Here is a 56,761-nt window from a genome sequence, read left to right as displayed (position 1 = left end):
GCGGTCTTCCTTTGGAAACTCTTTCAGCGCCGGAACCTGTTTATCCAGACTGTGCGTCAGAATAAGGCTGCCGAGCGCGGGGATCTCCAGTCCAAAGCGGGTACGCTCCTGCTCCATATCCGGCCAGCCAAACAGCAGCAGCGGGGTCGGCTCACCCGGCGGGTTTTCCCAGTGGCCCTCAATGGCGGCGATCTTGGCGGGCTGGTGCTTTAAGGTGTTCAACCCGTGCATATCCCCAACCAGGGCCTGGATGGGGGCGACAATCAGCGTCATCCACAGTGCCATCGAAAACATTGCCCGGATGGCGGGGGTATTATTGCCGCGCAGCAGATGCCATGCCGCGGATGCGCCGACAAACAGGGCGCTGCTCAGGAACGCGGCTATCGACATGTGCAGCAGGCGGTAAGGGAAGGAGGGGTTAAACACCACCGCGAACCAGTCTACCGGTACCACCTGACCGTTGACGATCTCATAGCCCTGCGGGGTCTGCATCCAGCTGTTAGAAGAGAGGATCCAGAAGGTAGAGATGATGGTCCCCAGCGCGACCATGCAGGTAGCGAAGAAGTGCAGCCCAGGCCCAACTTTGTTCCAGCCGAACAGCATTACGCCGAGGAATCCGGCTTCGAGGAAGAAGGCGGTAAGCACTTCGTAGGTCAGAAGCGGGCCGGTAATACTGCCCGCAAACTGCGAAAAGCCGCTCCAGTTGGTGCCAAACTGGTAGGCCATCACCAGCCCGGAGACCACGCCCATGCCAAAGTTGACGGCAAAAATCTTCGACCAGAAATGGTACAGTGAGCGCCAGACCGGATTTTTTGTTTTCAGCCACAGCCCTTCGAGCACGGCAAGGTAGCTTGCGAGACCAATGGTGATGGCCGGGAAAATAATGTGAAAGGATACGGTAAAGGCAAACTGTATCCGCGCAAGGTGAAAAGCATCTAAACCAAACATGCAAAACTCCGCGATGTAATTATGTCGATGCCATTCTAAGCCGCGCCAGCTCTGGGTTGCAGAAACAGACCTGGCCTATTTAGCTATAACAGTTTGCCAGTGTATTGTTTATAGATGTGCTTAAAGTCCGCTTTCCGCTAATGACTTTGCTCGAGTAATTGCTCCAGCATTAAATATGGGGTGCTCGTAGCGATCGGTTACGTCATTCACGCGGTAAATTTTCCACTTTCCGTCTTCACGACGCATATAGACTTCAAGATTAAGAAACCCACCATTCTCAATACCAATCCTGACAGGAAGAACTTCGCCATTGATGAACTGATGCGCCACACCAACCTCAAGCCCCTTCACCCAGGAGGGATCATAATCCTGAACATAAGCGAAATAATCTGACCCCAGGATTTCCTGCTCAGGAATAGACTCTATCTCGTTAAGTCGGGATAGCGTATCTGCCGCAACGTATTCTCTAAGCTGAGGGTATTCACCATCACTTTCCGCAAAAAACGTCAGATAGTTGGAGTAAAATTCTTCCGCCCGTTCGGCAGCATTCTGCTGAGGTACGCACGTACAAGCTGATAATAATAACGCAAGAGTAATTATAATCCCCCTCATCATCGACTCATCCTGTAAATCTTATAGGTTGGTTGTGCGCGGCGGTAACCTGGCCCGGGGTACATACTGAGCTGGGTAAAATCTGAGATCCACCGGGTGCCGTCGAACATTGTCATATGGCCGCTTGAATTTCCCCCAGGATAGGGCTGAATTACAGCGACATCTCCGCTAAGCAACGTCGAACCGGGAGGAACTTCCCTAAAACCTGCACGCAAAAGTTTTGGTCCATAATCCTTCGCATCATGTGTGCGTTCAAGCGTAATGCCGCCAGCGATTATGGCACGACGTGTAAACTTCGCGCATTCGTTATGAGAGTGTCCAAGCGCATGCGAGCGGAGGTAAGAAACAGCCGCGTCTTTATTCCAACTCATTGATAATTCCTTTCTGTAAGGTAAGGGCGCAATTCCTGCTTGAGCAAGACAAGTAGCAGAGTGTTCATTAGCCTGTTGTTAATACTCTGTGGTTGGTGAGATGAGTAGACAAAAAATGTTATATATTATATTTATATTTCATTAGGTTATGTATGCATGGTCGAGGATTGTAAACATCAATATTTAAAAACATGGACGAACATCAGGGAATAAAAACATTCTTTTTATGAATTTTCCGCATTAAACCGCTTGCTTTGCCGTCAGCGCCGTGCGTTAATGGTCTTCTGGTTTTGAGTCCAAATAAATATCTGACGTAGTTTTTAAAGCAGTTCTCATCACGTTGTGCCTCTCCGCAGCCTCTCTTGGGTCTTTATCTACATTCCGATTCGTTTTGTTTAAAACCATTATGCCCAATCGGCCCATTAGTAATTTACGTTTTAACGTTTCAGGAGAATCCTATGACTTCTTATATCCATTTTCGCTGCCCATGCTGCCATGGTTCGCAGTACCGTACCTCAGCCTTTGATGTGTCTGAGAAAAACCCGTTTGGCGCGAAATGCATTTTTTGCAAATCGCCGATGATCACGCTCGACCACCTGGCCGCCGCGCATTCCGCTCAGAGCCACGTGACCGAATACCGTAAGTAATTCATCTTCCAGACTATAACAGTTAGCTAAATCTTCTCTTTTTCTCCTGCTGATATACACTATCGGTCATAAGGAGAATCTGATGAAAAAATACCAGCGTCTGGCGCAACAAATTATCTCGCAGATTGAGCTTGGCGTATGGCTGCCGGGCGATAAGCTGCCTTCCCTGCGAGAGCAGGTGGCAAGCAGCGGCATGAGTTTTATGACCGTTGGCCACGCGTATCAGATGCTGGAAAGTCAGGGGCGCATCGTCGCCAGACCGCAGTCGGGCTATTACGTTGCCTCGCGCCCGACCGCACAACAGCCTGCGCCACCCGCTCAGGTGATGCGTGACGAAGCGGTGGATATCAATACCTATATCTTCGATGTCTTACAGGCCAGCCGCGACCCCTCCGTAGTTCCCTTTGCTTCCGCGTTTCCCGATCCCCGGCTTTTCCCGCTTCAGCAGCTCAACCGCTCGCTGGCTAACGTCAGTAAAACCGCGACGGCGATGAGCGTGATTGAGAACCTGCCGCCGGGTAACGTCGATCTCCGCCACGCCATTGCCCGTCGTTACGCGCAGCAGGGGATGAACATCTCCCCGGAAGAGATCGTGATCACCGCAGGCGCGCTCGAGGCGCTGAATCTTAGCCTGCAGGCGGTGACCGAGCCGGGGGACTGGGTGATTGTCGAAAACCCCTGTTTCTACGGCGCGCTGCAGGCGCTGGAACGCCTGAAGCTTAAAGCGTTGTCGATTGCGACAGACGTCCGCGAGGGGATCGATCTCAACGCCCTTGAACAGGCGCTGAATGATTACCCGGTTAAAGCCTGCTGGATCATGACCAACAGCCAAAACCCGCTCGGCTTCACGCTGAGCGCGGAGAAAAAAGCGCAGCTTGTCGCGCTGTTAACACAGCACAACGTCCCGCTGATTGAAGATGACGTCTACAGCGAACTCTATTTTGGCCGCGAAAAGCCGCTCCCGGCGAAAGCGTGGGATCGTCAGGACATGACGCTTCACTGCTCGTCCTTTTCAAAATGTCTGGTGGCCGGTTTTCGCATCGGCTGGGTGGCGGCAGGAAAACACGCGCGTCGCATTCAGCAGCTGCAGCTGATGAGCACGCTCTCAACCAGTTCTCCCATGCAGCTGGCGCTGGTGGATTACCTGGCGACCAAACGCTACGACGCCCACCTGCGCCGCCTGCGGCGTACGCTGGCCGAGCGGAAGCAGCAGGCCTGGCAGTCACTTCTGCGCCATATGCCTGCCGGTGTCAAAATTCACCATAACGACAGCGGCTACTTTTTATGGCTGGAACTGCCGGCACCGCTGGATGCGGGGCTGCTGAGCGAAAAGGCCTTAACGCACCACATCAGCATTGCCCCGGGAAAGATGTTTTCCACCTCTGACGCGTGGACGCCGTTCTTTCGTTTTAATACTTCCTGGGCCTGGGGAGAGCGGGAAGAGCAGGCGGTCATTCAGTTAGGAAAATTAATTAGCACGATGCTGGAATAATCCTTTCTCCGTTATTTAAATAATCAATTCTTATCCTGATGACGGCACTGCGAATATTTCGCGGTGACCTGTCATAGGAAATCTGCATACCGTCTCTCGCGCCTAACTCCTTGTCTATAATCCAGTTAACGGGGAATGCGCCCTCGGTCACACCTTGATGAAATTTCCTGAAGCAGTACGGTGCGGCGCATTTGCGCGGTCTACGTTTAATAAGGGAGATATTTTTACGGCACGGCTGCCGCTAAATTTCATTGCGACAGGAGTAACTCTTATGAGCAAAAATTTTGCCCGCAGCAGCCTGTGTGCGCTCGGCATGACTATCATGACAGCGCAAGCCGCAGAACCCCCCAAGGCCATTGGCGACGGGGAAGGTCGACTGGATATTATCGCCTGGCCGGGATACATCGAGCGGGGACAGACGGATAAAAACTACGACTGGGTCACCCAGTTTGAAAAAGAGACCGGGTGTGCGGTCAACGTCAAAACGGCAGCCACGTCGGATGAAATGGTCAGCCTGATGGCGAAAGGGGGATACGATCTGGTGACCGCCTCAGGTGATGCCTCACTGCGGCTGATCATGGGCAAACGCGTCCAGCCGATTAACCCGGATCTTATCCCCAACTGGAAAACCCTCGACGAACGGATTGTGAAAGGGGAATGGTTTAACGTCGGGGGCAAGGTCTACGGCACACCATACCAGTGGGGGCCAAACCTGCTGATGTACAACACCAAAACCTTCCCGACGCCGCCGGACAGCTGGAGCGTGGTCTTTACTAAACAGGATCTGCCGGACGGTAAAACCAATCAGGGACGCGTGCAGGCGTATGACGGCCCGATTTACATCGCCGATGCCGCGCTGTTCGTCAAAGCCACGCAGCCGCAGCTGGGTATTAAAGACCCGTACCAGCTCACCGAAGCACAGTATGCCGCCGTGCTTAAGGTGCTTCGCGACCAGCATGCCCTGATCCACCGCTACTGGCACGACACTACCGTCCAGATGAGCGACTTCAAAAACGAAGGCGTCGTGGCCTCCAGCGCCTGGCCGTATCAGGCGAATGCGCTGAAGGCCGAGAACCAGCCCATTGCCACCGTCTTCCCGAAAGAGGGGGTGACAGGCTGGGCGGACACCACCATGCTGCACGCGCAGGCTAAACACCCGATGTGCGCTTACAAATGGATGAACTGGTCGCTGACGCCGAAAGTGCAGGGCGATCTGGCAGCATGGTTTGGTTCCCTGCCTGTGGTTCCGGAAGGGTGTAAAGCCAGCACGCTGCTGGGCGATAAAGGCTGCGAAACAAACGGTTATAACGAGTTCGACAAAATCATGTTCTGGAAAACCCCCATCGCAGAAGGCGGCAAATTTGTCCCTTACAGCCGCTGGACGCAGGATTACATCGCCATCATGGGCGGTCGTTAATTGCCCGGGAGCAGAACATGACGTACGCAGTCGAGTTTAACAATGTTTCCCGCCTGTACGGCGACGTCCGGGCGGTGGATGGGGTCACCATTGCGATTCGTGACGGAGAGTTTTTCTCCATGCTGGGGCCTTCGGGCTCCGGCAAAACCACCTGCCTGCGTCTGATCGCCGGTTTTGAACAGCTGTCAGGCGGCACGATCTCTATCTTCGGCAAAGAGGCGAGCGAACTGCCCCCCTGGGAGCGGGATGTGAACACCGTGTTTCAGGACTACGCGCTGTTCCCGCATATGTCGATCCTCGACAACGTTGCCTACGGGCTGATGGTCAAAGGCGTCGACAAGAAAAAACGCCATGCCCAGGCCCGTGATGCCCTGGAAAAAGTGGGCCTGAGCTTTGCCATCGCCCGCAAACCTTCACAACTTTCCGGCGGCCAGCGTCAGCGTGTCGCCATTGCCCGCGCGCTGGTGAATGAACCGCGCGTCCTGCTGCTGGATGAGCCTTTAGGGGCGCTCGATCTCAAGCTGCGGGAACAGATGCAGTTCGAGCTGAAGAAGCTTCAACAAGAACTCGGCATCACCTTTATTTTTGTCACCCACGATCAGGGCGAGGCCCTTTCTATGTCGGACCGGGTGGCGGTGTTCAATAACGGGCGCATCGAGCAGGTGGATACCCCGCGCGATCTTTACATGCGTCCGCGCACGCCGTTTGTCGCCGGTTTTGTTGGCACCTCTAACGTTTTTGATGCGGGCCTTGCGCAGACACTTTGCGGGATGGAGGGTACCTTTTCCCTGCGCCCTGAACATATTCGCCTTAATGAACAGGGTGACGTTCAGGTTCAGGGCGTCGTGCAGGCCGTTCAGTATCAGGGGGCTGCCACGCGTCTGGAGCTGAAGCTCGCCGATGGCGCCAAACTGCTGGTGAGTCAGGCTAACTTCAGTGACGTCTCGCCGCTTAGCGGCATTGCGCCAGGGCAGGCGGTCATGGCGTCATGGTCACGCGACGCGATGATCCGCCTTCACGAGGAGAGGTGAAATGGATATGAGTGTCGCGCATCCTTCCGCCCCGCGCGGCCGCTTAAGCCGCATGACCGCACTGTTCTGGCGTAAACCGTCGCTCGGCCTGTTCCTGCTTCTGCTTGCGCCGCTGATGTGGTTTGGCATCGTCTATTTAGGATCGCTGCTGACGCTGCTGTGGCAGGGGTTTTACACCTTTGACGATTTCACCATGACGGTCACGCCGGATCTGACGCTGGCGAATATTCAGGCGCTCTTCAACCCGGCAAACTACGACATCATCCTGCGCACGTTAACGATGGCGATTGCGGTGACCATTGCCAGCGCCATCCTCGCATTCCCGATGGCCTGGTACATGGCGCGATACACCAGCGGCAAGTGGAAGGCTTTCTTCTATATCGCCGTGATGCTGCCAATGTGGGCGAGCTATATCGTCAAAGCCTACGCCTGGACGTTGCTGCTGGCGAAGGACGGCGTGGCCCAGTGGTTTCTCAGTCATCTCGGACTGGAGCCGATTCTGACCTCAATCCTGACGCTCCCGGCAGTGGGCGGTAACACCTTGTCCACCTCCGGGCTGGGACGGTTTCTGGTGTTCGTCTATATCTGGCTGCCGTTTATGATCCTGCCCGTCCAGGCGGCGCTGGAGCGCCTGCCGGCCTCGCTGCTGCAGGCCTCAGCCGACCTCGGCGCGCGTCCCCGTCAGACGTTCCGCTATGTCGTTCTGCCGCTGGCCATACCGGGCATTGCGGCGGGGTCTATTTTCACGTTTTCCCTGACGTTGGGGGACTTCATCGTTCCTCAGCTGGTCGGCCCGCCGGGCTATTTCATTGGTAACATGGTCTACTCGCAGCAGGGCGCTATCGGCAATATGCCAATGGCCGCCGCGTTCACGCTGGTACCTATCGTACTGATTTCTCTTTATCTGGCGTTCGTGAAACGTCTGGGAGCATTCGATGCACTCTGAGCGCGCACCGCTGTTCCTGAAAGTGGCAGCGTGGGGAGGCGTTATCTTCCTGCACTTCCCGCTGCTGATTATCGCGACCTATGCCTTCAACACCGAAGACGCCGCCTTCAGCTTTCCGCCACAGGGGCTGACGCTGAAGTGGTTTAGCGTGGCGGCGGGGCGCGGCGATATTATCGAATCCGTGACGTTGTCACTCCAAATTGCCGCGCTTTCCACCGCCATTGCCCTTGTGCTTGGCACGCTTGCTGCAGCAGCGCTGTGGCGAAGCGCGTTTTTTGGCAAGAATGCGATCTCTCTGCTGCTGCTGTTACCGATTGCGTTACCGGGGATCATCACCGGCCTGGCGCTGCTGACGGCTTTCAAAACGATCAATCTTGAGCCGGGGTTTTTCACCATCGTCGTCGGACACGCCACCTTCTGCGTGGTGGTGGTGTTTAACAACGTGATTGCCCGGTTCAGACGCACCTCCTGGAGCCTGGTGGAAGCGTCGATGGATCTCGGGGCTGACGGGTGGCAAACCTTTCGCTACGTGGTGCTGCCCAATCTGGGTTCCGCGCTGCTGGCCGGGGGAATGCTGGCGTTTGCCCTGTCGTTTGACGAGATAATCGTCACAACATTTACGGCGGGACACGAGCGCACGTTACCGCTGTGGTTGCTCAACCAGCTCGGGCGTCCGCGCGACGTGCCCGTCACCAACGTTGTTGCTCTGCTGGTGATGCTGGTGACAACTATCCCCATTCTGGGAGCCTGGTGGCTAACCCGCGACGGCGAAAACATTGCCGGCAGCGGGAAATAACAGTGAATTCAACAGGAAAATGCTATGCAAAAACATCTGCTGATAAACGGTGAGCTGGTTGCCGGAGAAGGTGAAAAACAGCCGGTTTATAACCCGGCCACCGGAGAGGTATTGCTGGAAATTGCTGAGGCGTCAGCGGCCCAGGTCGACGCGGCGGTGCTGGCTGCTGACCGTGCTTTTGCGGCGTGGGGGCAAACGACGCCGAAAACCCGCGCCGAGTGCCTGCTGAAGCTGGCGGATGCGATTGAAGCGCACGGCGAGGCGTTTGCCCGGCTCGAGTCCCTTAACTGCGGTAAGCCGCTGCACTGCGCGCTGGGTGATGAAATCCCGGCGGTGGTCGATGTTTTCCGTTTCTTTGCCGGGGCCGCCCGCTGCCTGAACGGCCTCGCCGCTGGCGAGTACCTTGACGGCCACACGTCAATGATTCGCCGCGATCCGGTAGGCGTGGTGGCCTCTATCACGCCGTGGAACTACCCGCTGATGATGGCAGCCTGGAAGCTGGCCCCCGCGCTGGCAGCAGGGAACTGCGTGGTGATTAAGCCCTCAGAGATCACGCCCCTGACCGCGCTGAAGCTGGCAGAGCTGGCAAGAGATATCTTCCCGGCGGGCGTTCTGAACGTGCTGTTTGGTCGTGGGAAAACGGTCGGCGACCCGCTCACCGGGCACGAGAAGGTCCGTATGGTCTCGCTGACCGGTTCGATTGCGACCGGGGAACATATCATCGGCCATACGGCGTCCTCGATTAAACGCACCCATATGGAGCTGGGTGGCAAAGCGCCGGTGATCGTGTTTGATGATGCCGACCTGGATGCGGTGGTTGAAGGGGTGCGGACGTTTGGTTTCTACAATGCCGGACAGGACTGTACGGCGGCCTGCCGCATTTATGCCCAGAAGGGAATTTATGCCCAACTGGTGGAAAAGCTGGGTGCCGCGGTTGCCAGTCTTAAAATGGGTGTCCCGGAGGACGAGGCTACCGAACTCGGTCCGCTCAGCTCGGCCGCCCATCTTTCACGCGTCTGCCAGGCCGTCGATGAGGCGAAAGCGCTCGGTCATATCCAGGTTGTCACCGGCGGGAGTAAAAAAGAGGGAGCGGGCTACTACTTCCAGCCAACCCTTCTGGCGGGAGCAAAACAGGACGACGCCATCGTTCAGCGCGAGGTGTTTGGCCCGGTGGTGAGCGTCACCGAATTTGATGACGAGGCGCAGGTGCTGGCCTGGGCGAACGATTCGCAATACGGCCTGGCGTCATCGGTCTGGACCAAAGACGTGGGGCGCGCCCATCGCCTGAGCGCGCGCCTGCAGTACGGCTGCACCTGGGTGAATACCCATTTTATGCTGGTGAGCGAAATGCCGCACGGCGGCATGAAATTATCGGGCTACGGGAAAGATATGTCGGTCTACGGGCTTGAGGATTATACGGTCGTCCGGCATGTGATGATCAAGCACTGATCCGCTCAGCCTGGCCGCTTGCGCGGCCAGGCGTGCTCCTTGCCCGCCACCCGTGTTACGTAAGATACTCAATTGTTATTAGCCGTAATTTTTAAGTGGTTATTCTGTAACGAAAAAACTTGATCTGTGTCAACATATGACGCATATTGCGTGCGGTTATTTTTTCGGCTCTGGTATACAGAATGACGTTGTATCAAAAGATGTTGGTTTTTTACGCAATCATGGCTTCCATCTGCGCATTAATCACCTGGTTCCTCTCTAAAGACCGCAAACGTATCCGCCTGCTCAGCGCTTTCCTGGTGGGGTCAACCTGGCCAATGAGCTTTCCCGTTGCGCTGCTGGTCTCGCTTTTCTGAAGCACGCTTTCAGTTTTAAAAGATGAACATAGCATTCCTGATGTGATGACTGTATAAATACACAGTGCATCATAAAAGGAGTGCTTATGAACAGTTTTTACTCGCAGCAGGCCGGTTGCACCGTGCGCTGGCACGACTTGCCTGGTACCGGCGATCCCGTGGTGTTCATTCACGGGCTGGGCTGCGCCTCTTCCTATGAATATCCCCGCGTCGTTCGTGACCCGCTTTTTGGCGCGCGCAGAGCGATTCTTATCGACTTGCCCGGCAGCGGCTACAGCGATAAGCCTGAGCACTACAGCTATAAAACCACTGACCAGGCGCACGTTGTCGCGGAACTGATTGACCATCTTGAGCTGGATTCCTTCTGGTTATATGGCCACAGCATGGGCGGCAGTATTGCTATCGAAACGGCGGGGCTGCTGGCAACGCGCGTGAAGGGACTGATGGTGTCAGAGCCCAATTTTCACGCGGGTGGGGGCATGTTCAGCCGGTCTATAGCGGCGCAATCCGAGCAACAGTTTCTGGAGCACGGATATGACGCCATGCTCAGCGCAGAAAAAACAGCATGGGCGGGATGCCTTCAGAGCAATGCCGCTTATGCCGTCTGGCGCGGTGCATCTGGCCTGGTGACGGGCGTTGAACCGGAATGGGAAGCGCAGTTCCTGTCACTCCCTTGCCCGGTAACGTTGATTTTTGGCGAGCTCTCTCTGCCGGATGACGATGTGGAAAATCTCCAGCAGAAGGGCGTTGAGGTGAAAATTATTCCTGCGGCGGGGCACTCAATGTCCTGGGAAAACCCCTCTGCGCTGGCGCGGGCCTTAGCCGAATGTACGACGATGTGATTATTGTGCAATGTATCATCGTTGCGAAATGTAGGCCGGGTAAGCGCAGCGCCACCCGGCAAGAAGGGCGGTTACTTTATTAAAGCCCGTAGTGCCTGACGTGCGTCAGGCTGAACATCATGCGGGTGGTGGTAATCAATGTTCTCTATCGCGCGGCTATAGAGTGCGACCAGCCAGTCGTAAACATATGCGGTAGCCGCATGGACCGGCTGTTCTCCCAGGCGCGTCAGGCGAGGTTCGGCGCTGCTGACCACCGGCGTGACGAAGATGGCGTGGCCTTTACGGATGCGGCTTGCCGGACGCGTCGCCACGGGCGTCTGGTCGTAACCCAGCCAGCCAACGAAATTGCCCATCACGGCATGCAGTTGCGCAGCGCTACTTTTATCTGCTTCGACAATTCGCTGCAGCTGTTGAGGCAGATTCAGCCGGTAGCTAGTGACGACCAGCACATCCGCGATTTGCTGTAACACCTCAGGATCCAGCCCAAGACGGGCGGCGGTTGCCTCGTTGCGGCTCCACTGGCGCAGATGATTTATCCATACTCTGTGCGCCAGACGCGCTTTGTCTTTGGTCTGGAACAGGCTTGCACTTTCCTGGGCATTATCAGCAAACAGGTCAATGGTATCCGTAAACAGCCCGTTAACCTGCTCCTCGCGCGGCTGCTGAACGGCCAGCAGCGTTTCAAAGGCCTTCAGCGGCGGCAGCAGGCCTTCAAGCAGCTCGCCGTGGCGGGCGGCACTGCTTTGCAGCATGCGCACCATGTTTTCTGCCTGAGCGCGTCGGGTACCCGGTTCCTCAATCAGCGGTGCCAGGTAGCTTTGCATCAGCGCCGAGAGCTCCTGATGCAGCGCATTTTTCAGCGTGCCGAGACGTTTCTGTCGCTGCGCGGGCAACGTGGCCTGAGACAGCCACTCAATGACGCGCTGCATGCTGTGGCTGTCCAGGGCCTGGAGGGTGCCCCAGCGCAAGCCCGGCTTTCCGAGCAGATGCTGTACGGCTTCGTCGAGGTTCTGCCGGGTGGTAAAGCGGGCGTCATGCGGGGTGATCGCCCACACCAGCCCCGGCAGGGCTGATTCTTCGGCAGGCTGCGTCTCCCTGACCCAGTTCATTAACACTTTTGCTTTTTTGGCCGTCTGTTCGTGCTGCGCCGTCGCGTTGCAAATGACCAGCACATCCGGCTGGAGCTGTTGGCGATAGTGCTCAAGCAGCCACTGGGATTTCGCCTGGCGTAGCGGATCGGCATGGTGCTCTTCAAACACCGGGATATCAATGATATCAACATTATCCAGCGCGCCGCTCTCAACGGGCAGCACCACTTCGCGGGTCAGGAAGGCCAGCACATCGACCGGGAGGCTGATGGCGTTAAGCATTTCACCGTTGTTCAGCGGATGGAGAAGCGTCTCCTGTGCATGCTGAAGCGCTATCGAGCCGTCGTGCGTCAGGAACCCTTCACCCGGCAGCCCAAAGCTGTCCACCAGCAGGCTAAGGGGGGCCGCAAGCTCGCTGGCATGGCTGGTCTGGTGCAGCACATGGGCCAGGTTTAACCACTGCTGGGTCAGTTCCTGCTGTTCGCCCCAGAGCAGCGACCAGACGCTGGCTCGCGTGCTGAGATCGAGTGAAGGCACCAGTTGGGCAAACTCATGCCACAGGGCATCATCAATTTGCTGTTTCGCTGCGGGTACCGTGCTCTGCCAGAAACGGGCAATTGCCCCCACTTCATGAGCGGTGATGCCGGGCACGCCCTGCGGCTGGCGCAGTCCGCGCCATTTCTCCAGACGTGTCTCGATGACCGCCTTATCCACCGCGCGCATCTGCGGATGAAGCGTCGTGCGGGCAATAAAGAGCTGTACCAGCTCGGCCTCGGTGACCAGGCTCAGGCGCAGCGGAAACGCCTCGTCAAGCGCTTCCGGGATTTCCCGGGTGAAGCGGACGGCCATATTGGTCAGGGCATGTCCTGGATTGATATGCGAAAAATAGTCAAAAGTGCGCTGGCCTGGCGTCACGTTCAGGCGACCATTGCCGCTGCCGCACAGCGATAAGAGCAGGTGCGCTTTCGCGCTCTGCGAATGGCCGTAAAGCCCAATGCTGCTCTGGCGGGTCATGGCGCGTTCAATGGCCTGCTCCCGCGCCTGCACCGCGTTGATGCGAGCAAGCAGGGCGTCGGCATCGTTATCCAGCACAGGGGCGGTCAGGCGCGTCTCGTTAATCCACCCGATTAAGGCCTGAGTGGTGTTCGTGGTCGCTGTCATTTCAGGTATACGCTCCCGCTGTCGATCCAGTAGTGGCTACCGCTGTGTCGGCGATCGGCCAGGGTATTAAGTTTGAAAGTTAATGCGTCAGGCGCCACCGGCGTGCCGTCCTGCAGCCAGGCATCGCTCAGCTCAAAGGCCTCCGGACCTTCCTGCTTGCTGCCGCCGCAGAGCTTGAGCCGCACATTCAGCACGCCGTCGCCGGCAATCGCTTTTGCCAGTTCGGCCGAGTTAATGCTGAGCGTGTAGAGCGGCGTGGCCGGCCAGCGCGCGTTTGCCAGCTGGCGGAAGCCGAGAGTCACGTTACCGCGCAGCGGGAAGTGCAGACGCGCATCAAGCTTCGCGCCGGGTTTATCAAGATCGATATCCTGATACCAGACGTTTTCCTCGCGCAGGGTATTGACGGTGTTATCCAGCACGCCCAGATAGCGCACGGTGGAATACGCGCCAATGTCCGCGGCTTTAAAGTTGAAGCGCGGCAGACGCAAGTCAAGCGCCAGGCTGCAGAGCATGGCCCCCACGGCAGCGGTCGATTTCGGGTTGCCAATGCGCCCCTGCTGGCTGAACGGATACCACTCATGTACCTGGTATTTATCCAGCCAGACGATGCGGTTGACCGGCACCGGCTGCAGGTGACGAATGAGCGCCTGAACCCCAGGCAGGCAGCCCGGGCGTCCGGTGATCAGCAGAATGTCGCAGCTGTAATGGGAAATCGCCTCACACACCGCGTGGAGCGGGGAGGCCAGCGTAAACTGCCCGGCCAGCATCGCATCCTGCATTTCGCGGAAATTGACGTGCAGCGGCACGGCGAAGAGGTCAAAAGCGTCAGAACCCGCAGGCAGGGCATGGTCGATCGCCTGCTGCAGATAGTTCATCACGTTGCGGGTCGGCTTCTGCGGCAGCAGATCGCCAAAGGTGGCGTGCAGACCAGCCAGCGGATCGTCAACGTCGCTGGATTCCCATCCGGCAAGAATGGCATGGCCAATCGGCATAAAGAGCTGCAGCGCCGTTTGCTGGCGCAGTACGGCCTGGGTATCAATGCGCCCGGAGTCACCGAACAGCGAGGCCATCAGCAGCGAGGCATCCGCGATACCGGATTTCTGCAGCTGCGTTTGCAGAGCGGGTAACACGTAGCGCTGAATCACGTCCAGAAGCGTATCGTCGCCCGCGACCTTAAACCCTTCGCGGAACAGCAGCTGCGGGGTGATTTTGACGTTATTGCCGGAACCGTCATCCAGCTGATAATGGGTGATCGCCATATCCGTTGTGCCGCCGCCGATGTCGATGGACGCGACGCGCAGCGCGCGCCCCGGCTGGCTGCCCGGCTCAGGTTCACGGTCCGGACGGGCAAGGGAGGCGAAGAAGGCTTCGGTCTGGCCGCCAAAGCGGGAGATGGCTTCGTTATACAGCCAGACCAGCTGACCGCAGCTGGCTTCATCCCACTCCATCTGGATTTCAGGTACCGGCACCACGCTTTTTTCCTGCTGTTTGCGGGTGACAAAATCCTCATCCTGCGGGTGCCATCCCATCGCTTTCCAGACAATCGCGATGGCTTCAAACATGCGGCGACGGAAGATCTCGCGCTCCTGCTTTGGCATGGCGGAGGGCAGCGTCAGGATCAGCGTGCGCAGCTGGCGCGGCGAGGCAGGGAAGCCCAGACGCAGGCGCGTGGCGACGCTGTTGATCTGCCCCAGCGCCTGTGCCAGCAGCTCGCACAGCATATGGGTCATCAGGGTGCTGCGGCTGTATTGCGGCGAGAAGACCGGCAGGCGCTCGTCCTGCGGCAGCGTGAAGAGCGGCTCGCCGTCATCGTTCATCAGGTTCATCAGCGGGAACGCGGTGGCAAGCGGTTCACGCTGGGTCTTGCTGTTCATCTGGCTAAAGCGCCAGTCCTGCACGACCGGGGTTTCATCCCACAGGTAGCGACGCGGGCTGGAAATACCGCTGTTGCCTTCGGTTCCCAGACGCTGCATCGCCAGCTTGCGGGCTTCATCACCGACGCGGACAATCGACGGCCAGACAAAGGCGTCTTCGCGACCGCTTTCAACCGAGAAGTGCTGCTTGCCAAACCGCGCTTCCGAAAACTCGAGACGGCTGGTGAACAGCGGCTCGTTCAGGAACTGCGGCTCGCTGAGCGAGCGAACCTGCAGCTCGGCGGTCTGACGCAGCCCATCGTTCGCATCGCCGTGGTCTTCAATAATGACGCCGCAGGTGTGGGTGTTACCCACGTCGAGGATCAGGTCAACCGGAATGGCTGGCGTGCTGAGCGTATGGGTGACAAATTTCACTTCCGGTACGGTGAGCTGTTCACCGAGCATGGTCAGCAGGTTAAGCCAGTGGGCCTGATACTCAAAACTGCGCATCGCCTGCTGCAGGTCGCGTTCAGAGCGGTTCTCAACGCCGTCGGCATACTGGGTAAACGCCTCGCGCAGCCAGCCGTCAATCCAGGTCTGATCGAGGAAACTGTCTACCTCATTATCGCGCCACGCCAGCGCGAAGCGGGTGCCGTTCAGAATATCGTTTTCCACCGGGGAGAGCGCGGACGTGGCATGATCGGCAATCTGGCTGTCAAGCGCGAGGGTGACGCGGTGTGTATTGCCTGCCGTGTCCGGGGTGTCAAGCTTGCGCACCTGAACGCGCGCCCAGTTATCCGGCCCTTCAACAAAGGTCCGCGGCGGGTTGAAGCGCAGGAAAGGAACCGGAAGCCAGACGCCATCCAGTACCGCCAGCGACTGATGCAGCGGGATAGTGGTTTCCGGTTTGACCACTTCAGGCTGCCCGCCGTTCATGCCGGGCAGGGTATAGCGACCGTTGACCAGGTCGAAATCGAGGCGCAATAGCGGGCCGTTCGCGGTTTTACGTACGAAGCGCCCGTTGCTGGCGGAGTCCTGCGGCGTCAGACCGAAATCGAGGAACTGCACGCCGCTGTTGGCAATAAGCGTGACGCTTTGTTTATAGTCGCAAAGATTTACCAGCATAGGATCAGGCACCTGCTTTCTTGAACGTCAGTGGGACGACGGTGTTGGCATCATAACGGGCGCGACATTCTGCGATATCGCTGGTGCCTGCTTTACAGGCAATTTCCGGCATCGGGTAGCGGGAACCGTCGGTGCAGCGGGCAGTGCCGCGACTCTTAATCATCAGCTCGCCATTGCTGTGCAGCCCGGAGAAGACCTCCGCGCGGCAGACAATGTTGTCGCCATGGACAACGCGGGCGAAACCTTTATTGTTCTGGATCTGATAGCGCAGCGACGGCGGCTTGCCGGTAACCGGATCTTTCACATCGAGGATAGCGCGCCAGTTGCCGTTCAGGAAACGCGTCGATCCCGCTTTTACCTGATTCGCTTCCATCACCATGGCGTCTTTTGGGATGGCGACAATCACCACCGGAGCGGGCTGTGGCGCAGGAGCGGCCGGAGCGGCTTCTTTTTCTTTGCTGGCCACGACCTCCGCCTGATGCAGCGGTAGCTTCATCGCCAGCGGCTCAACCGCTTTGATCGGTTTTGGCGCAATCTCCACAGGTTCAGGTGTGGGTGCCGGGGCGGGCTCAGCGGAAGGTGCCTGTTTTGGCCACAGCAGCGGGGCGGCAATGGCGGCGACGATCACGGCGGCAACCGGCAGGGTCCACAGGGGAACGCGGCGCTTTTTCACGATGTTCGCTGGAGCAGGCGCCTGAAGAGGTTGAGCAACGGCGGGGGCCGGTTCGGGCTCATACAGCTCCTCCGGCGTAATACGCACCACCGTGGAAGGGGCGATCAGCGGCTCGTCAGCATGCTCAAAGGTCATCACCGGCTCTGGCTCAGGCTCGGGTTCAGGATCGTCAATCACAACGGGGGCTGGCTCAGGGATCAGCGATTCACGCAGGCAGTCGAGGACATCGTCGCGCGCGTTCTCGTTCAGGTTTACAAATCCCCAGAAGCTAATGACCGGCTTTCCGTCCACCAGGAAGAGGAAGTTTTCGCCCGGAAACTGAAACGCCTTTGACAGCAGAGAGCCAAAAAGCTGTTGCGCGGTTTTAGGCGACTGCAGGCATTTCTTGCTTAATGACTCGACGCTGGCGAGCGTGTTTTCCAGATAGCGCAGGGCGCGATAGCGATCATCTTCATCGGCCGCTTTCCAACTGATTACGCTCCCTTCAACCGGGGAATACCAGTCCACGCGGTCGCCGCTGTCGTTGACCTGAGGAATCGCCAGACAGTCGACGATGGCCTGTTGTTTGCGCAAACGGAGCGCTTCCCGGATTTGCAACGCTGATTCGAAAACGGCTTGTCCGCCGCCGCCAACGGCCTGAAAATCATCCAGATTACCGCTGCGTAAAAGAGTTTTTGCCACGATTTGATCCCATATACTTCTTCACACCATTACTTTAACGAAACGAGGAAGCAAACAAACGGAGGAAGAGACGCTAAAAGCGCCGATTTCTTGCGGCATAGAAAGTGACGGTTGTGCTTGACGAATAATGGCACTTAAGGCAAATCATCTTTTTGAGCGCTGGCGGTTAAAACAGCAAAAAAAGCGGCTTTAGAATAACCTGATAGTGTTTCGTTATTTGCCAGGTCAAAACGCCTGTGCTGTTATTACTGTCCTATATAATAAAACTGTCAGGGTTATAACCATGTCTACAGGGAAAACACTGCTCGCCCTTGCACTGAGCGCGCTGTTACCAGCCGGTGCCGCATGGGCGGCAAATAACGACACCCTTATTTACTGTTCAGAAGCCTCCCCCGAGTCCTTCAACCCACAAATCGCCAGCTCTGGCCCGTCTTTTGTGGCCAGCTCTCAGGTGCTGTATAACCGTCTGATCAATTTCGACCCGGTGAAAAACACCCCGGTGCCGTCGCTGGCGGAGTCCTGGACGATTTCTCCGGACGGCAAGACCTATACCTTTGCCCTGCGTAAAGGGGTGAAGTTCAACAGCAACAAATACTTCAAACCGACGCGTGATTTTAATGCCGATGACGTTATTTTCTCGGTCATGCGTCAGAAAGACCCTAAACACCCGTACCACAACGTGTCGCAGGGCAACTACGAGTACTTTAATGATGTCGGTCTCGATAAGCTGATCCAGGACGTTAAAAAGGTCGATGATTATCACATCCAGTTCACCCTCAGCGAACCCAACGCCGCGTTTCTGGCCGACTGGGGGATGGATTTCGCCTCGATTCTCTCCGCTGAATACGCCGACGCAATGCTGAAAAAAGGCACGCCTGAGAACGTGGACACCTGGCCGATTGGCACCGGGCCTTACGTGCTGCAGCAGTACAAAGTGGATTCGCTGATCCGCTACGTCGCGAACCCGAACTACTGGGAGGGCGAGGTGCCGACGAAGCATCTCATTTTCTCCATTACGCCAAACGTGGAAACTCGCCTGGCGAAGCTGCAGACCAACGAGTGCCAGATCATTCCTGCGCCATCCCCGGTTCAGTTTGACGCCATCAAAAACAACAAAGACCTGACGCTGCACTCGGTCGATGCGCTGAACGTTGGTTATCTGGCGTTTAATACCGAGAAAAAACCGTTTGATAACGTGCTGGTGCGTCAGGCGCTCAACTACGCTACCGACAAGAAGGCCATCGTTAATGCGGTCTTTATGGGATCGGGCACGGTGGCAAAATCGCCGATCCCGCCAAATATGCTGGGCTTCAATAAAGACCTGAAGGACTACAGCTACGATCCTGAAAAAGCGAAAGCCCTGCTGAAGCAGGCGGGTCTGGAGAAGGGCGCGGAAGTCACGCTGTGGTCAATGCCGGTTCAGCGTCCGTATAACCCGAACTCGCGTCGTATCGCGGAGATGATCCAGAGCGACTGGGCAAAAGTTGGCGTGAAGGCCAAAATTGTCTCCTACGAGTGGGGCGAATATCTCTCCGGAATGCGTAAAGGCGAACATGACTCCGCGCTCTTTGGCTGGATGTCCGACAACGGCGACCCGGACAACTTTGCCGACGTGCTGCTCGGCTGCAACAGCATTAAAACCGGCTCAAACGCCGCGCGCTGGTGCGATAAGGGGTATGATGCCCTGGTACAAAAAGCGAAGCTGACCAGCAGCCCGGCTGAGCGCGCCAAGCTCTATGGCCAGGCGCAGGAGATCTTCTACCAGCAGGCGCCGTGGATCGCGCTGGCCAACGGGAAAACGTTCTACGCGACCCGCAGCAATGTGACCGGGTACAGCGTAAGCCTGATGGGCAGCGATTTCTCGAAAGCGAAGCTGAACTAAGCCTTTTTAGCCGGGTGGCGGCTACGCCTTACCCGGCCTACATTTGGCACCCGTAGGCCCGGTAAGCGTAGCGCCACCGGGCACATAACAAGGAGTGACAATGTCACATTTAAACGAAGTTATCGCCCGCGTCGATGCCGCGATCGAAGAGAGCGTGATTACCCACATGAACGAGCTGCTGACTGAATTAAGCGATGATGCAGAGCTCAGCCGTGAAGATCGCTACACCCAGCAGCAGCGTCTGCGCACCGCGATTTCGCACCACGGCAAGCAGCATAAAGAGGAGATGGACGCGCGTGAGGAACAGCTGACGAAAGGCGGCACCATACTGTAACGATCAAAACTGGCGTCGCGCCACCAGCCAGGCCCCGACCACCAGCATCACCGCGCCGCACACCGGGCCGATCAGGGCGCGCAGCGGGATGCCATGGCTCCTCAGCACGTCCAGCACCAGCCCGCCAATCAGCTGGCTTGCGACCAGCACGGCGATGGTCGTCGCCGCGCCAACGTTCTGATAGCCGCTGATGCTGGCAAACACGAAAAACGACCCCAGCAGCCCCGGGATAAGCGTCCACCAGCGCACCGTCGCGGCCAGCTCGCTGAATCCAGCCATGCCCTGTTTCAGCAGCAGAATAGTGACAAATAGCACGATGCCGACCAGCGAATTCAGCAGCATCGCGATGAGAATGGTGGAGGAGGACTGGGTGATACGCACCATCAGGGTGTTTTGCACCACCAGACCGATGCCCGCCGCGACCAGAAACGCCAGCGTCAGTGACTGATTCATGGGATCGCGTCCGGATCGCTGCGCTCGTCCAGCTGTAGCTGCATAAAGGTTAAGTCCAGCCAGCGGCCAAACTTGGTTCCCACCTGCGGCATTTGTCCCGTCGTTACAAAGCCGAGCGTTTCATGGAGATGAATCGAGGCATGGTTTTGCGCTTCAATGCCGGCCACCATCACGTGTTTCCCGATGGCGCGGGCCTCGTTAATCAGCGCCTTCATCAGCGTGCGGCCAATCCCTTTGCCCTGATGGGCCGGGTGGACATAGACCGAGTGCTCAACCGTATGACGGAAGCCGTCAAAGGCGCGCCAGTCGCCGAAAGAGGCGTAGCCGGTGATTACGCCGTCCTCTTCACTTACCAGAACCGGGTAGCCCGCAAGCGAGCGCGCCTCAAACCATGCGATTCGGTTATCGGTATCGACGGTTTTATCGTTCCAGATCGCGGCAGTGTGCAGCACCGCGTGGTTGTAAATCTCGCCTATCGCAGCGCAGTCTTCTTTGCAGGCATGACGAACGATCATGATGAAGCCTCTGTGTGTTGTTCACTATAGTATTACGTTATCGCTACGATATTACACAACTGTATCGCCCGATCGCTATGGCATAAGCCATATTTTTTTGTTATCAAAAGCCCATTGAATTGCCGTTCATACACTATAGTATGACGTCATGAACACCATAACAGACACAATGAATCAACGGATTAGCGCAAGAATTCGCCTTGAACGCGAGTCTCGCGGATGGTCCTTGAGTGAGCTGGCGGACCGGGCAGGGGTCTCCCGCGCCATGATCCATAAGATAGAGCGCGGGGACAGTAGCCCGACAGCCACCTTGCTTGCCCGCCTGTCGGGCGCGTTTGGCATCAGCATGTCAACGCTGATTGCCCGGGCCGAAATGCAGGAGGGTAAGCTGCTGCGCCTGGCAAACCAGCCCGTCTGGCGCGATCCGCAGACGCACTACCTCCGCCGCCATGTTTCTCCCCGTACCGATCTGCCCATCGACCTTGTTCAGGTGGAACTGCCTGCGGGAAGCGACGTTCCGATGCCGGCTTCTTCTTACGCGCTGGCGCGTCAGCTTATCTGGCTGCAGTCCGGTGAGCTGGTGTTTCAGGAGGGCGACACCCGCCACGAGATGCACGCCGGAGACTGTCTTGAGCTGGGGCCGCCTAATGACTGCCGGTTCATCAACGAGACGAATGAAACCTGCATCTATCTGGTTGTACGCCTCAATCAGTCTGGCTCGTAATGCTAATGCGATAACGCTGAACGTGAGCCAGGCTGTAATGACATTTGTCCCAGAAGGAGATCCTGATGAATCACTCTGTTTCGCATAACCGCCGCTGGGTGCTGGCCTCTCGTCCACAGGGCGCACCGGTCGCGGAAAATTTTCGTCTGGAAACGCAGCCTGTTCCGGAACCGGGTGCGGGGCAGCTTCTGCTTCGTACCGTCTGGCTGTCGCTGGATCCTTATATGCGAGGTCGCATGAGCGACGCGCCATCCTATTCACCGCCGGTTGAGATCGGTGCGGTGATGGTGGGGGGAACGGTCAGCCGCGTTGAACAGTCAAACCATCCCGACTTCAAAGCCGGTGAATGGGTGCTGGGCTATAGCGGCTGGCAGGAGTATGAACTTTCGGACGGCAGTGGCCTGGTGAAGCTGGGCGAAAATCCGTCTCATCCTTCCTGGTCGCTGGGCGTACTGGGTATGCCGGGCTTTACCGCCTATATGGGGCTGCTGGATATCGGGCAACCGAAAGCGGGTGAAACGCTGGTGGTGGCTGCGGCGACCGGTCCGGTTGGCGCGACAGTAGGGCAGATCGGCAAAATCAAAGGTTGCCGGGTGGTCGGCGTGGCCGGTGGCCCAGAGAAATGCCGTCATGCCGTTGAGGTTCTCGGCTTTGACCTGTGTCTGGATCACCATGCGGCGGATTTTGCCGACCAGCTGAAACACGCCTGTCCGAACGGTATTGATGTCTATTATGAAAACGTCGGCGGGAAAGTGTTTGATGCCGTGCTGCCCCTGCTGAACACCTCCGCGCGCGTGCCGGTGTGTGGCCTGGTGAGCGGCTATAACGCGACGGGCCTGCCTGACGGGCCGGACCGCCTGCCGCTCCTGATGGCGACCCTTCTCAAGAAACGCATTCGTATGCAGGGCTTTATTATCGGCCAGGATTATGGACACCGCATTCATGAGTTCCAGGAAGAGATGGGGCGCTGGGTACAGGAGGGAAAAATCCACTATCGCGAACAGGTGACGGACGGGCTGGAAAACGCCCCCGAGGCGCTGATTGGCCTGCTGGAAGGACGAAACTTCGGCAAAGTCGTGATTCGCGTCGCGAGTGACAATAAATAAAGCGCACAATGGCGGGGTTTCCCGCCATATTTATTTGTGAAGATACGATATATTGTCTTTAATTACTGGACACGGTTTTTCGCGCCATCATCCCGGATGAGCCCGAAAACGATAAAAAAAATGATGTTTGCTTTTTTTTTGCTGTTTTACGTACTTCCCACCACCAGGCATGACGATACAGGATATATCGTACCGGCGCCGTTTTATTAAAACTGGCGTTTAAAAATAGCATTAAGTTTTAGCTACAGGAATTCCACATGCTTGATTTGGATCACTTAGAAAAAGCCCAAAGGGTTAGCCTTACCATGCAGGTTGAACACAGTTTGAAAGGGGCGTTAATTACAGGCTCCCTCAAACCAGGAGCACGACTGATTACGAAAGAGATTGCTGATAAATTAGGCACCAGTATTACGCCGGTTCGCGAAGCGCTGCTGCGCCTGGTCTCCTCAGGCGCGCTTCACGCCACGCCAGCGCAGGCTTTTCTGGTCCCTGAGGTGACGCTGGAGCGTTATAACGAGATTAACGCCATCCGAAAACAGCTTGAGCCAATGGCGGTTGCCGCAGCATGCCAGAATATGTCAGACGGCAAGCTGGAGGCGTTGCGCAAAATGTCAGAGGCTTTCCATGAGGCCATGCGCAATGGAAACGTTCAGCAGGCCTTGCATGCGAATCGTGTCTTCAGGTTTACGCTTTATCAGTATGCGGAAATGCCGACGCTTAATGCCTTAATTGAACAGCTATGGGTCCGCATCGGCCCCTGTATGAACTATCTGCACCAGGAGCTTAGCGACATCAAAACGGCAACATATCACTATGACGAGCTTCTTTCAGCCCTTGAGCGGAGAGATGTGGAGGCCAGCCAAAAGGCGATTGATAAGTTGATTGATGAAGCGGATTCTCTTTTACAGCGACAATATTTTAACTGAGAGATTATTTATCAGAGCGACTATATACCGCCGCTAATTATTTATCTGGTGAATAACTCCTGATGGCTTATTGCCATCAGGAGGGTTATTTCATTTATAAAATAAACTTTTCTTTTTTGCTTACTCGAAGCGATAAGAGACCGACAGCCCGACGCCATAGTTACGGCCTGGTGCAGGCTCGTAATAACGACCGTTGGACTCGTTGACAATAACCGATCCCGCGTACTCTTTATCGAACAGGTTATCGACGCGGCCAAAGACGTCCATTCCCCAGTTGCCGTAGTTAAACTTATACCCGGTATTCAGCCCGACTACCGTATATGACGGCGCTTTCGCGGTGTTTTCGTCGTCGGCCATGATATCGCTCATGTAACGCACGTCCGTGCCCGCGTACCAGCCTTCCTCCGGCTGCCAGCCAAACGAAGCGAAGCCCATGTTGCGCGCAATCCCCGGCATACGGTTACCGTTACAGTCTGCGTCGCTGCAGACGTTAGTCCGGTAGGTGGCATCCAGATACGTCCACGCCATCTTCAGCTTCCAGTTCTCCGCGAACTGCTGATCCAGGGAAACTTCCACACCCTGACGGCGGGTTTTCCCGGCATTTTTATAGGTTGTGCGGCCGCCGGAACTGGAGTCCACCACGATCTCATCGTCCGTATCGGTGCGGAACAACGCCGCCGTCAGCAGACCGTTGCCGATTCGGGTTTTGCTCCCCACTTCATACGTGTTATTCGTGGATGGCTTCAGGCCAATATTCAGACCGCCCTGATTATCGGCACGATAGGAGAGTTCGTTGATGGTTGGCGTTTCAAACCCACGCCCTGCGGCTGCGTAGAGGTTCCACCCGTCAGTCACCGCATACTTCACGGCGCCCGCCGGGAGCCATTTGTGATAGCTCGCGTCACCGCTGTCATCGCCGTTGCCCGGCGTAACGTAATGGTCATTGGAATCAAACCAGACCGAACTGTAGCGAACACCCGCATCGACAGAGAGTTTCTGCGTCAGCTGCCAGCTGCTCTGCAGATAAGGATCGACGTTCCACATCAGGTTGCGTTCGTCGCGACGTTTATCGCCTTTGACGCCGTAGTCCGGCACCCCGTTGCTCATCACGAAGTTCTCGTAGCCGCGACGATCTTCACTCAGGTTTTCGTAGTTCAGACCGGTGGTAAAGGTCACCGGCACCAGCAGCTCGCCGCGGTGCGTCCAGCGGGTATCCACGCCCTGATAGTGGCGTTGCATATCAATCACCCCGCCGGAGTGAGTGGCTTTTAGCTGCGGCTGATACGGAATCGACTGGTACTGCGTCATTTCACGCTCGCCGGCGTACATCATCACGCTCAGGTCGTCCTGGGTGCTGAGCTGGCGATCGTAGCGCAGACCGGCCTGGGTCTGCTTGATGGTCTTGCGGGTGTTGTACTGATCGCCGCGCGGCGACTGGCGCGGGTTGTCCCGCCACTCCTGATAATTCAGTCCACCCGGATCGTTGGCCTTCATGTCCACGCTGTTGAAGATCAGCGTCAGCTTGCTGACGTCATCAATACGCACGCCCAGCTTCGCGTTGGCAAGATTCTTCCGCGCGCCGCTGTGGTCGCGGTAGCCTTTGGTGGTGAAACGGGTGGTGGAAACAGTGTAATCCACATCGCCCGCGTGGGTGCCATCACCCATCGCGCCGGTGGCTTTCATGCCATAGCGCCAGGTACCGTAGCTGCCGTAATAGCTGCTCGCTTCAATAGTCGGCGGCTGCTGACCGGTCTGGGTGTTGATGTTAATCACGCCGCCAGAGGCGTTGCCGTACAGGGCAGAGAAGGGGCCGCGCAGCACTTCAACGCTCTCCACGCTGGAAAGATCGATGTTGGAGGTCTGGCCCTGTCCGTCCGGCATGGTGGCTGGAATACCGTCGACGTACATACGGATACCGCGCACCCCGAAGGTTGAGCGAGCGCCAAATCCGCGCATCGACAGCTGGAGATCCTGGGCGTAGTTCTGACGGTTCTGAATTTGCAGCCCGGGTACGCTGCCAAGGGATTCAGACAGGTTGATGCGGGGTGCAGCCTGGCGCATATCATCGCCATTGACGACGCTGACCGCTGCCGGGGTATCGAGTTCCGATACGGTTTGCGGCGTGGCGCTGACGATCATGGTCTGTTCCTCTGCGCTCATGGCGGTGAGCGGCGCAAAGATAACAGGAACCAGCAGCAGCGGGAGAGAAGCCTTACGGGCAGAAATGATTTTCATGAATAAAACCGGTTGTGGTATGTAAACGAACCAAATGGAACATGTCCATACATGTTAAAGGTTTTGTAAATGTTTTGAAAACTATAACCGCACATTGCGTTAATGGAAGGCGAGAGGGGAAAGAAAAACTCCACATTCATCTGATTAATGATTACTATTCTCATTATCAAAAGGCAATGCCATGACGTTGTCTGCCGGAAGTGATGTCAGCCCAAACCCCACTTTTCAGAAAAGGAATTGTTATGTCTTTACGTCATCTGTGCTCGCCGCGTCTGAGCCTGTCACTGCTGTCTGCCACTTTACTGCTTGCCGGGACGTTCCAGGTGCATGCCGCCGAAGAGGTGCTGCGTAAAGCGGTGGGTAAAGGGGCGTATGAAATGGCCGTGAGCCAGCAGGAGAATGCGCTGTGGGTGGCGACCTCGCAAAGCCGTAAAACCGACAAGGGCGGGATTGTTTACCGTCTTGATCCGGTCACGCTGGACGTGACGCAGGCGATCCATAGCGATCTCAAACCCTTTGGTGCCACCTTTGACAACGCGACCCAAACGCTGTGGTTCGGTAATACGATCAACGGCGCGGTAACCGCGATTGATGCAAAAACGGGTGACGTAAAAGGGCGACTGGTGCTGGACGGGCGTCAACGCAGCGAAACCGTCAAACCGCTGCAGCCGCGCCAGCTGGTGGCGGATGACGCAAGCAACACGATTTACATCACCGGTGTCGGTAAAGAGAGCGTGATTTGGGTGGTGGATGGCGCCACGCTGAAGCTGAAAGAGACCATTGCCAATACCGGTACTTACAGCACCGGCCTGGCGCTGGATGGGCAGACGAAACGTCTGTACACCACGAATGCGGACGGCGAGCTGTTAACCATTGATACGGCCACCCACAAAATCCTGAGCCGTAAAAAAGTGCTGGATGACGGGAAAGAGCACTTCTACCTGAACCTGAGCCTCGACACAGCCGGTCAGCGAGCGTTCCTGACCGATTCAAAACAGCCGGAAGTGCTGGTGGTGAGCCTGAAAGACGGCAGCGTGATCGAGAAAATCGCCGCGCCGGAATCCCTGGCGGTCCTGTTTAACCCGGCCCGCAATGAAGCCTACGTGACGCACCGTGAAGCCGGCAAGGTGAGCGTGATTGATGGGAAAACGTATAAGGTGACTAAAACGTTCGACACGCCGGTCTACCCGAATAGCCTGGCGCTCTCTGCGGATGGCAAAACCCTGTACGTGACGGTGAAACAAAAATCTACCCGCCAGCAGGAAGCCACCCAGCCTGACGACGTGATTCGTATCGCGCTGTAAGATAAAAAAAGGGAAGGCATTTGCCTTCCCTTTTTAATGCTTTCCGGATGCTTAACGCGAGGTTTCTTCCACCAGCGGCGCGTCGTGTTTTTCATCATCAGGATGAACCGGCGCGGTGCTGTGAATTTCGTGAACGCGTTTACGCACGCCGAACCAGCCCGCAATCAGCAGCACGGCCAGCAGCGGAATGGTCGCGATGGTGTAGGTGCCGTTCGGGTAGTCGAACGCCATCAGCACCAGCACGCTGAACAGGAAGAGCAGGGTGAGCCAGGACGTTACCGGCGCGCCAGGCAGCTTGAAGCTGACGTCAGCGGCTTTGCCTTCTTTAATCGCCTTGCGCAGACGCATCTGGCAGACCACGATAAAGCCCCAGGATGCGATAATCCCGAGTGCAGCCACGTTCAGAACGATTTCGAACACCTGAGACGGAACGAGGTAGTTCAGGAACACGCCGAAGACATAGACCACCAGCGTCGCCAGAATACCGGCGTACGGCACGTGCTGCTTGCTCATCCTGGACATGAACTTCGGTGCAGAACCGCCCATCGACATGGAGCGCAGGATACGACCGGTCGAGTAGAGGCCGGAGTTCAGGCTTGAGAGCGCCGCCGTCAGCACCACGATGTTCATGATGCTGCCCACGTAAGGTACGCCCAGCTTAGAGAAGAAGGTCACGAACGGACTCTGGCCCGCTTGGTAGGCGTTCCACGGCAGCAGCAGCACCAGCAGCACCACGGAACCGACGTAGAAGAGACCGATACGCCAGATCACGCTGTTGATGGCTTTTGGCACCATCGTCTGCGGATCTTTACATTCACCTGCTGCGGTACCCACCAGCTCGATGGAGGCGAAGGCGAACACGACGCCCTGAACCAGAACCAGCGCAGGCAGCAGACCGTGCGGGAAGAATCCGCCGTTATCGGTTATCAGGTGGAAGCCGGTTGCATTGCCATCCAGCGGCTTACCGCTGCCGAGGAAGACGGTACCCACGACCAGGAACACCACGATAGCCAGCACTTTAACCAGCGCAAACCAGAACTCCATCTCCGCGAACCACTTCACGCCGATCATGTTCATGGTGCCGACAATCGCCAGCGCGCCAAGCGCAAAGACCCACTGCGGCACATCGCCAAACGCGCCCCAGTAGTGCATATACAGCGCCACGGCGGTGATATCGACGATACCGGTCATCGCCCAGTTGACGAAGTACATCCAGCCCGCGACGTAAGCGGCTTTTTCACCGAGGAATTCACGGGCGTAAGAGACGAAGCTGCCGCTGGAAGGGCGATGCAGTACCAGTTCGCCCAGTGCACGAAGAATGAAGAAAGAGAAGATCCCGCACACCAGATAGACCAGGGCGAGAGCCGGGCCAGCCATCTGCAGGCGTGCACCAGCACCTAAAAACAGACCCGTTCCGATAGCGCCGCCGATGGCGATCATTTGAACCTGACGGTTGCCCATCGCTTTGTGGTAGCCCTCTTCGTGGGAGTTCAACCAGCGACGTTTAGCAGCATGATGATCGGCTGCGCTTTTATTGCTTGTTTTCATTGAGTTACCTGTTTGCCTGTCTGAACCATTATCGTGATAGTCCTGCCTGGCAGAGCGCAATACAAACGATTGCTTCTGCGCAAACACATGTCGCCTCCCCAGTCATTCTGCGTATGGATAAGGCGAAACATGGCGAGGCATCCTACCTGCAATTCATAAGCGACGCAAAATATAACCGTGCCGAAAGTGATGCACGTCGAAGGAAATCGTGTGGTCAGAGCAGACGGGGATCACAACACGCTGAAACGTGATGAGTTTTTAGTCAAAACAATGGTGGGGTTGATTATTTAATCATCAGATTCTCTTAATTATTACCAGATGGTATAAATTTTTGCTGCTGCAGGGCATCGAGAAGTAACCTGAACGCGGTTGTGTGCTGCCGGCGGCTCGGATAATAGAGGTGGTATCCTTCAAACGTGGGGCACCACGATTCAAGGACCCTGACCAGCCGTCCCTGATTCAGAGCGTCCAGAACCGAGGACTCGGGCACGTAGGCTAATCCGAGACCATTCTCCGCGGCGTCGATGCGCTGCGACAGGTTATTCAGCGTAAGCTGTCCGTCAACCCGCACGCGAAGCTCGCGCCCGTCGCGCTCAAATTCCCAGTCATACAATCCCCCTCGGGTGGGGAGGCGGAGATTGATACAGCGGTGTTCACCCAGCTGCTCCGGCACGAGCGGCACGCCAAAACGAGCCAGGTAATCCGGGGAGCAGACGACCGCCATGCGCATGTCCGGCGCAATCCGCACCGCAATCATGTCTTTTGCCACCTGTTCACCCAGGCGAACCCCCGCGTCGAAGCGGCCATCTACGATATCTGTCAGGCCATTGTCGACCGTCACTTCGACGTTAATGTCAGGATACTGCAGCATAAAAGGCTTCAGTACCGGCCAGAGCACGGCGTCCATCGCGTGATCGCCGGCGACGATGCGGATAGCGCCTGCGGGTTTGTCGCGGGTGCTGCGAAGCGCCGTGAGTTCCTGTTCGATCTCCAGCAGATGCGGGCTGAGGCGCGAAAAAAGCTGCTCACCCGCGGGTGTCGGAACCACGCTGCGGGTTGTGCGGGTTAACAGGCGAACGTCTAATCGCGCCTCAAGCTTGCGCATCGCATGGCTCAGTGCCGATTGCGAGACGCCCAGCTGCGCCGCTGCGCGCGTAAAGCTGCGCTCGCGGGCCACCACCATAAAGGAGAGCAGATCGTTGAAATTATCTTTTAGCATCGCGGTTCTATTTATGAGTTTCAGTCATGTGTCCTATCTGATTATGCACCCTAATGCTGCCGAGTGCTTTGCGCTACTGTTAACGCAACAGTCAACGAGGAGCAAAAGATGAAAATTATCCGCAGCGGTTCATTACCGTCAGTACGAGGACCGGAAGCCTGGTTTACCGGGGCTGTTCGCATTGACGCGCCCTTTCAGGCGACCGAACCTGCCAGCGTCGGCGGGGCAACCGTAACCTTTGAGCCGGGCGCGCGCACGGCCTGGCATACGCATCCCCTGGGACAAACGCTGATTGTGACGCAGGGTCGCGGCTGGTTACAGGAGTGGGGCAAAGAGGCGGAAATCCTGAATCAGGGCGATATCGCCTGGATCCCACCCGGCGTGAAGCACTGGCACGGCGCAAGTGCGCAAACGGCGATGACGCATCTTGCCATCGCCGAAGCGGTAAATGGCAGCCCGGTAACATGGCTGGAAAAAGTGACCGACGAGCAGTACCCGAACGGCTAACCGCCAAAAACGGCAATCGCCTGCTGCAGGCGCGTCGTCCGCTGCGTCAGGTGATTCGCGGCGTGAGTGACGTTATCCACCATCCCCGTATTGCTCTGGGTCATTGTGCCGATACGGGAGAGGGAGGCGTTAATCAGCGTCAGCGCCTGAGTTTGCTCCTGCGTGGCGAGGCCAATCTCCTTAATCAAGGTGGAAACCTGCAGAACATGGTCGATCATGACCGTCAGCTGTGATTCGGTTTGTACCACCTTCTCCACGCCAGCGTTGACGCTGGCGACGTTTTTCTCGATCAGCGCTTTGATCTCTTTCGCCGCCGTCGCGGAGTGCTGTGCAAGATTGCGCACCTCAGCCGCGACCACGGCAAAGCCGCGGCCGGCTTCACCGGCGCGCGCCGCTTCCACGGCGGCATTCAGCGCAAGGATATTGGTCTGGAAGGCAATACGATCGATAACGCTAATAATATCGACGATCTGGCCGTTATCCTGCGAAACGGACTGCATCATACCGATGGTCTCTTTCATCATCACTTCGCCGCAGTGGGCGCTGTCGCGGGTGCGATCCGCCATCTGAATCGCCTCGTTTGCAGTTTCGGCCGTCTGCTTCACGGCGCTGGCGATCTCTTCCACCGCAGATGCGGTTTGCTGCAAGAAATCTGCGGTTTCCTCAGAGCGCGTCTGCAGCGCCGCACCTTCTTTCGCGACCTGCTGGCTGATGGTGCCAATACCGCTGATTTGCGCCCCGACATCATCAACCAGCGAGTTCAGGTTTAAACCAGACTGATTCACCAGGCGCATCATCAGCCCGATATCATCGATCCTGTCAAAATGGTAATAGTCCGTTTTACGTCCTGAAACCACGCGCTGCATCTGTTGAACAATGGATTTTACCGGCCGGGCGATCTGCACATGAAGATAAAAGGACAGCGCAGAAAAAAGCAGCACCAGAGTGGTGGCCTGAACGAGACGATCGCGGAATAAATACATCGCCAGGCAGGAAAGTAACGCTGTCGCAGTAATACCAAGCTGAATTCGTTTTCCGGTACTGAGACATTTAAAGAGCGACAAAAAGGAAAATAAACCGCGCCGAACAAACAGTCCTTTATAAAAACGGTACTGTTTTAATTCATTATTCCGTACTTTTGCATACAGATTTTCACTGGCCGCGATCTCCTCCCGTGAGGGGATATTGCGCACCGAAATATAGCCGGTCAGGGATCCCCCCTGCCAGACCGGCGTCACGTTGGCACGCACCCAGTAGTGATCGCCATTATGACGACGATTCTTCACCAGCCCTGTCCAGGTCTCACCCTGCTGGAGGGTAAACCACATGTCGCCAAACGCTTCGGCAGGCATGTCGGGATGGCGGATGAGGTTATGCGGCTCACCCAGAAGATGCTCTTCTTTATATCCGCTGGCTTCTATAAAAGCGGAGTTAGCATAAGTTATATGACTTTTTGTATCGGTGGTGGACATTAACGTCGAACCAGCGTTAAGTAAATACTCGTTTTGTGTAACGGGGGTGTTACGCCTCATGAGTAACTCCATGATGTTGTGCAAGAATAAAAACCCGGAAAGCGCTCCGGCAAGATAAAAGTGATTATTTTAATAACGATCTGTGCATATTCTCGCTGAAATTGAGAACCTCCGAAATACCCGGTATCCATTATTTTTAATATGTTAATGTTGTCGAATGTAATAAAATTGAAAATATTTTAGTGGGTGTTATTTTGAATCGATTTAAATAAATGACATAAGCCAAACTGCAATAGGGAGATCGCCTCCCTGGAAAAATTGTCATGCTGAAATAGCGTTTCGTTAACAGAATGAAAACGCTATGATTTGGTCTCATTTTCGTGAATACAGGGAGGCTGAGATGAAAATTAACGTCATAGGAACCAGCGGGAGTGGAAAAAGCACGCTGGCGAAGCAGATTGCGACCGAACTGGCTATTCCCTGTATCGAGATGGACAGACTCTACTGGCGCTCTGACTGGCAGGGAACGCCGGACGACGAATTTCAGGCAAAGCTGGCGCAGGCGCTACAGGCTTCGCCAGACTGGGTGCTTGACGGTAACTACAACCGCACGCGGCCTGTGAAATGGCGCGATGTCGATGTGGTGGTGTGGGTGGATTACGGGTTTACCCGCACCCTCTGGCAGGCCGTCACGCGAGCAATAAAGCGGGCCTGGCATAAGCACGAGCTCTGGCCGGGAACGGGGAATAAAGAGAGTTTCCGGCGCGCGTTCTTCAGCAGAGAATCCATTATCATCTGGACGATGAAAACCTGGCGTAACAACCGTACGCGCTATGAAGCCGATCTGCAAAACCCGCAATATAGCCATATTCGCTTCGTCCGCATTACCCGTCGGGAGCAGGTGGAATCGCTGATTGCCTCCTTAAAGTCTTATTCTTAGCAGGGTTTTTTATATCTGTTTTCCGGCAAACTAAATGTAAATTAATTGTTTCTCAGTGGTGAAATGCGCCTTTAATAATGTCGACATGTTAAGTCAAACGAGAACGCAACATGTCATGGCGAATCAGCATTCTGGATAAAAGCCCCATAGCTGAAAACGAAACGGCTGCCGATGCACTGGCGCGTACCCTGGCGCTGGCGCAGCAGGCAGAAAATCTGGGCTATCACCGCTTCTGGATTGCCGAACACCACAACACCCCACAGCTTGCCAGTCCTTCGCCGGAGCTGCTGATTGCCTGGATCCTCGGGCAAACCACGCGCATTCGCGTCGGGTCAGGCGGCGTAATGCTTCAGCACTACAGCCCCTATAAAGTCGCCGAGAACTTCAACGTGCTGGCCGCGCTGGCGCCTGGCCGCGTCGATCTCGGCGTCGGGAAAGCCCCCGGTGGATTACCGCTCTCAACCCGCGCGCTGCAGCAGGGCCTGAATCAACAGGAAAAGGGCAGCTTTGCCGAACAACTGGCCCAGCTCGACCGCTGGATCCGTCCTGAGCATCACGCTAATGAAGAGGCCGTCCGCGCCACGCCGCTGCCGCCGTTGCCTGCTGAGGGTTTTCTGCTGGGCGCGAGTACCGAAAGCGCGCTGCTCGCCGCCAGGCTCGACTGGCACTTTGTGTTTGCCGCACACCTGAACGGTGACCCGGAACTGCTGCGCGAGGTGGTATCGACCTGGCGCGAGAACAGCGCGCGGGACGTGATAGTGGCGGTGCAGGCGATTGTCGCGCCGACGCAGGCTGAGGCAGACGCGCTGGCGCAGAAGGTCGAAGTGTGGGGCGTTGAGCTGGCAAACGGGCAGCGTGTCACCGTGGCCAGCGAAGAACAGGCCTACGCGTTTGCACGCCAGGCGGGCAGTGAGCCGGTGCGCATTGCACGCCGGGCGCAGTCGCTGCTGGCGGGTACCGCTGAGTCGGTAGTGGAACAGCTCAACGCGCTGCATCAGCAGTGGGGCATTGACGAATTTATCATCGACACGCCGGTAGCGGAGGGGGCTACGCGCGTTGCGTCGCTGCGACTGCTGGCCGGGGCGCGTCTTAACAAGGAGGTCACCGTATGAGCTTTGGCGAACAACTGATTGCCTGGCGCCGCGAACTGCACCAGAACCCGGAACTGTCCGGCCAGGAGGTCGAAACTACCGCGCGCCTGCGCCAGTGGCTGACCAACGCCGGGATCACCCCACAGCCTTACGACCTGTCGACCGGGCTGGTGGCGGAAATCGGAACGGGCAGCAGGCTGGTTGCGCTGCGTGCCGACATTGACGCGCTGCCGATCGAGGAGCGCAGCGGCGTGCCGTTTAGCTCACAGCATGCAGGGGTGATGCACGCCTGCGGACACGATATTCACACCAGCGTCATCCTCGGCGCCGCGTTAAAGCTGAAAGAGCGGGAGGCCTCGCTTAACGGCCGGGTGCGTATCCTGTTTCAGCCTGCTGAAGAGAACTTTGGCGGTGCGAAGAGCATGGTGCGCGCCGGTGCCCTGCGCGATGTCAGCGCGATTTTCGGTATGCACAACGAGCCCGGCCTGCCGGTCGGTGAGTTCGCCACCCGCGGCGGGCCGTTCTACGCCAACGTTGACCGCTTTGTGATCCGCATTACCGGCAAAGGTGCGCACGCCGCACGTCCTCATGAAGGTAACGACGCCATTGTGCTGGCGAGCCAGCTGGTAACGGCGCTGCAAAGCGTCGCCAGTCGCAACGTCAACACGCTGGATTCGGTGGTGCTGAGCGTGACACGTATTGCGGGCGGCAACACCTGGAACGTGCTGCCGGAAAGCGTCGAGCTGGAAGGCACGTTGCGAACCCATCGCACGGAAGTACAGCAGAATGTGAAAGCCCGCGTGGGCGAAATCGCCGCCGGTTTTGCCAGCGCCTTCAGCGCGCAGATTGATATCACCTGGTATGCCGGGCCTACCGCGCTGGTGAATGACGAGCGCTGGGCTGATTTTGCCACCTCGGTCGCGCGTGAGGCCGGATATGAAACCCGGCACGCGGAACTGCATATGGGCGGGGAAGATTTTGCGGTCTATTTGCAGTCTGTTCCCGGCGCGTTTGTCAGCATTGGCAGCAACAGTCCGTTTGGTTTACATCACCCGGCCTTTAACCCGGATGAAGCACTGATTGAGCCCGCCGCCCGCTATTTTGCACAGCTTGCGGAAAAAGCCCTGCAACACGTTTAATTCAGGAGAGGTAAATATGTCTGCAACCCGACAACTGCGGCTGGGCACCATTCTGCATGGTGCATCCGGGAATATGTCCGCCTGGCGCCATCCTGCAGCGATCGCCGACGCCAGTATTAATTTCGACTTTGTGAAAGCGACGGCGTTAAAGGCCGAGGAAGGGAAGCTCGATTTTCTCTTCGTGGCCGATGGCCTCTATATTAACGAGAAATCGATCCCCCATTTTCTGAATCGTTTTGAACCGTTAACCGTGCTTTCCGCACTGGCCAGCATCACCTCGCGCCTGGGGCTGGTGGGAACCTTATCCACCTCCTACAGCGAGCCCTTCACCACGGCGCGCCAGTTCGCGAGCCTCGATCACCTGAGCAACGGCCGGGCGGGCTGGAACGTGGTGACCTCTCCGCTGGAAGGGTCGGCCAAGAACTTTTCCCGTGAAAAACACCCCGAACATGCGCTGCGCTACCGTATTGCGGATGAGTATCTCGACGTGGTGAAAGGGCTGTGGGATTCCTGGGAAGGGGACGCGTTTATTCGTAACAAAGAGAGCGGCCAGTTTTTTGACCCGGCGAAACTGCATACGCTCGATCACCACGGTGACTTCTTCCAGGTTGCCGGTCCGCTGAATATTGGCCGCACGCCGCAGGGGCGTCCGATTGTCTTTCAGGCCGGGGCATCGGACGACGGGAAAAAGCTAGCGGCGAAACATGCCGACGCCATTTTCACCCACCACGAGACGCTCGATGAGGCAAAAGCCTTTTACCGCGACGTAAAACAGCAGCTGGAAACAAACGGCCGCCGCGCGTCGGATCTCCATATTTTCCAGGGCGTCAGCGTGATTGTGGGGAAAGATGCCGATGATGTGGAAAACCAGTACCAGACCACGGCGGCGCTGGTGTCGATTAATGACGCCCTCAATTACCTCGGGCGTTATTTTGAACATCACGACTTCAGCCAGTATCCGCTCGACGAGCCGTTCCCGGATATCGGCGACTTAGGCAAAAATAGCTTCCGCAGCACCACCGATGAAATCAAGCGTAACGCCCGCGAACGCAACTTAACCCTGCGTCAGGTGGCGCTGGAGGCCGCTTCGCCGCGCCCGCGCTTTTCCGGCACGCCGGAGGAGGTGGCAGACGGTCTTCAGGCCTGGTTTGAAGGCTATGCCGCAGACGGCTTCATTATTCAGGGCGGCACGCCGGACACCTTCCCGCGCTTTGTTGATCAGGTGGTGCCCATTCTTCAGGCCCGCGGCCTGTTCCGTACCGACTACCCGGGCACCACGCTGCGCGAAAGCCTTGGCTTAGACCAACCGAAAAACCAGTACACACAACAATAAAAGAGAACCCCGCTATGCAGAAATCATCGCTTATTCTGGCGCTCGCGCTGGCCTTTACCCCTGCCGTCTGGGCAGAGAACGTCAATATTAACGGCACCGGTGTGAGCATCGAGGCCAATAAAACCCCGATTAACACCGCGAAAAATAGCGAGGCGGTAGCGCAGCTGCCGAAAGACTATCGCTTTGCCGTGCCCGGGAAATTTACCGTTGCGGTGGCGGGACTCAACCAGCCGCCGCTGACGGTCTTCTCCGACGACAACAAAACGCTGCTGGGAAGCGAAGTTGACGTCGCGCGTCTGGTCGCCGACAGCCTCGGGCTGGAGCTCAACGTGGTGCCCACCTCCTGGGAGGACTGGCCGCTGGGCGTGGCGTCCGGGAAATACGATGCCGCCATCAGCAACATCACCGTCACTAAAGAGCGCAAACAGAAGTTTGATTTTGCTACCTATCGTAAGGATTCCCTCGGCTTTTACGTGAAATCCACCAGCCCGATTACGTCGCTGCAGAAGGCGGAAGACATCGCCGGGCTGAAGATTATCGTCGGCTCCGGCACCAACCAGGAGGCCATCCTGCTGGCATGGAATGCCGAAAACCTGAAGAAGGGGCTGAAGCCCTTTACCCCGATCTACACCAAAGACGATGCGGCCCAAACCCTGGCACTGCAGTCCGGCCGCGCGGATGCCTACTTTGGCCCGAACGTGATTGGCGCATGGAAAGCGGCGCTGAACGGGAAAACCAAACTGGTGGGCAGCGTCGACGGCGGCTGGCCGAAGGCGGCACACATCGCGGTGACGCTGAAAAAAGGCAGCGGACTGGTTGAGCCGGTGCAAACCGCGCTGAACGGCGTCATCAAAAACGGCGATTACGACAAAGTGCTGAACCGCTGGGGAGAAGGGGTTGAGCGCATTCCTCAGTCCGAAGTGAACCCGGCTGGCCTGGGCGATTAAGGAGGCGTAATGAGCGAACGATTTCGTGATGTATCACCGGAAGATGCCGAACTTCAGCCCATTATCGAGGGGCTGTTCGGTGAATATGCGGCCCGCTACGGGGACTACTTCTCTAAAGACGCGGAAGTGGAGCTCACCGAGTGGTATCTGGCGCCGCAGGGGCTGTTTATCGTCCTGGAGCGCGACGGGAAGATTATTGCCACCGGCGCGTACAAACCGTTCGACGAACGCACCGCGGAAATCAAACGTATCTGGACGGACAAAACCCTGCGTCAGCAGGGGCTTGCCGGGCGCGTGGTGCAGGAGCTGGAGCGCAGGGCGGTGCTGGCAGGCTATAGCCAAATCTACCTGACAACCGGCTTTCGTCAGCCGGAGGCGGTCAGGCTCTATCTTAGCCAGGGCTATCAGCCGCAGTTCGATCTGAACCGCGATCCGGAAGAGTATAGCCAGCCGCCGTTTGACGGTCGGCTGCGTTTCACCAAAACGCTGGTACGTGAAGCGTTCAGTAAAACCGCATGAGGAACGACGATGAGCAACGTTGAAACCATTAAGGTGGTCCCGGCGCGTTATCCGCTGCGGGCCGTCGGCGCCGCGGTGGCGCTGTTTGTCCTGGCGGTCGTGATTCAGTCCGTAGCCTTTAACCCGCGCTGGGAGTGGGCGGTGTTCGCCCGCTGGTTCTTCGACCCGGTGATCCTCGAAGGTGTCGGGCAGACCCTGCTGCTGACGCTGATCGGCACCGCGCTGAGCGTGGTGTTTGGCGGCATGCTGGCGCTGGCGAGACTCTCGTCATCCTGGCTGCTGAGCAGCCTGGCGTGGGCGTACATCTGGCTATTTCGGTCGCTGCCGCTGATCGTCGTGCTGATTATCCTGTACAACTTTTCCTATCTCTACGACACGCTCTCGCTCGGCGTGCCGTTTACCGGTATTACCTGGGGCAGTTTTGAAACCATCAACGTGCTGGGGCAGTTCTCTACCGCCGTGGTGGGGCTAACGCTGGTGCAGAGCGCCTATACCGCCGAGATCATTCGCGGTGGTTTCCTCGGGGTCGATCACGGGCAGTATGAGGCCGCCGCCGCGCTCGGTCTGCCGGCCTGGCGCCGCACGGTGCGCATCATTTTGCCTCAGGCGCTGCGTACCATTCTGCCGTCGGGATTCAATGAAATCATCAGCCTCGCCAAGGGCACAGCGATGGTGTACGTCCTGGCGATGCCGGAGCTGTTTTATACCATCCAGATGATCTACAACCGCACGCAGGAGGTGATCCCGCTGCTGATGGTTGGTGCCGCCTGGTACCTGGCGATCACCACCGTCCTGTCCGCTATCCAGTACGGTGTTGAACGCGCACTTGCCCGCAGCGAACGCCGCTCTGCGGTTAATCAGAACCGTGCCGCCCGTCGTACCCGTTCTGTCACCACCACGCCAGCACAGGAGCCTATCCATGCAAGCCTCTCCTGAAGGACATATCTCGATTACCGGCGTCAGCAAATATTTTGGACGCCATAAGGCGCTCGACAACGTGTCGCTTGAGATCCCGCCGGGATCCGTGACGGTCATCCTCGGGCCGTCCGGGTCGGGAAAATCGACGCTGCTGCGTACCATTAACCACCTGGAGCGCGTCGACGAAGGCTTTATTCAGATCGACGGGGACTACATTGGCTACCGTCGTCAGGGCGACAAGCTCTACGAGCTGAAGGAGAAAGAGATCCTCAAACAGCGCGTCAACGTGGGCTATGTGTTTCAGAACTTCAATCTCTTTCCCCATCTCACGGTGCTGGAAAACCTGATTGAAGCGCCCATCGCGCATAAAAAGCTCAGCAAAAGAGAGGCGGTGGAAAGAGCGTACAGCCTGCTGGACGTGGTCGGGCTGCGGGACAAAGCCGATGCCTGGTCCCGCCATCTCTCCGGCGGCCAGCAGCAACGCATTGCGATTGCCCGCGCGCTGGCGTTACGTCCCCGCGTGATGCTGTTTGATGAACCCACCTCGGCGCTGGATCCGGAGCTGGTAGGGGAAGTGCTGGACGTAATCAAAAAACTGGCCCGGTCCGGCACTACGCTGGTGGTGGTCACTCACGAGATCGGCTTTGCCCGGGAAGTGGCGGATCAGGTGGTGTTTATGGTCGACGGAAAAATCGTGGAACAGGGCAGCAGCGACGCGGTATTGAACCGCCCGTCGCACGCGCGAACGCGCCAGTTCCTGTCAAAAGTGCTGTAAGGAGCGCAGATGAAATATGGACTTCTGGCAGGACTGCTTTTTACGACGGCGAGCCACGCCAGCATCGATCTGAAAGCCAACGAGCAGCCGCTGCCGGTGACGGTGGATCGGCAGGCCGTGGCGAAGATCCCCGCCGGTTATAAATTCGTTGAGCCAGGTACGCTGACGGTCGCCGTCTCGATGCTGAACTCCCCGCCGCTGGCGCTGCTGGCCAGCGATAACCGCACGCGGATCGGCAGCGACCCGGATATTGCCCGCCTGCTGGCGGGCAGCCTGGGGCTGAAGCTAAAGCTGGTGCCGACGGCGTGGGAAGACTGGCCGCTGGGAATCGCTTCCGGGCGCTACGACGTGGCGCTGGTGAACATTGCTGTGACCGAACAGCGTAAAGAGAAGTTTGATTTTGCGACCTACCGCGTCGATTCGCTGGCGTTTTCGGTGAAATCCACCAGCGAGATTCAGTCAATCAAAAGCGCGGAAGATCTGGCCGGGAAAAGGGTGATTGTCGGCTCGGGTACCAATCAGGAGCGCATCCTGCTGGGCTGGAACGAAGAAAATAAAAAGGCGGGGCGGGCGCCTGCGCTGCCGGTCTATCTTCACGACGATGCCTCAGGCAATCTCTATATCCAGTCCGGCAGGGCGGATGTGTTCTTTGGCCCCCAGTCGGTTTCAGCTTACAAAGCGGCGCTCACCGGCAAAACCCGCGTGGTCGGTTTAGGGCCGAAGAAAGCTTATGTCGCCACCACGACCAAAAAAGGCAATCAACTGGTTTATGCCTTGCAGGCCGCGCTGAACGGTGCGATTGAGCGCGGAGAGTACCAGAAGGTGCTGGCGCGCTGGGGCGAGCAGGGCGAAGCGGTGGCGCAATCGGAGGTCAACCCGCCTGGGATAACCTACTAATGGTGCTCTACACTTAGGGTTTTCATCCCTCACCCTCAGGGGGCAACATGATTAAACTCTATGGCGTACCCGGCTGGGGCTCGGCAATCAGTGAGGTGATGCTGACCCTGGCTGATATCCCTTATCAATTCATCAACGTGGACGGGTTTGACCAGCCCGGTCCGCAGCGTGAGTTGCTGCACAAGCTCAATCCGCTGTGCCAGGTGCCGACGCTGGAGCTGGAAAATGGCGCCATCATGACCGAAACAGCGGCGATTGCCTTGATGGTGCTCGACCGGTGTCCCGATCTTGCTCCACCCGTGGGGCAGGCAGAGCGTCAGCAGTTTCAGCGTTTGCTCATCTGGTTTGTGGCCAACGTCTATCCCACGTTTACCTATGCAGACTATCCCGAACGCTGGGTGCCGGATGCGCCGGAACAGCTGCAGAAAAACTGCATCGCATACCGGAAATCTCTTTATTTGTGGTTCGAAAGCCAGCTTAAGGCTGCCCCGTTTGCGCTGGGGGAACGGCTGACGCTGCTGGATGTGTATATTGCGGTAGCGCGCACCTGGGGGCCCCGTCACGCCTGGTTTGCCGAGAACACCCCTAAATTCACGGCGATTGCGGACGCCGTATGCCAGCGACCGGAACTGCACAAGGTGTTAAAGGCAAACAATATTATCTGATAACGTGGAACCCTCATTCACAACCGGAAGCCTGTACATGCCACACGTAGATATCAAATGTTTTCCCCGTGATTTGAACGACGAACAAAAAGCTGCCCTGGCGGCAGATATTGCCGACGTGATTATTCGCCATTTCAACAGTAAAGACAGTTCCGTGTCGGTGGCGTTGAAGCAGATCGCGCCTGAAGACTGGAAGGCGCAGGTCTGGGATACCGAAATTGGACCGAAGCTGGAGGAGCTTATTAAGAAGCCCGGGTATTCGATGTAAGATCTTCTGCCGGGGAGCGAATAAATCCTCCCCGGTTTGTTTTCCCGTTTTCGCAAAAATCGATAAAAATGCGTTTTGTCTTATCCGCTACACTTAACGTTTCTGGCTGACTTTTTATTCATCCTTAGGAAAGATCTTCAACAGAATCAATTAAGGACAGACACGTTAAAGGATAATTTTCTGATGACAAAATTACCTCGTTTTTCATTCGCCTTTCTTCATCCCCGTTACTGGCTAAGCTGGGCCGGCATTGCGGCTCTGTGGCTCATCATGCTGCTCCCTTATCCGCTTCTGTTCAGAATCGGTCATGGCCTGGGGCGACTGGCGATGCGCTTACTTCCTCGCCGCGTCGAGATTGCCCGCCGCAACCTGGAACTTTGTTTCCCGGAGATGAAAAAGGATGAACGCGAGTCATTGCTGCAGCGTAATTTTGAATCGGTAGGAATGGGGGTGATTGAAACCGGGATGGCATGGTTCTGGCCTGCGTGGCGGGTGAAGAAATGCTTTACCGTGCAGGGGTATGAGCACATGGAAAAGGCGAGGGCGCAGGGAAAAGGCGTGGTGCTGGTGGGGATGCATTTTCTGACGCTTGAGCTGGGCGCGCGGATATTTGGCATGCTCAACCCCGGTATCGGGGTGTATCGCCCTAATAACAATGCTCTGCTGGACTGGCTTCAGACGCGCGGACGTCTGCGTTCCAACAAAACCATGCTCGATCGCCATGATTTAAAGGGCATGATCCGCTCGCTGAAGCAGAATGAAATTTTGTGGTACGCCCCGGACCACGACTATGGCAAAACCAACAGCGTGTTTGTGCCGTTCTTTGCGGTGCCGGATGCCGCGACGACGGCGGGCAGCTATATGCTGGTCAAAAGCGCTAAGCCTGCCGTCATCCCCTTTGTGCCGCGTCGCAGGGCGGATGGTACCGGTTACGAGCTGATTATTCTGGAGGATATCAGCGAGGCGTTGCAGGGCGGCGATAAAGAAGCCGTGGCGACGCAGATGAACAGGGCAATTGAGCAGGCCGTACGCATGGCCCCAGAGCAGTATATGTGGCTGCACCGTCGCTTCAAAACCCGTCCTGAAGGGGTACCTGATCGGTATGCCCGTCTGAAACAGGCGGCAACTCGGGGTGATAATCTCTCCGCCAGCGATTTTTCTGACCGCTCAGGCATACAGCACTAACACCACAGCGATGCCCTCACCCTGCGGTGAGGGCATGACCGGCGCTACAGTGCAGACCGGCGGTACGGCGCATAGTCCGCCTGCCACCAGGTTTTCTCGATACGCGCCATCAGGGTTTCATCATCTAACGACGGCGCTACGCCTTGTTCAATGGCTGCCCGGGCGACGGCAACGGCAATCTGGCGCGAGACCGTTTCAATCTGATCTACCGGCGGCAGCAATCCTCCTCTTTCTGTGGTCACCAGTGGAGACTGGGCGGCCAGGCTGCGGCTTGCTGCCATCAGCATCTCTTCCGTCACCCGGCGCGCGTTACAGGCCAGCACGCCCAGTCCCAGGCCCGGGAAGATATAGGCGTTATTACACTGGGCAATCTCGTAGTGCGCGTTCTCCCAGAATACCGGCGCGAACGGGCTGCCGGTGGCCACCAGCGCGGCTCCCTGGGTCCAGGCGATGAGATCCTGCGGCTGGGCCTCCGCCCGCGACGTCGGGTTCGAGAGCGGCATGATAATCGGGCGCGGGCAGTGGCGATGCATCTCTTTGACGATCTCTTCGCTGAACAGCCCCGGCTGACCTGAAACGCCGATCATCACCGTGGGATGTGCGTTCTTCACCACGTCCAGCAGGGAAATATTCTTTGCGTCTACCTGCCAGCGGCTTACGGCGTCGCGCGCGGTAAGCAGGTTTTTCTGGAAATCGAGCAGGTTGGTCATGTCGTCGGTCAGCAGGCCGAAGCGATCGACCATGAAGATCCTGCTGCGGGCTTCCGACTCGCTCAGGCCGTCATCGACCATCAGCGCCACAATTTTTTCAGCGATCCCGCATCCCGCAGAGCCGCTGCCGAGGAAGACCACGCGCTGATCGCGAATGCGCGTGCCCGCCGCGTGGGCCGCTGCGATCAGCGTCCCAGCGGTGACGGCTGCCGTGCCCTGGATATCATCATTGAAGCAGCACAGTTGATCGCGGTAGCGCTGGAGTAGTCGGGTGGCATTTTTCTGTGCAAAGTCTTCAAATTGCAGGAGAACGTTGGGCCAGCGCGCTTTAACCGTGCTGATAAACATATCCATAAATTCAGCGTATTGATCGTCGCTGATGCGCGGATGACGCCAACCCATGTACATCGGGTCGTCGAGGTGTTGCTGATTATTGGTGCCGACATCCAGCATAATCGGGAGGGTGGAGGCCGGATGGATCCCTCCGCAGGCGGTATAGAGCGACAGCTTGCCAATCGGAATGCCCATACCGCCGATACCCTGGTCGCCGAGCCCTAAAATGCGCTCTCCGTCCGTTACCACAATCACCCGAACGTCGTTGCGCGAGAAACTTTGCAGCATCTCATCAATACGATGGCGGTTAGGCCATGAAATAAACAAGCCGCGCGCGCGGCGATAAATCGTGGAGAAATGCTCGCAGGCTTCACCCACCGTCGGGGTATAGATAATCGGTAACGTCTCTTTCAGATGCGAACGCAAGAGGTTGTAAAAGAGAGTTTCATTGGTGTCCTGAATATTGCGCAAATAAACATGACGGGAAATATCGCTTTTAAAATGGCAGAACTGCACCCAGGCGCGCTCGGTTTGCTCTTCAATGGTTTCAACGTTATGCGGCAATAATCCATGCAGATTAAAATTATCCCGTTCTTCTTTAATAAAGGCGAGGCCTTTATTTAATAACGGATTTTCCAGCAGTACGGCGCCATTATAGGGCGTGTACAGAACGTCTTTACGAGACATGGTCAACTCCTGAATATTTAAACCAAACAGAAATAAGACGAGTAGAAACAGTGACTTTAAGGATGATAAAGGCACGGAGTTTTCTGTGTTTTGTTGGGGAGCTAATTTAGCGCTTAGCTAACGGATCAGGAGTGACAAGGTTCACATTCTTTCTGGTTTTATTAATTTCAAAAGAATTGCATTGAATGTCATGAATAACTTTAGTTACATAATAATGAATTAAATTATTTAAAAGGAAAGGGCTATTGTGTTCACATTTCTCTTTGGGGGGGCATGTTAATTTCACGCTGAGCCTGTTTTTAGAAAAGGCCACCAAAGTTTTTATTTTCTATTTAAGAACATTTATTCGAATCAGGAATAGTTTTTCGTTTATTCCGTTCTCTGCATATCCGAACACAAATTTCAGGTGATTATATGAAAGATAATCCTGTACCGACTTCTGAGCTGTCGACCTCGCGTTTCGCCTTTGGGCTCAACAATACCGAGGTTGGCGCAGTCCCGTTGATGCTGTTCGTGGGGATTGCCGCGATTGTGGCGACGTCCGCCTGGGCAGGGCTGTTGCCGAAAAATATGATAGGCGGACTGGCGGTCATCATGACCCTTGGCTTTGCGTTTGCCAAAGTGGGGCGTCAAATCCCCGTGCTGAAGGACATCGGCGGCCCGGCGATCCTGTGTCTGATGGTGCCTTCCGTGCTGGTCTATTTTGGCGCATTCGGGACACAAACCCTTGATACGGTGCATCTGCTGATGAAGGAGGCGAATCTGCTCTATTTCGTCATCGCCTGCCTGGTGGTAGGCAGCATTCTGGGGATGAACCGGGTGCTGCTGATCCAGGGCATGATGCGCATGTTTGTTCCGCTGGTGGCGGGGACATTGATGGCCGTGCTGAGCGGGCTTATTGTGGGAACGCTGTTTGGGTTTACGCCTTACCATACGTTCTTCTTTATCATTGTGCCCATCATTGGCGGCGGAATTGGCGAGGGGATTTTGCCCCTGTCTCTGGCCTATTCGGCCATACTGGGGCAGACGCCGGACGTCTACGTGGCGCAGCTGGCTCCCGCTGCGGTCGTCGGAAATATTTTCGCCATTATTTGTGCGGGCTCGCTGGCGCGTCTCGGGACGAAACGTCCTGCGCTTTCAGGAAATGGCATGCTCACGCGGAGTAAAGACGACGCCAGCCTGTTTGCCGGGGCGCCAGGCGCACAGCAGACAGATTTTCATCTGATGGGCGGCGGATTGCTGATGGTGTGCGCGTTTTTCATCGTCGGAGGCTTGTTTGAAAAACTGGTCCACATTCCCGGCCCGGTGCTGATGATCCTGATTGCCGTCCTGTGTAAATACTTCAGGGTGATCCCGGCCTCAATGGAGCAGGGTGCGCATAGCTGCTATAAATTCGTTTCGGCTGCGCTGGTCTGGCCGCTGATGATCGGCCTCGGGATGCTATACGTGCCGCTTGAGAGCGTGGTGTCGGTCTTCTCGGTGGGCTATGTAGTGGTATGCGGATCGGTGGTGATTGCGATGGCGCTGAGCGGCTACGTGATTGCGTCGCGTCTGAATATGTATCCGGTGGAAGCGGCGATTGTAACCTGCTGCCACAGTGGGCTGGGCGGTACGGGAGATGTGGCCATTCTGTCCGCCTCCAACCGCATGTCGCTCATGCCGTTCGCGCAGATTGCGACGCGTATCGGCGGTGCCTCGACGGTCATTTTCGCCACGCTGCTGATGGGCTGGGTTATGGCGCACTGATTCGAAACCTCAGGATACTGAATCGCAACGACATTTACAGCGTGTCGCTGCGGTTCAGTCCTTTATAAAACTCACCGCGCTGTATAGAATTACCGCAGCCACAGCGACGGGATACCACACGATGACCGGAAGAGTTGATTATCAGATTGAAAAATATCTCCTGACCGAAGCCGCCGAACCGGAGCGCCTGACGCGCCAGTGGGCGGAGGTGCTGGAGGAGTGTCGTGAGCAACAGTCCGGTGCGGAGGATCGTCTGCGTCTCGCCTTGCTTAATGTGGACTACGTCACCAGCTTCGAGCTGCCCTTCAGGCTGCTTCTCACCCGCGCGCCCCAGTTGATTGACGCTGTCAGAAAAGAGCTTCAGCTCAGTCAGAAAAATGTTCTGTTTAACGGCAAGCGCTTTGGCTGCGTCTACAGCCTTAAACGGGATCTGGACGGCATACCTGACGAGTTTACCTATCACCTGAAGACGCGGATCCAGCGCAGTGACGCCACGGGTGCGACGGAAGCGTCTTACCGGCAAATTGCCCAGCAGGTGAAAGCGCCAAAAGAGCGCCTCAAACTGGCGCTGGAAAACGGGCTGTCTGTGACCGCGCTCGACGGGCTTTTCTGGTTTGGCATTCAGCGCATCGCGGCTGATGTACAACGGTTACGCAAAACAGGGATGCGGATCGTGACGTCCAACGCCGAGGTGTTCGATACGCTTACCAAAACAACCCGGCAGGTCCCGGTCTATCGCCTGGAAGGGACAGAAGTTACTTAACCTGCAGCAGGATCGCCATCAACCCCGGAAAGCGGGTATCCAAATCGTCTCGTCGCAATGAAATCATGTTTTCGCGTCCCTGCGGACGCTGCCAGATGACCCCGCTGTCGCGCAATACGCGCCAGTGATGGGTCATCGTGGACTTCACCACATCTTCCGGGCGCAGCGCGTTGCAGCTGAGTTCGCTGCCATCGGCCAGCCGACGAATAATCGATAGCCGGAGCGGGTTGCCGAGGGCAAAGAGCACATTTTCCAGCAGTATTTGTTCAGTTTCAGGGTGGTTAGGGATCATCGTTTTCCTGCGTATGGCGTCAGATTGAGCTATATCAACAATAGGTCAACCCTTAAAAAATAGTTCGATAATACTCGTACAATAGGACTATTATAGCAAACGAACGAATGCACGACCATCCTGGTCGTCACAAACATGTCATAGTGACTAAGGAAATATCATGCCCCGACCCATCCCTCTCGAACGTTATCGCAACATCGGTATCTCCGCGCATATCGATGCCGGTAAAACCACCACCACTGAGCGCATCCTGTTTTATACCGGGATGAGCCACAAGCTGGGTGAAGTACACGATGGCGCGGCAACCACTGACTGGATGGCGCAGGAGCAAGAGCGCGGGATCACCATTACGTCCGCGGCGGTTAGCTGCTTCTGGCCAGGCATGGACAGAGGCTATGAACCGCACCGGATCAACATCATCGACACCCCGGGGCACGTGGACTTCACCATTGAGGTGGAACGTTCCATGCGCGTACTCGACGGTGCCGTGATGGTGTATGACTCCGTGGGCGGCGTGCAGCCGCAGTCGGAAACCGTCTGGCGTCAGGCCAATAAATATCACGTTCCGCGTCTGGCCTTCGTCAACAAGATGGACCGTCCGGGTGCCGATTTCTTCCGCGTCGTGCGGATGATGCAGGAACGCCTGAAGGCCAATCCGGTGCCGATTGTCATCCCGGTGGGGGCCGAAGATCACTTCACCGGCGTGGTGGATTTGATCAAGATGCGCACCATTCTGTGGGACGATGCGACGCAGGGCATGGTGTTTACCTATGCGCCCGTGCCGGACGATTTGGTCAGTACCGCCCAGGAATGGCGGGAAAAAATGGTCTCTGCGGCGGCGGAAGCCAGCGATGAACTGATGGACAAATACCTGGAAACCGGCGACCTGACGGAAGCGGAAATTATCAAAGGGCTACGTATTCGCACCATTTCGGGGGAAATCCAGCCGATGCTGTGCGGCAGCGCGTTCAAAAACAAAGGTGTACAGCGCATGCTCGATGCGGTGATTGAGCTTATGCCGTCGCCGCTGGACGTGCCGGCCATTGATGGCGTGGATGAAAAAGGGCAGCACGCGGAGCGTCACCCGAGTGATGATGAGCCGTTCTCGGCTCTGGCGTTCAAGTTGATGAGCGACCCGTACGTCGGACAACTGACCTTTATCCGCGTGTACTCTGGCGTGCTGCGCAAAGGCGACGCGGTGTATAACCCGGTGAAAGGGAAGAAAGAGCGCATCGGGCGTATCGTGCTGATGCATGCCAACGATCGCCACGAGGTGGACGAACTGCGCGCCGGGGATATCGCGGCCTGCGTCGGGCTGAAAGACGTGACCACCGGTGACACGCTCACCGATCCGAACGCCGTCATTACGCTTGAGCGCATGGAGTTCCCGGATCCGGTGATTTCGCTGGCGATTGAGCCGAAAACCAAAGGCGATCAGGAGAAAATGGGCATTGCGCTGCAGCGTCTGGCGGCAGAAGACCCGTCTTTCCGCCTGCACACTGACGAGGAGTCCGGCCAGACCATTATCTCCGGGATGGGTGAGTTACACCTTGAGATTATCGTCGACCGCATGAAGCGTGAGTTTGGCGTCGAAGCAAATATCGGTCGTCCGCAGGTGACCTACCGTGAAACCCTGCGTAAAACGGTGAAGGATATCGAAGGCAAATTTGTCCGACAGTCCGGCGGTAAAGGCCAGTACGGTCATGTGGTGCTGAGCCTGGAGCCGCTGGAGCCCGGAAGTGGCTTTAAATTTGAAGATGCCACTAAGGGCGGCGTGGTGCCGCGTGAGTATATTCCGTCCGTTGAGAAAGGGCTGCGGGAAGCGATGAACAGCGGCGTGCTGGCGGGCTATCCGGTCGTCGATGTCAAAGCGACGCTGACGTTTGGCTCGTATCACGACGTCGACTCCTCGGAGATGGCGTTCCGCATGGCGGCGATCCTCGGCTTTAAAGAGGGGGCCCGCAGGGCGGATCCGGTGATTCTTGAGCCGATCATGCATGTGGAGGTGGAAACACCGGAAGAGTACGCCGGTAACATCATGGGCGATCTCTCATCCCGACGCGGCATGGTGCAGGGGATGGCAGAGCAGTACGGCAGCCAGATTATCCGCGCCGACGTACCGCTGGCAGAGATGTTTGGTTATGCCACGACATTGCGTTCGATGTCCCAGGGACGCGCGACGTATACGATGGAGTTCCATCATTTTGCGGAAGCACCGCGGAATGTTGCGGATGAGATTATTTCACGGCGTGCGAAGTAATTAATAAATTGCACATGGTAGTCGCTGGGCTACCATGTGCTTTTGCCGCTGTAGCAGAGGGCTTTCATAGACGTTTATTACTTGATCAGCGTGGCCGATCGAACTTTCCATTTCCCTTTTTCCTGAACGAGACAATCTGCTACAACGTGATCTTGTTTCTTACCAAATGCGATATAAACGTTTGTGCAAACGGCATCAAAATCAGAATGCAGAACGGTTATCTGATCCCAGTCCTCATCCCAGTCCTGCGCTTTAATGAACATATCAGCATCGGGCATGTCTTTTTCGTTACTGTCTCCTGAGTACATCTCCTTAATTGCATCAATTGTCCCGGAGGCAACGTATTCATTCATAATGTCTGGATTCAGCACTGGTGGTTTGTCCTGATTCAGCTGAGCGATATACCATTGATTGAATTTAAGCGCAGCCTGGCCTGGTGAAGATAGGCTATCTGCGACCGCGAAGGGAGACAGGGCAAAAAGGAAAAAGCAGAGTATTTTCATTAGTCGTGCCTGAACAGTTCGTAATGAGGCTGTATGTTTCGGTAAGCCTGTCCCGGATACAGGGTGCGTTGTACAAAATCGCTTATCCACTGCTGACCATCATAAATGCAAACGTGCCCGCTATCGTGACCCACTATATTTTGGATAACGGCTACGTCTCCGGCATGAGGTTGATCGTATACCAGGCGGAATCCAGCGTTGACCAATGTACGCCCCATATCTTTTGCCAGACGCGTATTGGGAATTTTTAATTTTCCCCCCGTTCTGATCGCTTCGGTGACGTAGCGAGCACAATAACCGGTGCTCTTCGGTTGGGCGTGTGATTTGGCATAGGAGATTGCGCCATCTTTATTCCATGACATTGATATTTCCTTAACGGGAGAGTGCTAATGCAGCAACTCCGGAAATATCCTCCGTTTTACAACGCAAGAGTAAACATAAAATGCCATAGAAATTTAATATAATTCAGCCATATATGATTTAAACAATCAATCCAGCGCCTTCACCATCTTCCCGCTCGCCACAAACGTCCCGGCCCCAAGATGATGCAGGGTATTGAGCTTATCCCCGTCAAACTGCCAGCGTCCGGCGATAAACGCCCGTTCATCCGCTGCCGCTGAAACCACTTCGCCAAACAGCGTGTCGTATTTCTCTGCAGCGGAGGTCACGGGTAATAACCGGCACTCCATCCACGCCAGGCATTTCTCTTCAATGACCGGCAGGCCGAGCTCTGGGCCATTCACCACCGGGATCCCATAGCAGTTGAATTTGTCCTCATCGCGCCCGCTGACGCTGCCGACCGCGTAAGTCCAGTTGGCCGCCGCCACGCCGGGGATAACGATGCCAAATTTCCCGCTGCGTTCGATCAGCTCGCGTGACCAGGTACTTTTGTCCACCACGATTGCGATGCGCGGCGGTTCAAACTCAACGGGCATTGACCATGCGGCGGCCATAACGTTACGTCTGTCGAGCGTTTCATCACGACTGGTAATCAGTACGGTAGGACCATGGTTCAGCAGACGGCTGGCATGACGTAATTCAACAGGGCGAAAGTGGCTCATAGGATCTCCTCATCTGTAACGATGAGTATGACGAAAAAGCACGTAAATCAAAGTGAGCGCGTAGAATTAGTTTATAAACACAGCATCACTATCAAAGGAAACTGATATATGTCCCCCTTTCTGACCGCCTATTTCGCCCGCATCGGCTGGAAGCAACCGGCTTCTGCTGATATAGACACCCTGCGCGCACTGCATTTACATCACAACTGCGCGATCCCGTTTGAGAATATCGATGTCGTCCTGCCGCGCGAAATCCAGCTTGACGATCGGTGCCTGGTCGACAAGCTGGTCACCGCCCGTCGCGGAGGATATTGCTTTGAGCAAAACGGCCTGTTTGAGCGGGTATTGCGTGAAGTCGGGTTCACGGTGCGCAGCCTGCTGGGACGCGTGGTATTAGCGAGCCCGCCGCAAATGCCGCCGCGCACGCACCGCCTGCTGCTGGTTGAGCTTAACGGCGAGCGCTGGATTGCGGACGTGGGATTTGGCGGCCAGACGCTGACGGCGCCAATTCGTCTGCTCGCCAGTGAGGAACAGGAAACGCCGCACGGCCTGTATCGTCTGCTGAGCGAGGGTAACGACTGGGTGCTGCAGTTCCGTCACCACGAGCACTGGCAGTCGATGTACCATTTCGACCTGACGACACAGTATTTCAGTGATTACGTGATGGGGAATTTCTGGTCGGCGCACTGGCCGCAGTCGCACTTCCGCCATCATCTGCTGATGTGCCGCCATCTGCCGGACGGCGGCAAGCTGACGCTGACCAACTTCAACTTTACCCACTGGCAGAACGGTCACGTGGAGGAGCAGGTTCACTTACCGGATGCTGAGGCGCTTTACCAGTTGATGCAGAAACGCTTTGGGCTGGGCGTTGACGATCCTAAGCACGGTTTTTCACTCGCAGAATTGACGGCGGTGATGGCGGGCTTTGATACGCACCCTCAGGCCGGGAAATAATGCGCAAAGAGGTGGGCTGTAGGCCGGGTAAGGCGAAGCCGCCACCCGGCAACATCACGGCTGAGACGGGGTAGTAAACAACTCGAGCGTGATTAACTTATCCAGATGATTGTTAAACGCGACCTCATCCATTTCGGGCATGTTTAAGATATACATCCCGTCAAGACCACACACCAACCCAATCAAGCGCCAGGCGATATTTTCCGCCCGATCGCCGGGACGAAATACCCCGGCCTCCGTTCCCGCGTTAATCAGCGCCACCGTTTCCTGATGCCACATCTCCATGGTCATCACATAGGCACCCTTAATGTCGGCATCGCGGCTGGCCAGGATCTGCGCTTCACGCCAGAGACGAATATAAGGCTCGAACCTGCCGTCATCGCTGCCGAGCATGGCATGAAGCTGTTCCCGCCATCCGGCCTGTTCACCCGCAACATCCGCATCCAGCAGTTCGCGGATTAACCGTACGAAGGCCAGCGATTTTAACTCCCCGCCGGAGGTAAAATGATGGTGAACCTGTCCGGTCGCGACGCCGGCTTCAGCCGCAACGCGGCGTACCGTCATTGCCGCCAGTCCTTCGGCCAGCGCCACGCGCATGGCGGCCTGTAAGATGGCTTCGCGCCGTTCATCCTTGCTCAGATATCGCATCGTTACTCACTCTCAATGGGAACGAAACGAGTGTAACAAAAAGCTGGACACGCGTTCAACTTTACGTAGGATCGCAATCTGGACATGTGTCCAGGTTTAAAATGAAAAGGAAATTTATGTTTCGTCAGTGGTTAGCGTTAGTGATTATCGTGCTGGTGTATATCCCGGTCGCGATTGACGCGACGGTGCTACACGTGGCGGCGCCAACATTGAGCATGACGCTGGGCGCCAGCGGTAACGAATTATTGTGGATCATCGATATCTACTCGCTGGTGATGGCGGGTATGGTGCTGCCGATGGGCGCCCTGGGTGACCGCATCGGTTTTAAACGGCTGTTGATGATCGGCAGTACGCTGTTTGGTCTGTCATCGCTGGCGGCTGCGTTTGCCCCCTCAGCAGGATGGCTGATCGCGGCGCGCGCCTCGCTGGCGATCGGTGCGGCGATGATTATTCCGGCCACCCTGGCAGGGATCCGCACGCTTTTTACCGACGCGAAAGATCGCAACATCGCGCTCGGCGTCTGGGCGGCGGTCGGTTCCGGCGGGGCGGCGTTTGGCCCGCTGATTGGCGGTATGCTGCTGGAGCATTTTTACTGGGGATCGGTGTTTTTAATCAACGTGCCGATCGTGCTGGTGGTCGTGTCCCTGGCCGCGCGTTTTGTGCCCCGTCAGCAGGGCCGCCCGGAGCAGCCGCTGAATATCAGCCATGCCATCATGCTGATTGTGGCGATTTTGCTGCTGGTCTACAGCGCCAAAACCGCGCTTAAGGGCGTACTGTCGCCGTGGCTGGTGGCCGCCGCGCTGGTTACCGGCTCGGTGCTGTTGTTTATCTTTGTGCGTATTCAGCTTCGTGCCCGCGTACCGATGATCGATATGCGTCTCTTCTGCCATCGCATTATTCTGAGCGGCGTGGTGATGGCGATGACCGCCATGATTGCCCTGGTCGGGTTTGAGCTGCTGATGGCCCAGGAGCTGCAGTTTGTCCATGGTTTTACGCCGTTCGAGGCGGGCATGTTTATGCTCCCGGTAATGGTGGCTAGCGGGTTCAGCGGACCGATTGCCGGTGTGCTGGTGGGCCGTCTGGGGCTACGCATTGTCGCGGCGGGGGGCATGGGGCTCAGCGCCGTCAGCTTTATCGGCCTGTCGACGCTCGACTTCAGCACGCAGCAGTGGCAGGCGTGGGGGCTGATGGTGCTGCTCGGCTTCAGTGCCGCCAGCGCGCTGCTGGCCTCGACTTCCGCCATTATGGCTGCCGCGCCGAAGGAGAAAGCCGCCGCTGCAGGGGCGATTGAAACCATGTCCTATGAGCTGGGGGCCGGGCTGGGGATCGCCATTTTTGGTCTGCTGTTGACCCGCAGCTTCTCGGCGTCGATTGACCTGCCGCAGGGGCTGAATGCCTCGCTCATCGATAAAGCCTCGTCATCGATTGGGGAAGCGATGAAGGTGGCGCAGGATCTGACGCCGTCCCTGGCGGAGCCGGTGATTGAGGCGGCGAAAAGTGCGTTTATTACCTCCCACAGCGTGGCGCTGGGCAGTGCGGGCGGCATGCTGCTGTTGTTGGCAGTGGGGATCTGGTTCAGCCTGGCGAAGGTCAATCCGCAGTAAACCGCGCGGTAAAACAGAGGCAGCGGTTGGCGCGGGCGGGGCAGATGAGCTATGTTTTTTAAAGGATTATCTGACTCTTGCTGAAAAATATGAGCCCGCGCCACAGCAGTGAACCGTCCCAACCTCTCTCCCGGTTAACCCTGCTTGCAGGGGGCGCGCTGGGCGTCGTTTTTGGTGATATCGGCACCAGCCCGCTTTATACCTTCCGGACGGTGCTTTCGCTCTCTGAGCATGACCCGACGCCCGGCGTCATCCTGGGCCTGCTCTCCCTGATTACCTGGACGCTCATCCTGGTGACCTCCATCAAGTATGCCGCCTTCGCCATGCGAATTGATAATCATGGCGAGGGGGGCATTATGGCTCTGATGTCGCTTCTGGTGGAAAAAGACAAAGGCGGTCGCTGGGTCATTTTTGCCGCCCTAATTGGCGCCGCGTTGATATACGGTGACGGCGCGATAACCCCGGCCATCTCCGTGCTTTCCGCCCTGGAAGGGCTGGAGATGGTCATTCCGGAGTCCCAGCCGTACATCTTACCCCTCACGGTTGCGGTGTTGCTGGCGCTGTTCCTGATCCAGCCTTTTGGTACCGCCCGCATAGGGAAGATATTTGGCCCGGTGATGGCGCTGTGGTTCCTGGCGATTGCGGCCCTGGGCGTGCGGGGGATCGTTCAGCACCCCTCGGTACTGTTGGCCCTTAATCCTGCTTACGGCATCGCGTTTTTGTTTTCGAACGGGTACACCAGCTTCCTGGTCCTGGGGGGCGTATTTCTCTGCGTGACGGGTGCCGAGGCGCTGTACGCCGATATGGGGCATTTCGGTAAAAAGCCCATCTGGTTTGCCTGGTACGGCGTCGTCTTTCCTTCGCTGCTGCTCAACTATGCTGGTCAGTCAGCGCTGATTCTGGCCGGTGCCGACAGCAAACAAAATCTATTCTATACGCTCTGTCCGCCAGCCCTGCAGGTGCCGCTCATCATTCTTGCCGCGCTTGCGACGATCATTGCCAGTCAGGCGATTATTACCGGCGCTTTTTCCATGACGCGTCAGGCGATTCAGCTCGGCTGGTTACCCCGGCTACGCATCAAACAGACGGCTGCAGAAAGCTACGGTCAGATCTATATCGGGATAATAAACTGGCTGCTGATGGTGGTGACGATAGGGCTGGTGGTGTTCTTTAAATCCTCCGACAAGCTTGCCGCGGCGTACGGCATTGCTGTGTCGTTAACCATGCTGATGACGACAGGACTGCTGTTTGTCGCTATGCGGGAAGTATGGCGCTGGAGCCTGTTCAGCAGCGGGATCATCGCCCTCTGTTTCCTGACGATCGATGCCACCTTCTTATTTGCCAATCTGATTAAGGTCCTTGAGGGCGGTTACATCCCGCTGCTAATGGCCGCCGCCATTTGTACGGTGATGCTGATCTGGCATCGCGGCGTGCAGGCGGTATCCGCGTCGGTGGGCGAGAAGGGCGTCAGCGTGGATGCGTTCTTTGCCCAGCTTCAGCAAAAGACGGTGCCCAGAGTGACGGGCTCTGCTGTCTTTTTGACCCGCACGCAGAACAATATCCCACCGGTAATGCGCTGGCATGTCGCGCGAAACCGGGCGCTACAGCAGGACGTGTTGTCGCTGACCATTGATATTCTCAACGTGCCCTACGTCGGAGAAGAGCAGCGTATCAGGGTGGAGCAGCGCGCGCCGGGCTACTGGCACGGCGTGGCGCAATATGGCTTTATGGAACACCCGGACATCCCACGTTTGTTGCAGGGCGTCAGCGAGATTAACGCAATTTTTGCCACGGACGACGCCACCTGGTATGTCGGGCATGAAACCATTGTGGCAGGCGAAGGCGGGGCCGGTATGGCGGCCTGGCAACGACACATTTTTGCCTTCATGAAGCGCAACTGCACGCACGTCATCAACCACTACCACCTTCCCAGCGATAGGGTGGTTGAAATCAGCCGCCGCGTTGCCGTCTAGCGTCGCGCGAAAGCAGGGGCTGCTTTCGCGCCGTTTTAGCTCTCCTGGGCCGCGGACAGGACGCTGTGCAACAGCACGTTCGCCCCTTTCTCGGACCACTCAGGGAGGATCCTTTCCGCTTCGTTATGGCTGATGCCTTTCACGCAGGGGATAAAGATCATGCTGGCAGGGGCAATGTTGCTGACATAGCAGGTGTCATGTCCCGCACCCGAGACCATCGGTTTTGACGAATAGCCCAGTTCTGCCACCGCCTTCTCCGTGCGAGCCAGACATTTTGCATCAAACGCGATGGGCGCGTAGTCAAAAATGCGCTCAACGAGTGCCGACACGCCGCGCAGGCTCAGGCTTTCAGCTACCTTATGCAGCGCTGCCTCCATGGCTTCCAGTGCCGCCTGCGCCGGATGGCGAAACTCCACGCTGCATACCACGCGAGACGGCACGACGTTGCGCGAGTTTGGCGTAACCTGCGCCATGCCGATCGTCGCACGTCCGTCCGGCGTATGCCGATAGCCAATCTCTTCCACCTTCAGCGCCAGTTCGGCGAAGGCCGTCAGCGCGTCGCGGCGGCTGTGCATCGGCGTGGTGCCCGCGTGGGCGGCAAATCCGTCCAGCGTCAGGGTAAACCAGCGCTGGCCCATTGCCGCGCGGACGAGCCCGATATCCAGGGCTTCGTCTTCCAGAATCGGTCCCTGTTCGATGTGCAGCTCGTAGCAGGCGTGAACCGGAAACGCGCGGGCAGGGGCTTCACCCCGGTAGCCAATGTTATCCAGCGCTTCACCCACGGTGATGCCATCGTGATCGGCGCGGGCATGAGCGTACGCTTCGCTAAACTGCCCC

The 56,761-nt window shown here is 56.8% G+C and carries 51 protein-coding genes and 1 pseudogene (2 of these 52 only partly in view); 33 read left to right on the top strand and 19 right to left on the bottom strand.

Annotation, left to right across the window (positions count from 1 at the left end):
• The 3 genes from ACMGGQ_RS10430 to ACMGGQ_RS10420 all read right to left on the bottom strand — a co-directional run.
• Positions 1-948: the 5' portion of a cytochrome ubiquinol oxidase subunit I gene (locus ACMGGQ_RS10430; RefSeq protein ID WP_063621811.1), read on the bottom strand. 453 nt of this gene lie to the left of the window's left edge; the window shows 948 of its 1,401 coding nt (coding positions 1-948); its start codon is at positions 946-948; the stop codon falls past the left edge of the window.
• 120 nt (positions 949-1,068) lie between these two features.
• Entirely contained in the window at positions 1,069-1,563 is a 495-nt protein-coding gene (locus ACMGGQ_RS10425) for a YbjP/YqhG family protein (protein WP_420289985.1), read from the bottom strand.
• The gene (locus tag ACMGGQ_RS10420; RefSeq protein WP_045326584.1) at positions 1,560-1,931 is read right to left on the bottom strand and encodes a hypothetical protein; all 372 of its coding nucleotides are present in this window, start codon (positions 1,929-1,931) and stop codon (positions 1,560-1,562) included. Before ACMGGQ_RS10420 ends, ACMGGQ_RS10425 begins: the two co-directional genes overlap by 4 nt.
• A gap of 458 nt (positions 1,932-2,389) precedes the next feature.
• Between ACMGGQ_RS10420 and ACMGGQ_RS10415 the strand changes: the two genes are divergently transcribed.
• The 9 genes from ACMGGQ_RS10415 to ACMGGQ_RS10375 all read left to right on the top strand — a co-directional run bounded on the left by ACMGGQ_RS10415 (position 2,390) and on the right by ACMGGQ_RS10375 (position 10,907).
• A complete protein-coding gene (locus tag ACMGGQ_RS10415; protein WP_032645155.1) occupies positions 2,390-2,578 on the top strand; it encodes a hypothetical protein in 189 nt (62 codons plus the stop codon).
• A gap of 82 nt (positions 2,579-2,660) precedes the next feature.
• Entirely contained in the window at positions 2,661-4,070 is a 1,410-nt protein-coding gene (locus ACMGGQ_RS10410; RefSeq protein WP_234099937.1) for a PLP-dependent aminotransferase family protein, read from the top strand.
• A gap of 271 nt (positions 4,071-4,341) precedes the next feature.
• Positions 4,342-5,487 carry a putative ABC transporter substrate-binding protein YdcS gene (gene ydcS, locus ACMGGQ_RS10405; RefSeq protein ID WP_024907240.1) on the top strand — a complete coding sequence of 382 codons (1,146 nt, stop codon included), beginning with the start codon at positions 4,342-4,344 and terminating at the stop codon, positions 5,485-5,487.
• A 17-nt stretch (positions 5,488-5,504) separates the two neighbouring features.
• Complete coding sequence (locus ACMGGQ_RS10400) at positions 5,505-6,518, top strand: ABC transporter ATP-binding protein (RefSeq protein ID WP_032674887.1); 1,014 nt, start codon at positions 5,505-5,507, stop codon at positions 6,516-6,518.
• A gap of 1 nt (position 6,519) precedes the next feature.
• Positions 6,520-7,464, top strand: coding sequence for an ABC transporter permease (locus ACMGGQ_RS10395; RefSeq protein WP_420289984.1), 945 nt, complete (start codon positions 6,520-6,522; stop codon positions 7,462-7,464).
• Complete coding sequence (locus ACMGGQ_RS10390; RefSeq protein ID WP_023292290.1) at positions 7,454-8,260, top strand: ABC transporter permease; 807 nt, start codon at positions 7,454-7,456, stop codon at positions 8,258-8,260. Before ACMGGQ_RS10395 ends, ACMGGQ_RS10390 begins: the two co-directional genes overlap by 11 nt.
• A 24-nt stretch (positions 8,261-8,284) precedes the next feature.
• Positions 8,285-9,709 (top strand): aminobutyraldehyde dehydrogenase, encoded by a 1,425-nt coding sequence (patD, locus tag ACMGGQ_RS10385; protein WP_420289983.1) that lies wholly within the window; start codon positions 8,285-8,287, stop codon positions 9,707-9,709.
• A 182-nt stretch (positions 9,710-9,891) separates the two neighbouring features.
• Positions 9,892-10,065 (top strand): GhoT/OrtT family toxin, encoded by a 174-nt coding sequence (locus ACMGGQ_RS10380; protein WP_013096478.1) that lies wholly within the window; start codon positions 9,892-9,894, stop codon positions 10,063-10,065.
• Between the two features lie 86 nt (positions 10,066-10,151).
• Entirely contained in the window at positions 10,152-10,907 is a 756-nt protein-coding gene (locus ACMGGQ_RS10375) for an alpha/beta fold hydrolase (RefSeq protein WP_420289982.1), read from the top strand.
• Positions 10,908-10,978: 71 nt separating this feature from the next.
• On the opposite strand, the gene ACMGGQ_RS10370 is transcribed toward ACMGGQ_RS10375, so the two are convergent.
• From ACMGGQ_RS10370 to ACMGGQ_RS10360, 3 genes are read right to left on the bottom strand one after another with little or no spacing between them, the layout of a single operon-like run.
• On the bottom strand, positions 10,979-13,156 hold the full coding sequence (locus ACMGGQ_RS10370) for a virulence factor SrfC family protein (RefSeq protein ID WP_420289981.1): 2,178 nt from the start codon (positions 13,154-13,156) through the stop codon (positions 10,979-10,981).
• Complete coding sequence (locus tag ACMGGQ_RS10365; RefSeq protein WP_008501295.1) at positions 13,153-16,134, bottom strand: virulence factor SrfB; 2,982 nt, start codon at positions 16,132-16,134, stop codon at positions 13,153-13,155. Before ACMGGQ_RS10365 ends, ACMGGQ_RS10370 begins: the two co-directional genes overlap by 4 nt.
• A gap of 4 nt (positions 16,135-16,138) precedes the next feature.
• Positions 16,139-17,488: an SrfA family protein gene (locus ACMGGQ_RS10360; protein WP_420289980.1), complete on the bottom strand. Its 1,350-nt coding sequence runs from the start codon at positions 17,486-17,488 to the stop codon at positions 16,139-16,141.
• 283 nt (positions 17,489-17,771) lie between these two features.
• On the opposite strand from ACMGGQ_RS10360, the gene ACMGGQ_RS10355 reads away from it, so the two are divergent.
• Both ACMGGQ_RS10355 and ACMGGQ_RS10350 read left to right on the top strand, forming a co-directional pair.
• Positions 17,772-19,370, top strand: coding sequence for an ABC transporter substrate-binding protein (locus ACMGGQ_RS10355; protein WP_420289979.1), 1,599 nt, complete (start codon positions 17,772-17,774; stop codon positions 19,368-19,370).
• A gap of 100 nt (positions 19,371-19,470) precedes the next feature.
• Positions 19,471-19,704, top strand: coding sequence for a YdcY family protein (locus ACMGGQ_RS10350; RefSeq protein ID WP_420289978.1), 234 nt, complete (start codon positions 19,471-19,473; stop codon positions 19,702-19,704).
• Between the two features lie 3 nt (positions 19,705-19,707).
• Here the strand turns inward: ACMGGQ_RS10350 and ACMGGQ_RS10345 are convergent, their stop codons facing one another.
• Complete coding sequence (locus ACMGGQ_RS10345) at positions 19,708-20,157, bottom strand: DMT family transporter (RefSeq protein WP_045908828.1); 450 nt, start codon at positions 20,155-20,157, stop codon at positions 19,708-19,710.
• The gene (locus tag ACMGGQ_RS10340; RefSeq protein WP_023292298.1) at positions 20,154-20,672 is read right to left on the bottom strand and encodes a GNAT family N-acetyltransferase; all 519 of its coding nucleotides are present in this window, start codon (positions 20,670-20,672) and stop codon (positions 20,154-20,156) included. Before ACMGGQ_RS10340 ends, ACMGGQ_RS10345 begins: the two co-directional genes overlap by 4 nt.
• A gap of 148 nt (positions 20,673-20,820) precedes the next feature.
• Between ACMGGQ_RS10340 and ACMGGQ_RS10335 the strand changes: the two genes are divergently transcribed.
• The 3 genes from ACMGGQ_RS10335 to ACMGGQ_RS10325 all read left to right on the top strand — a co-directional run bounded on the left by ACMGGQ_RS10335 (position 20,821) and on the right by ACMGGQ_RS10325 (position 23,428).
• Positions 20,821-21,396, top strand: coding sequence for a helix-turn-helix domain-containing protein (locus tag ACMGGQ_RS10335; protein WP_008501301.1), 576 nt, complete (start codon positions 20,821-20,823; stop codon positions 21,394-21,396).
• 65 nt (positions 21,397-21,461) lie between these two features.
• Positions 21,462-22,502 (top strand): NADP-dependent oxidoreductase, encoded by a 1,041-nt coding sequence (locus ACMGGQ_RS10330; RefSeq protein WP_104948438.1) that lies wholly within the window; start codon positions 21,462-21,464, stop codon positions 22,500-22,502.
• A gap of 257 nt (positions 22,503-22,759) precedes the next feature.
• Positions 22,760-23,428 (top strand): GntR family transcriptional regulator, encoded by a 669-nt coding sequence (locus ACMGGQ_RS10325; RefSeq protein ID WP_044596524.1) that lies wholly within the window; start codon positions 22,760-22,762, stop codon positions 23,426-23,428.
• A 120-nt stretch (positions 23,429-23,548) separates the two neighbouring features.
• Here the strand turns inward: ACMGGQ_RS10325 and pqqU are convergent, their stop codons facing one another.
• Positions 23,549-25,663: a TonB-dependent receptor PqqU gene (gene pqqU / locus ACMGGQ_RS10320; RefSeq protein ID WP_045908826.1), complete on the bottom strand. Its 2,115-nt coding sequence runs from the start codon at positions 25,661-25,663 to the stop codon at positions 23,549-23,551.
• A gap of 242 nt (positions 25,664-25,905) precedes the next feature.
• Between pqqU and ACMGGQ_RS10315 the strand changes: the two genes are divergently transcribed.
• Positions 25,906-26,967, top strand: a complete 1,062-nt coding sequence (locus tag ACMGGQ_RS10315) for a YncE family protein (RefSeq protein WP_420289977.1) — start codon at positions 25,906-25,908, stop codon at positions 26,965-26,967.
• Positions 26,968-27,018: 51 nt separating this feature from the next.
• On the opposite strand, the gene ansP is transcribed toward ACMGGQ_RS10315, so the two are convergent.
• Positions 27,019-28,515 (bottom strand): L-asparagine permease, encoded by a 1,497-nt coding sequence (gene ansP, locus ACMGGQ_RS10310; protein WP_023618706.1) that lies wholly within the window; start codon positions 28,513-28,515, stop codon positions 27,019-27,021.
• A 304-nt stretch (positions 28,516-28,819) separates the two neighbouring features.
• Entirely contained in the window at positions 28,820-29,734 is a 915-nt protein-coding gene (locus ACMGGQ_RS10305; protein ID WP_420289976.1) for a LysR family transcriptional regulator, read from the bottom strand.
• A 108-nt stretch (positions 29,735-29,842) separates the two neighbouring features.
• On the opposite strand from ACMGGQ_RS10305, the gene ACMGGQ_RS10300 reads away from it, so the two are divergent.
• Positions 29,843-30,241 (top strand): cupin domain-containing protein, encoded by a 399-nt coding sequence (locus tag ACMGGQ_RS10300; RefSeq protein ID WP_008501772.1) that lies wholly within the window; start codon positions 29,843-29,845, stop codon positions 30,239-30,241.
• On the opposite strand, the gene ACMGGQ_RS10295 is transcribed toward ACMGGQ_RS10300, so the two are convergent.
• Positions 30,238-31,773: a methyl-accepting chemotaxis protein gene (locus tag ACMGGQ_RS10295; RefSeq protein ID WP_420289975.1), complete on the bottom strand. Its 1,536-nt coding sequence runs from the start codon at positions 31,771-31,773 to the stop codon at positions 30,238-30,240. The genes ACMGGQ_RS10300 and ACMGGQ_RS10295 overlap by 4 nt on opposite strands.
• A 340-nt stretch (positions 31,774-32,113) precedes the next feature.
• Here ACMGGQ_RS10295 and ACMGGQ_RS10290 point away from each other — a divergent pair, with 340 nt between their 5' ends.
• From ACMGGQ_RS10290 to ACMGGQ_RS10240, 11 genes and pseudogenes are all read left to right on the top strand, one after another.
• A complete protein-coding gene (locus tag ACMGGQ_RS10290) occupies positions 32,114-32,653 on the top strand; it encodes an AAA family ATPase (protein ID WP_048029836.1) in 540 nt (179 codons plus the stop codon).
• Positions 32,654-32,763: 110 nt separating this feature from the next.
• Entirely contained in the window at positions 32,764-33,765 is a 1,002-nt protein-coding gene (locus tag ACMGGQ_RS10285) for an LLM class flavin-dependent oxidoreductase (RefSeq protein WP_048223398.1), read from the top strand.
• A complete protein-coding gene (locus tag ACMGGQ_RS10280) occupies positions 33,762-34,883 on the top strand; it encodes an amidohydrolase (protein ID WP_045908821.1) in 1,122 nt (373 codons plus the stop codon). The genes ACMGGQ_RS10285 and ACMGGQ_RS10280 overlap by 4 nt, the downstream gene beginning before the upstream one ends.
• 16 nt (positions 34,884-34,899) lie before the next feature.
• A pseudogene (locus ACMGGQ_RS10275) lies at positions 34,900-37,163 on the top strand (NtaA/DmoA family FMN-dependent monooxygenase).
• Positions 37,164-37,172: 9 nt separating this feature from the next.
• Positions 37,173-37,682 carry a GNAT family N-acetyltransferase gene (locus ACMGGQ_RS10270; RefSeq protein WP_008501765.1) on the top strand — a complete coding sequence of 170 codons (510 nt, stop codon included), beginning with the start codon at positions 37,173-37,175 and terminating at the stop codon, positions 37,680-37,682.
• Positions 37,683-37,691: 9 nt separating this feature from the next.
• Positions 37,692-38,618, top strand: a complete 927-nt coding sequence (locus ACMGGQ_RS10265) for an amino acid ABC transporter permease (protein ID WP_023327573.1) — start codon at positions 37,692-37,694, stop codon at positions 38,616-38,618.
• A complete protein-coding gene (locus ACMGGQ_RS10260; protein WP_048029837.1) occupies positions 38,602-39,375 on the top strand; it encodes an amino acid ABC transporter ATP-binding protein in 774 nt (257 codons plus the stop codon). Before ACMGGQ_RS10265 ends, ACMGGQ_RS10260 begins: the two co-directional genes overlap by 17 nt.
• A 9-nt stretch (positions 39,376-39,384) precedes the next feature.
• On the top strand, positions 39,385-40,272 hold the full coding sequence (locus tag ACMGGQ_RS10255; protein ID WP_048223392.1) for an ABC transporter substrate-binding protein: 888 nt from the start codon (positions 39,385-39,387) through the stop codon (positions 40,270-40,272).
• A 47-nt stretch (positions 40,273-40,319) separates the two neighbouring features.
• Complete coding sequence (locus ACMGGQ_RS10250) at positions 40,320-40,937, top strand: glutathione S-transferase family protein (protein WP_420289974.1); 618 nt, start codon at positions 40,320-40,322, stop codon at positions 40,935-40,937.
• A 37-nt stretch (positions 40,938-40,974) separates the two neighbouring features.
• The gene (pptA, locus tag ACMGGQ_RS10245; RefSeq protein ID WP_008501760.1) at positions 40,975-41,205 is read left to right on the top strand and encodes a tautomerase PptA; all 231 of its coding nucleotides are present in this window, start codon (positions 40,975-40,977) and stop codon (positions 41,203-41,205) included.
• A gap of 183 nt (positions 41,206-41,388) precedes the next feature.
• A complete protein-coding gene (locus ACMGGQ_RS10240) occupies positions 41,389-42,390 on the top strand; it encodes a Kdo(2)-lipid IV(A) acyltransferase (RefSeq protein WP_048963121.1) in 1,002 nt (333 codons plus the stop codon).
• Positions 42,391-42,434: 44 nt separating this feature from the next.
• Here the strand turns inward: ACMGGQ_RS10240 and ACMGGQ_RS10235 are convergent, their stop codons facing one another.
• A complete protein-coding gene (locus ACMGGQ_RS10235; RefSeq protein WP_420289973.1) occupies positions 42,435-44,120 on the bottom strand; it encodes an NAD-dependent malic enzyme in 1,686 nt (561 codons plus the stop codon).
• Between the two features lie 414 nt (positions 44,121-44,534).
• On the opposite strand from ACMGGQ_RS10235, the gene ACMGGQ_RS10230 reads away from it, so the two are divergent.
• Both ACMGGQ_RS10230 and ACMGGQ_RS10225 read left to right on the top strand, forming a co-directional pair.
• A complete protein-coding gene (locus ACMGGQ_RS10230; protein ID WP_420289972.1) occupies positions 44,535-45,866 on the top strand; it encodes a 2-hydroxycarboxylate transporter family protein in 1,332 nt (443 codons plus the stop codon).
• A 121-nt stretch (positions 45,867-45,987) separates the two neighbouring features.
• A complete protein-coding gene (locus tag ACMGGQ_RS10225) occupies positions 45,988-46,629 on the top strand; it encodes a helix-turn-helix domain-containing protein (RefSeq protein WP_045908811.1) in 642 nt (213 codons plus the stop codon).
• On the opposite strand, the gene ACMGGQ_RS10220 is transcribed toward ACMGGQ_RS10225, so the two are convergent.
• Positions 46,622-46,921, bottom strand: coding sequence for an ArsR/SmtB family transcription factor (locus tag ACMGGQ_RS10220; protein ID WP_008501755.1), 300 nt, complete (start codon positions 46,919-46,921; stop codon positions 46,622-46,624). The two genes, ACMGGQ_RS10225 and ACMGGQ_RS10220, sit on opposite strands and share 8 nt — an antisense overlap.
• A gap of 160 nt (positions 46,922-47,081) precedes the next feature.
• Here ACMGGQ_RS10220 and fusA point away from each other — a divergent pair, with 160 nt between their 5' ends.
• Positions 47,082-49,181, top strand: coding sequence for an elongation factor G (gene fusA / locus ACMGGQ_RS10215; protein WP_039262847.1), 2,100 nt, complete (start codon positions 47,082-47,084; stop codon positions 49,179-49,181).
• A 77-nt stretch (positions 49,182-49,258) separates the two neighbouring features.
• On the opposite strand, the gene ACMGGQ_RS10210 is transcribed toward fusA, so the two are convergent.
• From ACMGGQ_RS10210 to ACMGGQ_RS10200, 3 genes are all read right to left on the bottom strand, one after another.
• Complete coding sequence (locus tag ACMGGQ_RS10210; protein WP_045908810.1) at positions 49,259-49,684, bottom strand: DUF3828 domain-containing protein; 426 nt, start codon at positions 49,682-49,684, stop codon at positions 49,259-49,261.
• A complete protein-coding gene (locus tag ACMGGQ_RS10205; protein WP_024909588.1) occupies positions 49,684-50,046 on the bottom strand; it encodes a hypothetical protein in 363 nt (120 codons plus the stop codon). The genes ACMGGQ_RS10210 and ACMGGQ_RS10205 overlap by 1 nt, the downstream gene beginning before the upstream one ends.
• A 126-nt stretch (positions 50,047-50,172) precedes the next feature.
• Positions 50,173-50,745, bottom strand: a complete 573-nt coding sequence (locus ACMGGQ_RS10200; protein WP_008501752.1) for a flavin reductase family protein — start codon at positions 50,743-50,745, stop codon at positions 50,173-50,175.
• 108 nt (positions 50,746-50,853) lie between these two features.
• Here ACMGGQ_RS10200 and nhoA point away from each other — a divergent pair, with 108 nt between their 5' ends.
• Positions 50,854-51,699: an N-hydroxyarylamine O-acetyltransferase gene (gene nhoA / locus ACMGGQ_RS10195; protein WP_420289971.1), complete on the top strand. Its 846-nt coding sequence runs from the start codon at positions 50,854-50,856 to the stop codon at positions 51,697-51,699.
• Between the two features lie 54 nt (positions 51,700-51,753).
• On the opposite strand, the gene ACMGGQ_RS10190 is transcribed toward nhoA, so the two are convergent.
• Positions 51,754-52,347, bottom strand: a complete 594-nt coding sequence (locus ACMGGQ_RS10190) for a TetR family transcriptional regulator (RefSeq protein ID WP_196346392.1) — start codon at positions 52,345-52,347, stop codon at positions 51,754-51,756.
• Between the two features lie 116 nt (positions 52,348-52,463).
• Between ACMGGQ_RS10190 and ACMGGQ_RS10185 the strand changes: the two genes are divergently transcribed.
• Together ACMGGQ_RS10185 and ACMGGQ_RS10180 are read left to right on the top strand one after the other, a co-directional pair.
• Positions 52,464-53,951, top strand: a complete 1,488-nt coding sequence (locus tag ACMGGQ_RS10185) for an MFS transporter (RefSeq protein ID WP_090392474.1) — start codon at positions 52,464-52,466, stop codon at positions 53,949-53,951.
• An 89-nt stretch (positions 53,952-54,040) separates the two neighbouring features.
• A complete protein-coding gene (locus ACMGGQ_RS10180) occupies positions 54,041-55,924 on the top strand; it encodes a potassium transporter Kup (RefSeq protein WP_420290564.1) in 1,884 nt (627 codons plus the stop codon).
• A 35-nt stretch (positions 55,925-55,959) separates the two neighbouring features.
• Here ACMGGQ_RS10180 and ACMGGQ_RS10175 read toward each other — a convergent pair whose 3' ends face one another.
• Positions 55,960-56,761, bottom strand: the 3' portion of a protein-coding gene (locus tag ACMGGQ_RS10175) for a Zn-dependent hydrolase (RefSeq protein ID WP_420289970.1). It continues 425 nt past the right edge of the window; only the last 802 of its 1,227 coding nucleotides appear in the window; its start codon lies off the right edge, out of view; its stop codon occupies positions 55,960-55,962.

Source organism: Enterobacter sp. BNK-13, from assembly GCF_048685015.1.
GTDB lineage: Bacteria > Pseudomonadota > Gammaproteobacteria > Enterobacterales > Enterobacteriaceae > Enterobacter > Enterobacter quasiroggenkampii.
This window is presented reverse-complemented; position numbering and strand designations above follow the sequence as displayed.

What these genes read in the sequence shown, in the direction of transcription:
- ACMGGQ_RS10425 (WP_420289985.1), bottom strand. Translation starts at nt 1,563, where the DNA reads ATGATGAGGGGGATTATAATTACTCTTGCGTTATTATTATCAGCTTGT.
- ACMGGQ_RS10420 (WP_045326584.1), bottom strand. Translation starts at nt 1,931, where the DNA reads ATGAGTTGGAATAAAGACGCGGCTGTTTCTTACCTCCGCTCGCATGCG.
- ACMGGQ_RS10415 (WP_032645155.1), top strand. Translation starts at nt 2,390, where the DNA reads ATGACTTCTTATATCCATTTTCGCTGCCCATGCTGCCATGGTTCGCAG.
- ACMGGQ_RS10410 (WP_234099937.1), top strand. Translation starts at nt 2,661, where the DNA reads ATGAAAAAATACCAGCGTCTGGCGCAACAAATTATCTCGCAGATTGAG.
- ydcS (WP_024907240.1), top strand. Translation starts at nt 4,342, where the DNA reads ATGAGCAAAAATTTTGCCCGCAGCAGCCTGTGTGCGCTCGGCATGACT.
- ACMGGQ_RS10400 (WP_032674887.1), top strand. Translation starts at nt 5,505, where the DNA reads ATGACGTACGCAGTCGAGTTTAACAATGTTTCCCGCCTGTACGGCGAC.
- ACMGGQ_RS10395 (WP_420289984.1), top strand. Translation starts at nt 6,520, where the DNA reads ATGGATATGAGTGTCGCGCATCCTTCCGCCCCGCGCGGCCGCTTAAGC.
- ACMGGQ_RS10390 (WP_023292290.1), top strand. Translation starts at nt 7,454, where the DNA reads ATGCACTCTGAGCGCGCACCGCTGTTCCTGAAAGTGGCAGCGTGGGGA.
- patD (WP_420289983.1), top strand. Translation starts at nt 8,285, where the DNA reads ATGCAAAAACATCTGCTGATAAACGGTGAGCTGGTTGCCGGAGAAGGT.
- ACMGGQ_RS10380 (WP_013096478.1), top strand. Translation starts at nt 9,892, where the DNA reads ATGACGTTGTATCAAAAGATGTTGGTTTTTTACGCAATCATGGCTTCC.
- ACMGGQ_RS10375 (WP_420289982.1), top strand. Translation starts at nt 10,152, where the DNA reads ATGAACAGTTTTTACTCGCAGCAGGCCGGTTGCACCGTGCGCTGGCAC.
- ACMGGQ_RS10370 (WP_420289981.1), bottom strand. Translation starts at nt 13,156, where the DNA reads ATGACAGCGACCACGAACACCACTCAGGCCTTAATCGGGTGGATTAAC.
- ACMGGQ_RS10365 (WP_008501295.1), bottom strand. Translation starts at nt 16,134, where the DNA reads ATGCTGGTAAATCTTTGCGACTATAAACAAAGCGTCACGCTTATTGCC.
- ACMGGQ_RS10355 (WP_420289979.1), top strand. Translation starts at nt 17,772, where the DNA reads ATGTCTACAGGGAAAACACTGCTCGCCCTTGCACTGAGCGCGCTGTTA.
- ACMGGQ_RS10350 (WP_420289978.1), top strand. Translation starts at nt 19,471, where the DNA reads ATGTCACATTTAAACGAAGTTATCGCCCGCGTCGATGCCGCGATCGAA.
- ACMGGQ_RS10345 (WP_045908828.1), bottom strand. Translation starts at nt 20,157, where the DNA reads ATGAATCAGTCACTGACGCTGGCGTTTCTGGTCGCGGCGGGCATCGGT.
- ACMGGQ_RS10340 (WP_023292298.1), bottom strand. Translation starts at nt 20,672, where the DNA reads ATGATCGTTCGTCATGCCTGCAAAGAAGACTGCGCTGCGATAGGCGAG.
- ACMGGQ_RS10335 (WP_008501301.1), top strand. Translation starts at nt 20,821, where the DNA reads ATGAACACCATAACAGACACAATGAATCAACGGATTAGCGCAAGAATT.
- ACMGGQ_RS10330 (WP_104948438.1), top strand. Translation starts at nt 21,462, where the DNA reads ATGAATCACTCTGTTTCGCATAACCGCCGCTGGGTGCTGGCCTCTCGT.
- ACMGGQ_RS10325 (WP_044596524.1), top strand. Translation starts at nt 22,760, where the DNA reads ATGCTTGATTTGGATCACTTAGAAAAAGCCCAAAGGGTTAGCCTTACC.
- pqqU (WP_045908826.1), bottom strand. Translation starts at nt 25,663, where the DNA reads ATGAAAATCATTTCTGCCCGTAAGGCTTCTCTCCCGCTGCTGCTGGTT.
- ACMGGQ_RS10315 (WP_420289977.1), top strand. Translation starts at nt 25,906, where the DNA reads ATGTCTTTACGTCATCTGTGCTCGCCGCGTCTGAGCCTGTCACTGCTG.
- ansP (WP_023618706.1), bottom strand. Translation starts at nt 28,515, where the DNA reads ATGAAAACAAGCAATAAAAGCGCAGCCGATCATCATGCTGCTAAACGT.
- ACMGGQ_RS10305 (WP_420289976.1), bottom strand. Translation starts at nt 29,734, where the DNA reads ATGCTAAAAGATAATTTCAACGATCTGCTCTCCTTTATGGTGGTGGCC.
- ACMGGQ_RS10300 (WP_008501772.1), top strand. Translation starts at nt 29,843, where the DNA reads ATGAAAATTATCCGCAGCGGTTCATTACCGTCAGTACGAGGACCGGAA.
- ACMGGQ_RS10295 (WP_420289975.1), bottom strand. Translation starts at nt 31,773, where the DNA reads ATGAGGCGTAACACCCCCGTTACACAAAACGAGTATTTACTTAACGCT.
- ACMGGQ_RS10290 (WP_048029836.1), top strand. Translation starts at nt 32,114, where the DNA reads ATGAAAATTAACGTCATAGGAACCAGCGGGAGTGGAAAAAGCACGCTG.
- ACMGGQ_RS10285 (WP_048223398.1), top strand. Translation starts at nt 32,764, where the DNA reads ATGTCATGGCGAATCAGCATTCTGGATAAAAGCCCCATAGCTGAAAAC.
- ACMGGQ_RS10280 (WP_045908821.1), top strand. Translation starts at nt 33,762, where the DNA reads ATGAGCTTTGGCGAACAACTGATTGCCTGGCGCCGCGAACTGCACCAG.
- ACMGGQ_RS10270 (WP_008501765.1), top strand. Translation starts at nt 37,173, where the DNA reads ATGAGCGAACGATTTCGTGATGTATCACCGGAAGATGCCGAACTTCAG.
- ACMGGQ_RS10265 (WP_023327573.1), top strand. Translation starts at nt 37,692, where the DNA reads ATGAGCAACGTTGAAACCATTAAGGTGGTCCCGGCGCGTTATCCGCTG.
- ACMGGQ_RS10260 (WP_048029837.1), top strand. Translation starts at nt 38,602, where the DNA reads ATGCAAGCCTCTCCTGAAGGACATATCTCGATTACCGGCGTCAGCAAA.
- ACMGGQ_RS10255 (WP_048223392.1), top strand. Translation starts at nt 39,385, where the DNA reads ATGAAATATGGACTTCTGGCAGGACTGCTTTTTACGACGGCGAGCCAC.
- ACMGGQ_RS10250 (WP_420289974.1), top strand. Translation starts at nt 40,320, where the DNA reads ATGATTAAACTCTATGGCGTACCCGGCTGGGGCTCGGCAATCAGTGAG.
- pptA (WP_008501760.1), top strand. Translation starts at nt 40,975, where the DNA reads ATGCCACACGTAGATATCAAATGTTTTCCCCGTGATTTGAACGACGAA.
- ACMGGQ_RS10240 (WP_048963121.1), top strand. Translation starts at nt 41,389, where the DNA reads ATGACAAAATTACCTCGTTTTTCATTCGCCTTTCTTCATCCCCGTTAC.
- ACMGGQ_RS10235 (WP_420289973.1), bottom strand. Translation starts at nt 44,120, where the DNA reads ATGTCTCGTAAAGACGTTCTGTACACGCCCTATAATGGCGCCGTACTG.
- ACMGGQ_RS10230 (WP_420289972.1), top strand. Translation starts at nt 44,535, where the DNA reads ATGAAAGATAATCCTGTACCGACTTCTGAGCTGTCGACCTCGCGTTTC.
- ACMGGQ_RS10225 (WP_045908811.1), top strand. Translation starts at nt 45,988, where the DNA reads ATGACCGGAAGAGTTGATTATCAGATTGAAAAATATCTCCTGACCGAA.
- ACMGGQ_RS10220 (WP_008501755.1), bottom strand. Translation starts at nt 46,921, where the DNA reads ATGATCCCTAACCACCCTGAAACTGAACAAATACTGCTGGAAAATGTG.
- fusA (WP_039262847.1), top strand. Translation starts at nt 47,082, where the DNA reads ATGCCCCGACCCATCCCTCTCGAACGTTATCGCAACATCGGTATCTCC.
- ACMGGQ_RS10210 (WP_045908810.1), bottom strand. Translation starts at nt 49,684, where the DNA reads ATGAAAATACTCTGCTTTTTCCTTTTTGCCCTGTCTCCCTTCGCGGTC.
- ACMGGQ_RS10205 (WP_024909588.1), bottom strand. Translation starts at nt 50,046, where the DNA reads ATGTCATGGAATAAAGATGGCGCAATCTCCTATGCCAAATCACACGCC.
- ACMGGQ_RS10200 (WP_008501752.1), bottom strand. Translation starts at nt 50,745, where the DNA reads ATGAGCCACTTTCGCCCTGTTGAATTACGTCATGCCAGCCGTCTGCTG.
- nhoA (WP_420289971.1), top strand. Translation starts at nt 50,854, where the DNA reads ATGTCCCCCTTTCTGACCGCCTATTTCGCCCGCATCGGCTGGAAGCAA.
- ACMGGQ_RS10190 (WP_196346392.1), bottom strand. Translation starts at nt 52,347, where the DNA reads ATGCGATATCTGAGCAAGGATGAACGGCGCGAAGCCATCTTACAGGCC.
- ACMGGQ_RS10185 (WP_090392474.1), top strand. Translation starts at nt 52,464, where the DNA reads ATGTTTCGTCAGTGGTTAGCGTTAGTGATTATCGTGCTGGTGTATATC.
- ACMGGQ_RS10180 (WP_420290564.1), top strand. Translation starts at nt 54,041, where the DNA reads ATGAGCCCGCGCCACAGCAGTGAACCGTCCCAACCTCTCTCCCGGTTA.